The sequence below is a fragment of the Acrocarpospora sp. B8E8 genome, assembly GCF_039871605.1.
In the GTDB taxonomy this organism is placed as follows: Bacteria; Actinomycetota; Actinomycetes; order Streptosporangiales; family Streptosporangiaceae; genus Acrocarpospora; species Acrocarpospora macrocephala.
In genome coordinates, this window is sequence record NZ_JBDPLV010000021.1 from 56,905 (window position 1) to 112,300 (window position 55,396).

The following is a 55,396-nucleotide window of genomic DNA, read 5'->3' on the forward strand; positions in this document are numbered from 1 at the left end:
CGCGGCCGCACGCCGTCGGTCCGTCGGACTGTACGGAATGAGCACCTACCGCATGGACCAGCACCCACGGCCCCCGCAGCTCGTACTCGGATTCGGCAACCTGACCACAGCCGCCATCTCCGACGGCATCGAGATCATCGCCGACCTGCTTCAGCCACGCCGAGTGAGCCAGAGACCCGCCTGAGACCCTCGATGACCGGGCATGTGATCATTTGGTGGGGCAGGACTCCCGGTAGCTCAGATCTGTTCCCACGTGCTCGCGCCACTCTTCCTGAGTCAGCTGGCGTCCCGCCCGCTCGCCTACGGCCGGGACGGCCCGCGCGGGGTCGGCCGGCAGGTCCTGGAACGCGCCGTCGTGCCCCACCACGCGCAGGAGCGAGCCGTCGGCCGTGAAAGCGAGCGCGGGCATGGGGTCTTCCACCGCGTACGGATCGAACGTGCCGGTGGTCACGGTCCAGGCGGCGCCGAGCTGTTGGCCCGTGACCGTGTCGAACAGCGTGACCTTGGTGTCGTGGGCGATCGCCAGAGTTCGCCCGTCGGGGAGAACCTGGCCCCCACCACGTCTCCCGGCACCCTGAACACCTGCGCCGTCGTGCGCCAGGTGCGGGTGTTCCACAGGGCCACCGCCCTGCTCCCGTACGGCGAGGCGGCCAGCGGGCCCTTCGGCGCGAGCGTCATCCACCTCTCCGCGACGCGGCGTCCCAGAGCGTGGGGGGCGCGAGCTGATTCGGGCGATAGGTGATCACCGTACGCCCGTCGGGGCTGACCCGCATGATCAACCCTTTTCGGGCGACGTCAAGCCGTCCGGCCTCCGTGAAGCCGGGCACCGACCAGCTGCGCACGGTGTCGCCTGTCGGGGCGAACAGCACGTCTCCTGAGGCGGTGAACTGCCTGTGCAGCGCATCGGGAGGCAGGACACGCCGGGGACCGGTCTGCCGGGCGGCCGCGCTGACGGCTCGCGCCGCCGTACAGGACACCGCGGCGAACTGATCCCACCCCCAACACCGGAGGGCGACTCCCGTCGGGGGCGCCCTCCGCCATAGGACCCGGGGCCTTTGTCGAGGGTCAGGCAGTGGGCACCTGGTCCAGGAAGCCCAGGACCCGGCGGATCCTGCCGTCTCCGGCCAGCTCCACCACGTCGAACCCGGTGGCGACCGGTGCCCCGTCCGCCGGGCCCAGGTGCCAGGTGAAGCGGGCGATGTGGTGGTGGGCGTCGTACAACTCGCCGGGCGTGAACACCAGGCCGGGGAACATGCCCTGCGCGGCCTCGATCACCGCGGCGATTCCGGCGTGTCCGGCCACGTCGGCCAGGGGGTCGGTGTAGGTGCCGTCCTCGGTCCACAGCTCGGCCACCGCCTTGGCACGGGCGTCGGCGTCGGTCTCGTTCCAGGTGGCGACGTAGCGCTCAACGAGGGTCATGATCGGGCTCCTTCGGTGGTTCGTTGCGACAAGTGAAGGATGTCGGCCACGGGTAGGAGCCGCGATTACGCGCCAGGTAACGGCGGGCCGCGACCGGCGGGTCCACCTGGGGAGATGCCGGTGGTGTGAGGGCTGTCACGCCCGACCGACACCCGCTCGCCCCGCTTGGGGCCGCTAAGGTCCCGGATGCCGGGCTGCCTGGGGAGCCGGTCCTTAGCGGCCTCCGAAGCCGTGGAAGTGCTCCACTGCGATCCCGTCGGAGCGCTCAGCGACGATCCTCGTCACGTGCTCTGGCTTTCGGTCCCGGTCGTGGCTTTGGCCCGAAGAGTCAGGGTGTGCGGGTGACTTTCATGCTCCTCGGAGTCGGTCCTCGTTGCCTGCGGTCATGGATTAGCACCCGGGGTACTTGTCCCACGGGAGGCGGCCGCCGGTGAACTGGGTGGTGAAGTCCTCGGCGAGTTCGGTGATGGCATCTCTGCCTTCCAGATGGGACAGCCAGCGCTGCGGGAGGGCCGCGTCGCCGTACCGCGCGCCGAGGAGGTTGCCGCAAACGGAGCCGGTGGAGTCGCTGTCTCCGGAGTGATTGACCGCCAGCAGCAGCGCCCGCTCGATGTCGTCGCCGCCCACCAGCGCGCAGTAGATTCCGATCGCGAGTGCCTCCTCGGCGACCCACGCGCCGCCAAGCGTCTCCACCGTTTCCGGTGATGGTCTCGCGTTGCCGGCCAGGGCGACCGCGGCCTGGATCGCGGCGGTGGTCTCTTCATGTGCGGGCTGCTCGCCGAGCAGGTCAAGGGCGTAATGTACGGCCTCCGCCAGTGGCCTGCCCTGGATCAGGAAGGAGACGATTGCCGCGAACGCCCCGGCCGCGAGGTAGCCGGTGGGGTGCCCGTGGGTGATCTGGGCGCAGTCGGCTGCGAGCTTGAAGGCCAGGTGCGGGTCCTCGGTGGCCAGTCCGAACGGGGCGGACCGCATGACGGTGCCGCAGCCCTTGGAGCCGGGATTGATCGGCCCCGGCGTGCCGGGGGCAGCGATCGGGCCGGGGTCGGCGCGCAGGCCGGACAGGCAGGTGTTGCCGGGTGCGCGACGCGAGTAAAGCCACGTCTGCTCGCGGAGCCGGCCGGTGCGGACGAGATCGTTCGCGGGCGGCGGGGAGCGGTGTGCCTGGGTGTCGAGCCAGCGCAGGTAGGCGTGGCGGACGACATCCACTTCACCGCCGCCGATGCCTCTCTCCCGGACACGTACGTGGGCGCGGATCAGCCCCTCGACGGTGAACAGCATCATCTGGGTGTCATCGGTGACCAGACCGATCTCGCCGCGCTGGTCGGGCGCGAGGTCGGTCAGTCCCGCCTCGCCATGGTTGCGGCGGATGGCGGCAATCGAGTCGAACTCGACGGGCGCGCCGAGGGCGTCGCCGATCGCCCCGCCGAGCAGACAACCACGCACCCTCGTCCGGAATGGAATGTCGCCCGGGTCGGTATGGCTCACCACAATGATCCCCTCTCGCACGGCTGGACCGACCGTAGCGACAGAAGGCGAGGCGGGGCCTGGTTTTGTCGGAGGCGATCTCTAGCGTTTGCGGCATGACGACTGCGACGCAGGCGTGTTCCCACGTCTGTTCCTCTATGCCCACCTCCGGCGGCCGTGCGTGGCCTGCGGAGGGGGCCGGATGAGCGCCTGGGAGAGGGTGCGGAAGGCCATCGCGGATGGCGACGCCGCTCAGATGGTGGCCGTGGTGCTGGGCCTCGATGCGGTGGGGCGCCGGGAGGTGGCCAACGAGCTGCCCGGTTATGTTGGCTCCGCCAGGAAGGAAGCCCAGGAACGATTCGAGCGTCGGCGGGCCGACGCCGACCAGGCCGAGGAGCAGGAAAGGAAGGAGTTCGTCCGCGCCGAGATGGCCCGGGGGCTCGCCAGCGAGCTCGCGCACGAGAGGTGGTGGATGGGAGGCCACGACGACATGTACCGGGTCGACTGGAGCATGAGGGAGAACTGGATCGAGCCCATGCGGGTCGCCGGGGCGGGCACGCTTGGCGGTGCGGCGGCTGTCGCGACCTGGCTCTACCGGCGGGACTTCGCCCGTTGGGCGACGGTGAACGACCCCGGTCCGCTGCTCCAGGTCATCGCCGCACGTCCGCCGGAGTGGCAGGCCGATCTCGCCGTACGGCTGGCGCTGCGCCTGCGCGGCACCCGGGCCCAGGCCGGGGACGGCAGTGGGGACCTGGCGCTGGAACTGCTGCGCCGGACCGGGGCCGTCCCGCCGGAGCATGAACCCCTCGTGGTCGCCTGGGTGTCCACCCCGCCCGACCTGGAGCGCGACCCGCTGACCGAGTATCTGGTTCCCCGGATCTTCGAGGCCGAGGGCGTGGGGCGGGCTTTGCGTGAGGACCGGCTCGGTCCACCCGAATGGGCCCGGGACCGGCGTTCCTGGCTGCGGGCGCTCCGCGACCTGGCCGACGCGGGCCGGGTCAGCCGTGATCTGCTGGTGGACGGCTGCGTCCGGCGGTTCCTGCTCGGTGGCAGCGGCCCCGACCTGCGCTTCTTCGCCCGGCTGCATGACCTGCTCGACCCCGCTCCCAGCCAGGAGCGCGCCCGCGACTATCTGCGGCTGCTGTCCGCCGCGCCGGGGCCGGTGGCCGAGTTGGCGCTGCGGCAACTGCGCGGCGCCGGCGGCCTGAGCGCCGACGAGGTCAACGAGGCGCTGGCGGCGCTGCTGTTTCGCGCGGAGGGCAAGCTGGTGCGAGCGGGGCTGACCTGGCTCGATCAGGCGGCCCGCGACGCCGCTGGGGACCTCGACCAGCTGGCGCCCGCACTCGCCTCGGCGTTCCTGTGCGAGTCGTACGGGGTCCGAGAACGCGCGGTACGGCTGGCCGTCAAGCATGCCGGGCGCTTCTCGCCGCTCGGTGCGGTGGCCGTGCGTGAGGCGGCTGTCATGCTGCCCGCGGATCTGGGGGCGCGGCTGTCGGAGGCGTACGGGGAGGTGGAGGCCCCGCCGACGGAAGAGGACGCATTCGAGGCCGTACCGCTTCCGTCGTTCGAGGCGCGCGTCCGGCAGCCGTTCCCTGCCGCACTCGACAATCTGGCCAGCACGTATAACCGGCTTGATGACGGCGTCGCCTTCGAGCGGTGGCTTGACGGCTTCGTTCGCAACCCGGCGGCCAGGAAGTCGCCGCACACGCGGGACGGGCTGTACAGCCACCGCCAGTGGTCGCGGATCGAACAATGGGCCGAGGCCCTGCTGCGCGAAGCCGCTCAGCCCGGCCAGGAGCCGCCCATTCCCGAGCCCGAGCGGGAACCTGGGTATGCCAACCACGCCATCAGTGTGAGCACCGCCGAGGGCGTCTTCGAAGTCGACTTCGGCCGTCTTCCCGCCGATTGGCGCGAGAGCATCGCCACCGGTCTCACCGATCGCGGCGTCCCGCTGGGCAACCTCGAGCACGTCGAGGCGGGGCCGTCGTTCGAAGGGGAGATCCTCGAAATCTCGATGGCGTCGATGGGACACTGGCGCGAGCCGGAGGACGAGGCGGAGAAGCCGCGTGACCGGCTGCCCAATCCGCGCGCCGTCTCACCGCCGCACTGGGCCATGCTCCTGCGCTGCGCCGAGATCCACGCCGCCCTGAAAGAAGGGGCGCTCCCGCCGTACCTTCTGGCGACCCCGACCCTCACCTCGGGTCATCTGGATCCGGCGGAGCTGGTCACCCGTCTGGAGGGCTATGAACGGGAGGGCGTGCAGGCTCTGCCCGCCGACCTGCAGCAGGCGTTGCTCCGCCTGCCGCGGGAGGTGGATCCCGATGTGGCGGACCGTGCGGTGAGGCTGGCCTCCGAGGCAGGCGCCACGCTGGCGCGCTGGTTGAAGGAACGACCCGAGCCGGTGATGCGCGTGGACTGGTCCCACGCCGGCGGCGACTACACCCACGACCAGCAGCCGGGGGAGCATTCCCCCGGACTTCACCCCCGTATCCGGCTGGAGCCGACGGGGATGGCACTGGTGGACACGCTGCTGGCCGACCCGCCGTCCTCCCGCTGGGAAGAGCACGGCGGCTACATGCCGGACTGGCGGCTCATGCTGCCCTCCGACCGGGAGGCGGTGGCCATGCACCTCCTCCCGCACCTGCTCAACGCCTGGGACCGGCCCGGCTACTTCCACCGTTACGTGGCCGAGTTGTTCCATCAGGATGGACCGGTGGGCGAGGGGCTGGCGCTGCTGATCGCCGCCCTGCTGGCCGAGCGTGGCTGGTTCCAGTCGCTTGAGCGGGGCCAGGAACTGCTGCTGCGGGCGGCCGCCGACGGCTGCCTGCCCGCCGTGGAGTGCGGCAGGCAGTTCGGCCTCGTCATTCGCAGGGGCTCGGCCAAGCTGGGCGACGTGACGACATCGCTGGAGGACTGCGCGCGGAAGGGCGCACACCGGGAGGTCTGGGAGATCATGACCGGTCTGCTTCCCGTCTACCTGCCGGGGCCGGGGGAGCGGGCACACGCCGGCCACACCCAGGCACTCGTCTTCGCCGCCGAGGCCGCCCGCTGGGCGGACGCGAGCGGCACGCTTCCCGTGGTCGCCGAGATCGCCGCGCGCAAGGCGACGAGCGGGTTCGTTCGTGCGGCCCGGCGCCTACACCAGCAACTCGATCCGGGAACCGGTGACCCGCACCCTGAAAACCGATGACGTACGCCCTGAGCCGTGTTCCGCATGACGATCCCCTCATCTGAGGTCGGGGCGTTGTAGCGGCGGATCATGGTCGCAGTGTGCGAGTTGACCGTGTCGGGATGGATCGGCTCAGCTCAGCTCAGCCGGTGTGGTGTGTGAGGTGTTCACGCAGGCCATGGAGTCGGGTGCTCCTTCGTACGATCTGAGGTTGTCGTCCGCCGTTGGTGAAAACCGGGTGACATTTCGCATCGCTTGTCGGAATGCTGGGGACGGGCGAGGAGTTTTTTGTCGGTGGTGCCGGTCATTCTTTGCATGACCACAACTTCTTGTGAGACCCAAGGCTGGGACACCAGCGCTGACGACGTCATGTCCGACAACCCCGATTGAGGTGCCGTGCCCAGCCCACAGGTCGACCAGCTCGACTCACCTGCCAAGTCCGCGACCGCTGTTTCAGGTCGCACCCCGGCCGTGATCCGGCTACTGGTGCTCGCCACGTTCGTGGTCATCCTCAACGAAACGATCATGATCAACGCGATCCCGCGGCTGATGGGCGCGCTGCACATCACCGAGCAGACCGCGCAGTGGCTCTCGACCGCCTTCATGCTGACCATGGCCGCTGTCATCCCGATCACCGGATGGTTCCTGCAGCGGGTGTCCACCCGCAGCGCGTACACCACCGCGATGGGTTTGTTCCTGCTCGGTACGGCGTTAGCCGCTGTCGCGCCGTCGTTCGCGGTGCTGCTGGGCGCCCGCATCATCCAGGCGTCCGGGACGGCGGTGATGATGCCGCTGCTGATGACCACGCTGATGCGGGTGGTGCCCGAGGCGGAGCGAGGCCGGGTGATGGGCAACGTCACCCTGGCCATCTCGGTCGCGCCCGCCATGGGCCCGGCGGTCTCGGGGGTGATCCTCCAATTCGGGTCCTGGCGGCTGCTGTTCGCCGTGGTGTTTCCCATCGCCGCCGTGATCACATGGCGCGGCCTGAAGCAGCTCAAGAACGTCGGAGAGCCTGAGTTCAGCACCATCGACTGGTTGAGCGTGGTGACCGCGGCCGCCGGCTTCGGCGGCTTGGTGTACGGGCTCAGCCGGTTCGAGGGCGGTGACGTCCGCGTCGCCGCCGCGATCGTGGCGGCCGGCCTGGTCGCCATCGCCGTCTTCGTCGTCCGCCAGTTGTCGTTGCAGAAGCGCGGTGTGCCGCTGCTGGACCTGCGTACCCTGCGCTATCGCACCTACACGGTCGCGCTGATCCTGATGTCGGTGGCCTTCATGGCGATGCTCGGCTCGATGGTCTTGCTGCCGCTGTACCTGCAGAACGTCCGCGAGATCAACGCCCTGGAGACCGGGCTCCTCGTGATGCCGGGCGGCCTCGCGATGGGGCTGCTCGGTCCGACCGTCGGCCGCCTGTTCGACCGGTTCGGCGGCCGGGTTCTCGTCATCCCCGGCGCGATCGCGATCACGCTCGCGCTCACCGGCTTCACCCAGGTCACGATGACCATGCCGTTCTGGCAGATCCTCGGTCTGCACGCGCTGCTGATGGTGGGTCTGGCCGCGACCTTCACCCCGGTCTTCACCCTCGGGCTCGGAGCGGTTCCATCGCCGCTCTACTCTCACGCCAGCTCGATCCTGGGTACGCTGCAACAGGTCGCCGCGGCCATCGGCACCGCGCTCGTGATCACCGTGATGAGCGCGCGAGCCGATGCCCTCACATCCGCGGGAACCACGCAGGTGCTCGCCAACCTCGACGGCATGCGGCTGGCCTTCATCATCGGCGCGGTGCTGTCCGTGGCCGTGATCATCACCGCCCTGCTCCTACCGGCCCGAGCGGACAACGTCGGCGAGTTCGAGGGAGTCGGCCACTGAGGCCGGCGTGACGGCGGTGAAGTCGGACGCCGTAGTCTCCCTTGCCGGCCGTGCCACAGGGGCGTCTTCAAGGCCGCGTCGCTGATCTGGTCACAGGCGATTGGCCCGGCGTTCTGGAACGAGCCGCTTGAAGGCTAACGCCGTTAGCCATATGTTGTGGCTAACGGTGTTAGCCTTGCGAGGAGACCGACATGACTACACCTGCCACGGCACGCTGGGCCGCTGAGCCGGTTCGCAGGGTTGCCTGGGGGACATTCGCTGCATTTCTGGGCGCGTTCGCCGTCTTCGAGTCGGTGAAGTACGGCCTGCCCACCACGGCGGCAGCTGTCGCGTTCCTGGCGGTGCCGTTCGTGTTCCGGACCAACCGGGTGGCCCAGTCGGCGCTACTGCCGCTTGCCGTTCTGATCGGCTACGCGTTTTTCACGCCGGTCGCGATGCCGCCGATGTTCACCGCGGGCCTCGGCTGGCTGACCGGTGTCGCCGTGCTGCGCGCGGCCCGTCGTGGCTGATCGGCTCGCCCAGATCGTGGCCGCCGCCAGGGAACTGCTGGAAGCGCAGGGCCCGGAGGCGGTGTCCATGCGGCGCATCGCCGACCGGCTCGGCATCCGGGCGCCGTCCCTGTACAAGCATCTGCCGGACAAGGCGGCCGTCGAGGCGGCCCTGCAGGCGGAAGGGCTGGCCGGTCTGGCGGAGGCGCTGGAGGCGGCCGAGGCCGCCTGGCGCGGCGGGTCGGCGCTGTCCGCGCTGGCCGGCGCTTACCGGCGGTTCGCGCTGGAGCACCCGCACCTGTACCGGCTGACCAGTGATCGCCCGCTGGCCCGCGACGCGCTGCCCCCTGGCCTGGAAGCGCGTGCCGTCGCACCCCTGCTGCGCGCGGTGGGCGGTGACCTCGACGTGGCCCGCGCGGTTTGGGCCTTCGCACACGGCATGGTGCTGCTGGAACTAGACGGCCGATTCCCACCCGGCTCCGACCTGACCGGCGCCTGGCTGGCGGGTGCCACCGCCTTCGCAGTCCCCACCGCGAAGTCCGACACCTCAGGCCCGAACCCGCAATAGCGGCTACTGAATCATCGTCAAGATCGCGTTCGTACTGCATGCGCTTGCGGCGGTCGGCTCGATCGGTGTGGCAGCGGCGGGTGACCTCAGGCGAGGCGGGCCGGGAAGCCGCCGGTGGCGACCGGGCCCCAGCGGGTGGGGGTGACGCGCAGCAGCGACTTGCCCTGGCGTGCCATGGCCGTGCGGTATTCGTCCCAGTCGGGATGCTCGCCCGAGATCGAGCGGTAGTAGTCCACCAGGGGTTCGAGCGCCTCGGGCAGGTCGAGCACTTCCGCGGTGCCGTCCACCTGCACCCAGGGGCCGTCGAAGTCGTCCGACAACACGATGACGCTGACCTGCTCGTCGCGCCGGGCGTTGCGGGTCTTGGCCCGCTCGGGATAGGTCGAGATCACGATCCTGCCCTCGTCGTCGACGCCGCAGGTCACCGGAGAGGCCTGCGGCCGGCCGTCACGCCGGGCCGTGATGACGATCGCCCGGTGCCGTTCGCGCAGGAAATCGAGCAACTGCTCACGGGTGACGGTGTCCGACGTCGCGATCCTTGGGCTCATGCGGCCAACTCTAGGCCGCCCGCATGACTCGTGCCTGCGGGGTCCGGCGTCACCGGTCGGCTCTGTCGAGGAGGTCCGTGATCGCCCCGGCACGGCCTCCAGGCGGCCGGATCTTCCCAGGGGAGCGCCCGAGATGGCTTCGGTGGCCCGCCGCTGTGGCAGCGGCGGGTCACCACGACCCGCGAGGGACGCCCAGCACCGCTACCTGGCCGGCAGCGTGACGTCTGCGATCCGCAACGCGGCGGGCGCCCTCGCGGTACACCCGCTGGACTAGAGTTCGCCGCTCTCGATGCGCTGCTTCAGGCCCTGCTGGATCCCCTGGTGCGCCAGCACGCCCTGAGACAGCGTGAAGTCGATGAGGTCCACGGTCGTCTCGAAGGTCAGGTTCTCGGTCACGCGGGTGCGCGACGCGCCGAGGCTCTCAAACACGATCTTCTGGTGGGTCACGATGTTCCCCGTCGACCACGAGTCGACCTCGTAGCAGTACCTTTCGAGGTTGATGCGCTGCTGGGCGTGCGTGTTCAGCGTGATGGGGTCCGGCTCGACAGGGATCACCTCGATCGCGGTGAGGTTCTTGGTCCGTACGCCGTGCTTGGTCGTGTCGGAGTGGGTGACCACCCGCTCGAGGAACGGGTTTGCCCCGATGTGGTTCTCGAAGTTGGAATAGGCCTTGAAGACGCGGGTACGCGGCGCGTTGATGACGATGGAGATGCTCTGAGACTTGCGGGCCCGGCCGTCCGGCAGGGGGTCGACCACCTGGGAGAACTTGTACGTGTTCCAGGCGTACTGCCACTGGAGGGCGAGCTGGGCGTCAGTGTCGGCCCGCGCCGGCGTGCCCATGATCGAGAGCACGAGGGACAGGGCGAGCAGGGGAGCGCTTAACAGGCGAAGAAGCCTCGTTTTCATGGCATGAACATTTATCGCATCCTGCTCACTGGCACCTCTGTCACGATCACCTCTGGCAGTAGTTGCCAACCTTTTTCCGGACATCAACCAATAACCCACACCTATCTCGATGCGTCCGCCATGCTCGTCGATCTTGGCATTGGGCGCCTCCGGAAGGGTAGGGGTTCGAGTCCTCTCGCCTAGAAAAGCCCAGGTCACAAAGCTAGTGACCTGGGCTGTTGGTTGTAGTGGATCAGCGCGAGGTCCGGTAGGCAGGGACCTCTCCGGGTGGGTTAGTTGCTTTCGAGTGGGACCCAGTTGCTCCAGGCGCCGCCGGCTGTCTTCTGCCAGATGTGGTACGGCTGGCCGTCGCCGCGGAAGCCGACGACTTCGAGGCGGCCGTCGCTGTTGCGGCCCACGGCCAGGCCCTGGCGGGTGAATCCGGTGGTGCCGCCAAGAGTGTCCCAGCCACTGAAACCGCTGTTGAGTGCGGTCTGCCACATATGCTGGATCGTGCCGTTGTTGCGGAGGGTGAACGCTTCGATTCGGCCGTCCAGGTTGCTGGCCATCGCCACGGGGGCGGTTGAATCGATTTGGCTGTTGCCGAGGTTCTGCCAGCCACTCCAGCCGCCGCTGAAACCTTGCCACTTGTGGCAGAAGTCGCCCCGGTACTCCCCGTTGTTCGGCTCGATGGAGATGATTTCCAGTCTGCCGTCCTGGTTCGCGGCGGTGGCTATCGCCCGGACACCGCTGGTTCTACAGTGGCCCATCGGCTCCCAGCCGCTCCAATCGCCGCCGGCAATGCGCTGCCATTTGTGGTAAACGCCCGACAGGCCGCCACCGTAAGGGCTGCTGGCCGCGCCCACGGCGAACACCTCCATCCGGCCGTCTTTGTTGCGCGCGCCGGACACCGGGCCGAGTGAGGTGGTGACGTCCGGGGTGCCGAGGTCGAGCAGTCCCCAGCTGCCCCCGGGGGTGACCTGGTAGAACGACCACAGGCGGTGGTTGCCCGTGACGAACACCTCGATGCGGCCGTCCGTATTGGTGAGCGCCGAGAGGCCGCCCACGACGTCGAAATCGCCGAGTTGTGCCCAGCCGCTCCAGCCGCCGGACGCGAGTTGCCACATGTGGTGGAGGGTGCCGTTCGTGGTCAGGGCGAACACTTCCAGGCGGCCGTCCTTGTTCGACGCGACGGCCGGGCCGCCGGTCACGAGACCGGGTATGGTGCCCAGCGGTTGCCAGCCGCTCCAGCCGCCGCTGGAGCGCTGCCAGTTGTGGTAGAGATCGTCGCTCCTGGTGCCGCCGAAGGCGAACACCTCCAGTCGCCCGTCTAGGTTGGTGCCGAAAGCCGCACCCCACAGGGGTGTCGGTGCCGCTGACGCCGGGGTGGCCGTCGACATGCCCACCGCCGTCAGCATGACGGCAACGACGGACAGTCCCATGAATCGCTTCATGAGCTGTCCCAGGTTCTTGCGCCGCATTAAGCCTCCAGTTCGTTTTCACCACCGGGATATGGCTTGGGCTGAGCATCGAACCTGTCGGTATACGTGCGGTATAGGTCCTGCTAGAACGTGGACGGAGGCAGCAAGCGCCCGCCTTACCGCAGTCCGTTGCGGCGGGCGACCCGTGCGAGCAGGTCGACATCGTCGGAGATGATGCCGTCGGCACCGAGGTCGATGACCCGTTGCATGGTGGCCTCGTCGTCGATGGTGTACGGGATCACCTTGAGCCGGTGCCGGTCCCGCAGGACGCCGACCGCGGGGCCGTGGTAGTAGGACGGATTCTGGCGTAGGAACCAGTCGGGGGAGTCGACGGTGGCCTGGTCCGGGTCGTGCACCTGCCAGTTCGACGAGACCGTCGACGCGCCGGCGGCCCGGACCAGTTTGCCGAGGTCGCGGTAGCGCCACCAGTCGAGGCCGCCGGTCCACGGGCTGGTCACCGACGGGTCCCCGTACACCGGACGGAGCGAGCACGCGTCGGCCAGGGACGTGCACTCGGCCGGCCCGTACTGCCGCACGATAGCGACAGTTTCGATCCGCGGATCCAGCTTTCGCGCCAGTCGGATCGTGCGCCAGTCCAACGACTGGATCGTCGCGCGGGTGGTGAACTTGCTGGCCTGAATGGCCCGGACCAGCTTGCCAGTGAAGATCTGGTACGGCGCGGTGTCGGCGACCAGCGGGTTGGTCCGTGTCTCGATGTTCAGGCGGATGTCCTTGCGCCCGCTGGTCCGCACCAGGTCGAAGACCTCCTCCAGGGTGGGGATCCGTTCGCCTGGTACGGACTGCTGGCCGGGGAATTCCGGCAGCGTCTTCGAGCCGCAGTCGATGGTCCGCACCTGGGCGAGGGTCAGGTCGTGCAGCGCCTTGTCCACGTACGGGAACTTTGGATCATTCCGGCGCGCCGGCGCGGTGTCGACGCAGTGGGAGCCGTTGACGACCCGGTCGTGGCTGACGACCAGGTGGCCGTCCTTGGTGACGCCGGTGTCGAGTTCCAGGGTGGAGACGTCGGGATTCGCCAGCGCGTACCTGAAGGCGGCCAGGGTGTTCTCCGGGCGCGCCGACCTTGCGCCGCGATGGGCCTGAACGTCGAATGGGGACGGGTACGCGCGCGGCAGCCGGTAGCCGCGATCGTCGAGCAGCCCGCGTAACCGGTCCGGGTAGTCGGTGATGATGCCGTCCACGCCGTCGTCGATGAGCTTGGCCATCGTCGGCACGTCGTCGACCGTCCAGGGGATCACCTTGATGCCGTTGCGGTGCGCGTGGTCGACCAGGGCCTTGTCCACGAACGGCAGGTATCCGGGGTCGGTGACCGCGGCGTTCTCGGGGTAGCCGTGCAGCGGCGAGTAGGCGTACGCCCCGAAGGTCTTCACCGCCGCGATCGGGTCGCCGCCGAAGTCGTCCAGATCGAGCCCGCCGAGCCAGGGCGTGAGGTCGACGCCGGCCAGCGCCGCCGCGTTGTTGCCCAGGGCGACCCGCTTCACCGTGGGGGCGACTTCGCGCAGCCGCATCAGCACACCCCAGTCGAAGCTCTGCACGGTCACCCGCCGCTCGAAGCCGGCGTCGCGGATCTCCCGGGCGACCACCTGCACGAACTGCTCCCGCGGCGCGGTCTCCTGCGGCGAGGAGGCCTCCACCTTGGTCTCGACGTTGAGGCTCACGTCGTCTGCCTGGTACCGCTTGACCAGGTCGAACACCTCCCGCAGCAGGGGCATGCGGGAGCCGGGGACGGCCAGTTGGCCGGGTTTGTCGGGCAGGGTCGCCGAGCCGCAGTCGAGGGTACGGATCTGGGCCAGGCTCAGGTCCTTGATCAGCTTGTTTACGTACGGGAACTCGGGGTCACCGGGGGAGACCGGCGCGGTATCGGCGCACTTGCCCGCCTGCACCCTGCGGTCGTGGCTGACCACCGCTTCGCCGTCCTCGGTGATCAACACGTCGAGTTCGAGCGTGGACACGCCGAGGGTGAGGGCGTTGCCGAAGGCCGCCAGCGTGCCCTCCACTCGCAGGCCCAGCCCACCGCGGTGCGCCTGCAGGTCGAAATCCTTGCGCGGCCGACCATGATCGGAGCCCGCGTACGCCGGAGCGGCGAAAATGAGGCTGGTCACCGTGATGGCCGCGGCCACCGCCGGACGCCACGAAGAGATCGTCATGGCCGCAGATGATCCCAGCGCCTTGAGACGCGCGGGCATGCCTCTGGCGGCGTCCGGCTGAAGCCTGAGTGACAAGGTCGCAGCTAGGGCTGGCTTCTGTTGATCTCGCAGCCCAAGGTGGAGTTGAAGAAGGTGTAGCAGGAGTTCGTCACGAAGGTGTCGGTGCCTGGACCGCCGTCGCAGCTGTCCTCGGTCACCGGGGGTCCGGACCGGATTGATTTCCCTGGGCAGGTCGAGCAGATGCGGCGGATTCCGGCGCGTGAGCTCGCAGCTCAGCTGCTGCGCCCGGTATCGGGTGCCGGAGATCCGGCTGCGGCCCGCAAGTGGGGAAGATGTCCAGCTCGCGGTAGCGGTGGGCCTGGCTGTCGGGATGGCGCCAGAGCCCGATCGCCGTGTGGCCGACCGTCGACTGCCGCAGGCCGTGCAGCCTGATCCGCTTCGCCATGGTTCCTCAATCCGTGATGATCGTGAGGTCCGCGCGGGAGCGGACGTCGTCGAGCGCGTAGTAGCGCTCCTCCTGGCCCGCCCAGCGGGTCCAATGGGGGGTGTAGAGGTCGCCGTCCCGGGCCAGTGCCCGGGACCTGCGGGTCGCGTCGGCGGCCTCCATCCAGATCAGGCCGCTCAGGTACGGCGCGGCCGGGCGCGCGCCGGAGCCGACGCCCTCCACGACGAGCGTGTCCGTGGCCGGCACGTCGTGCCATTCGGCGTACTCGCCCTGGTGCCAGTCGTATCGCCGCCACCGGGCGGGCAGTCCCGCGCCGAGGGGGCGGAGCACCCATTCGACCAGCGCGTTGATCCCGGCCGTCAGGCCGTCCCAGCCGGGGTAGAGGTTGTCCATCCGTACCACGGGTGCGCCCAGCTCGTTGGCGAGGGTGGATTTGCCCGATCCGGAGCGTCCTTCCACGGCGAGCACGCGGGTGCGCCCGGCCCGCGCGGGGCGCTCCCGCAGCCACGCCGCTATCTCGTCGGCCTGGTTCATAGCTGGTAGCGGACCCGGTCGGGGGTGATCCGGATGACCACGCGGTCCCGTTCCTCGTCGGGGTCGCCCAGCACGTGGTCCCGGCCGGTGTAGCTCCTGGACAGCCTGTCGATGAGAGCGCGGGCGTCCTCGTCGGTGATCTTCGCGGTGCCCCTGATCTCGACGTACCGGGTGGGCCGGGACCGGGAGTAGACCAGGACGGTGGCGTTGGGGTCGCGCTGGAGGTTGCGCACCTTGCGGCGGCCGCGCTTGGTCGCCATCACGAGGTCGTCGCCGTCGCGGCCCACCCACATCACCGACAGTTGCGCCCGGCCGTCGGGCTCGGCGGTGGCCAGGACGGCGAACTCGGGGGCGTCGAGGAATGCCCGTACCTCGTCGGAGAGCCTGGTCACCGGGGTGCTCCGACGGCCAGGGGAAGCGCCGGATCGGCGGCCCACTCCTCCAGGGAACCGTCGTAGATCGCCACCTCGTCCCGGCCCAGCAGGGTCAGGACCAGCGCGAGACTGGCGGCGGAGATCCCGCCGCCGCAGTAGATCCAGACCGGGCCTTCGCCGAGGTTCGCGGTCGCCGCGCGCAGTTCCACAGCCGGAAGGTATCTGCCGTCCGGGCCGGTCAGGCCGCGCGCGGGCACGTTGGCGCTGCCGGGGATGTGGCCGCGCCGGGCGTACCTGGACGGCACTTCGCCGCGGAACGTCTCGGGGGACAGCGCGCACACCACCGTCGGCGCCACGGCGCCCTCCGACCAGGAGACCAGATCGTCCTTGCCGACCCAGTATCCGTTTCGCGGGCCGGAAGCACCACGGTGGCGTCCAGCACGACGAGGCCGGGGCGTTCGGCGAGCCAGGCCGGATCGACGAGAGGCCCGGTCATCGGGAGGCCGCCGAATCCGGCAGGAGATCGGTCCGGACGGCGTCCGCCCAGCCGTCGGCCGTGGCGAGCACGCCGTTGGCGGCCAGCCAGTCGGCGTACGGCCGCATGAGCTCGGTACGGATCTCACCCCATCGGCCGCCGTGCGTCCAGGTGGGCGCGATGAGTTCGAGCGAGCGGGACAGCAGCTTCCGGGGGAAGTACGGGATCACCCGGTCCAGGATCGATCGCCAGGGCTAGGCCGGGGTCCTCGATGGCCGTGCGGTATCCCCGTTCGGTGACCGCCAGGAAATCCCGGATCAGCTCCGGCTCGTCCCGCAGCGCGAGTCCGACGCCCAGCAGGTAGCTGTGGTACGGCGGCACGCCGATCTCGTCGACCGGCCACAGCACCCTCCGGTCCCGCGGCAGGTCGCCCATGAGGGCGTCCCACGCCCTGTTTGAGCAGGTGGGTCAGTCGGCGCTTCAGCCGGATGAACTCGGGGTCGTCGAGCACCTCGTCGGAGCGGGGACGGGCGAAGGGCACCTCGACCCGTTCCAGCACGGTGGCCGGTCGCCCGGTGAACACGTACACGGTCGAGGACAGCAGCAGCGCCTCCTCGACGTTGTGCGTGATGAACAGGATGGAGCGGCGGTTCTCCTCCCAGATGTCGAGGAGCCAGCGGTGCATGTCGACGCGGAGGATGGCGTCCAGCGCGCTGAACGGCTCGTCCAGCAGGAGCAGTTCGTGGTCGCTGAGCAGCGCGCGCAGGAACGCGACCCGCTGCTGCATGCCGCCGGAGAGGGTGTGCGGGTAGGCCGACGCGAAGCCGTCCAGGCCGGCCTTGGCCAGCCATTCGCGGGCGAGGGCACTGGACCCGCGGCGTGGCTCCCCGGCGATCTCCCCGGCCAGCACCACGTTGTCCTCGATGGTGCGCCAGGGGAGGAGCGCGGGCTGCTGGGGCATGTAGCCGATCAGCCCGCGGCGACCGGCGGCGTCCTGCCCGCCGACGCGTACGGTTCCCTGGTCGGCCGCCAGCAAGCCGCCGACAATGTGGAACAGGGTCTGCTGGCCCCAGCGCGGCGCGTCGTCCTGGTACCGCGGGCTGAGCCATTCCTGGCTCTTCTTCACCAGTTCGGCGTCCAGATCCGGTGCGGCGGCCAGCAGGATCTCGGCGGATTCGGCGGCGTTGGCGGCGGCGTAGGTGTAGCCCTCGGAGGTCGCGGCGAGGAACTGCTTGACGAGCTCGGGGTCCTTGCTGATCCGCGTCTCGTTGGTGATGAGGATCGGCGTGTAGAAGTCGAGTGCCTTGTCGTAGTCCTTGACGTACTGGATGTTGACCGGCTCGCCGCGCAGCTCGGCTTCGATGCCCGTCCAGGCATAGAAGATCCACGTGAAGTCGATGCCCTTCTTGGTGGCGGCGAAGAAGTCGGCGTTGCCCACGCTGACCGTCTTGATCGTGGCCGGGTCGCCGCCGTCGGCCTTGACGATCGTCTTGAGCAGGGGTTCCTCGACGGGGCCGCCGAAGGAGCCGTAGGTCTTGCCGGCGTACTGGGCGGGGCTGGTGAGCGCGCGGTCCTTGGGCGAGGCGAAGCCGGAGGTGTTGTGCTGGATGATCGCGGCTTTGGTGGGTACGCGCGCCGCAGGCGAGACAAAATGGAGGCGTGTTGACTCCCCCCGAACGTGGTTTAGCCGAACTGTTCGCTGAGGATCCGATGACGCACCCGCTCACCTATCCGGGACGCTTACCCCCGACATCAGGCGTCTTCTCCGGGGATCGGTATGTCCCGCTTCGCGCGGTTGACGGGGATGCCTGGACTCTCGGCGGAGAAGAGGATGGGGTACGGCTCGACGAGCACCTTGCCCGTCTCGGCGCCGAACCCCTCGACCGGCGACACCGCGTGATCGCGGTGGGATCCAACGCCGCCCCCGGCCAGCTCTACCGGAAGTTCGTCAACCAGCGGGTTCGGCCAGTGATCCCCTTGACGCTGACCGACGTACACGGCATCACGCCCGGAGTGTCCGCTCACATCAACAAATACGGCTACCTGCCCGCCGCCCCCGTGACCGTGCCCGGCGTGGTCTCCCGCTTGTTCGTGCTGTGGCTGGACGACGCACAGCTCGAGGTCCTGGACGCCTCAGAACCCAACTACGACCGGCGTCTCGTGCCCGACGACATCCACCCGGTGACGCTCGTTTCGGGCGTACGGCTTCGGGGTTGCCACATCTACGTCGGCAAGCACGGCTGTCTCACCGGGGCCGATGGCGTGCCCTACCCGCTCGAAAGCCAGCGAGAGCTGATCGCCCGTCTCCTCGACTCCTCCGCCGCTCTCAAGAAATTGTGCGGCGATTCCCCGGATGAGTTCATCGACAAGGTGAAAGACATCGCCGTCCGGGAGGCGGCGTACGCGTTATTCCGCAGTGAAGGGCACGCGTTACCGCAGCCGGAGCTCTCGCTACTCGCAAAGATCTCAAAGTCTGGCGCGCTGAACTAGAGATCCCCGCGGAGGTCAGTCCGGGCAGGCGCCGAAGCGCCCGGCGGCCCCTGAGGGCCGGGGCGCGTGGTCGTGCTCGTCAACCGCAAGAGCAGGCCCGCCCGCTACCTGATCGGCTGGAACAAGTCCCGGATCCGGCTGCCCGACGGCCACACTTGGTATGCCTACCAGCCTGCGACGGGAACCAACAAGTGATCAACAGACGCCTGGGGGCGGCGGTGCCGCTGCTCATCCTCGGCCTGCTTCTCGGCTTCGCCGCCAAGACGTCCGCGTGGACGTCCGCCGATCTGGCCGTCAACCATATGATCCAGTCGGTCCGGACGCCGTGGCTCACCGTGATCGCCCAAGGGTTCAACTTCGGCTTCGACACGATCGTCGGCGTGATCGTGCTCGTCGGCGCGACCGCTTACCTCTTCGCGATCGGCCGCCGCACCGACGCCGCCCGCACCGCCATTGTGATCACCACCGGCTGGGGCCTCGGTGGTGCGATCTATAAGATCATCGTCGCCCGGCCGCGTCCGCCCGCCGCGGACTCGCTCGTGCGGAGGCTGGCCAGCGACAGCTTCCCGAGCGGGCACGTCTGCCTGACGCTCTCGATCGTCGTCGCGGCTGCCCTGCTGGTCCGCGGCACTGCGGCGAGCCGGCTCGTCGTGGCCGTCGGAGCGATCCTGGTCGTCGGGCAGATGCTGGCCCGGGTATATCTCGGCGCCCACTACCTGACCGACACCATCGGCTCGCTGCTCGTGACCACGGGGGCCCTGGTGCTCGCCGTCCCCGCCACGCGTCGACGGACAACAGATGTTCTGGCAGAAGATGTGCCCGACAGGTTAGCTGACAGTCGCTCTCGCTAGCTGGCGGCGAAGACCTCGTAGTGGTCGACGGTCAGCTCGCGGTCGACCAGGAAGCGGTCGTCCTGGGGATAGAAGACGGCGCGTTCGGGATCGGGGCCGGCGAAGGCCCTGATCGCCTCCCAGGAGTCCCAGATGGAGATCAGCAGGAACTCCGCCCGGCCGCCGTCGTCGCGGCGGGTGAAGGTGACGCCCTGGTTGCCCGGCGTTGAGGTGTAGCCCGGGTGGCCCGTCTCCATCAGGTAGGCGGAGTAGGCGTCGGCGTCCTCGGCTCGTGTCCAGCCGCGCCAGGTTCTCATGATCATTTTAGCCTCCTGTGTGTGGCGACACCGGTAAAAACTTTATGGCGGTGTTGCCGTAGGACGCAACCGCCTTATGGCCGGGACCGCACAGGTGCTATTCGATGCCGGCCAGCCGAAGGGCATGTTCGAGCTGCTGGAGTTTCGCAGCCGCCAGAACCCCAGCCCGCTCGGTCAGGTAATCCCTGGTCAGGGTGATCAGCCAGGTGCAGAACAGGTGGCCGTCACGAGGAAGCGCGACACGCACGACGCCTTCGTACGGAAGCCCCTCACGAATACCGATCCCGACCTCCACCCCTACGGCCCGGATGTCGGTGCCCACGGACGCGGCATTCCGCATCACGTCGGGATCCAGCGCCTCTTCCCCCGTCAAGACCAGAAACCCGCGCTTCTCATCGGTGGTCGCGGGAGCAACGATCTGCATCGCCCGAAACTCGGACGCCTCCCCACCCGACAAGAGCACCACCGGACGCCTCTCGTCGAGGAGCGCCCACCAGACCTCACCGCGCATCAATGAAAACCGCCCTGGTCCACGAGCGCGGCCAGCCGCTTGGGCGCGATCAGCCGGTAACTGTCCCTGATCAGCTCGTCGATCTCATCCCAGTCCTGCTCACTGTCGAGCCGAGCGCCAACCCAGCCCTTCGAGCCCACATACGCAGGCACGAAGAAACGTCCCGGATCGGACCCCACCAGGGCCTCCTGCACGCCGGGCCCCGCCTTGAACATCATGGTCAGCCCGTCTTCACTGGTCATCAGAAACAGCTTCTCCCGGACCCGGAACGAGGGCGCGGTGTGGCCGCCGAACGGCTTCTCCACCACCTCCGGCAGAGACAGGCATATCTCACGCAGCCGCGCCACCACATCATCGTCGATCATGTACGCCTCCCGCGGGTCCATCGTTTCGATGCCGCGCTCACAGTATTCCAATGGTTGGTGCGCGCGGAGCAGAGCAATCCTGGTACGTCCTCGACCGCGTGGTGAATACGCCCACCGCACCGCCACTAGGGCTACGGCTGGACCCTGCGCGGGCCTTTGTCATGTGCGTGAAACCGCTGAAGTCATCTACCTGCGAGAACATGGTGGGCACCAGAAAGGTCTTTGCAAGTTTTCACGGACTTGCGCAAAGTTCTCTAGAGAACTTTGCGTATCCCACTGAAAGGTTTGCGAGAGAGAAGCGGGGTCAATGCAACCACCCTTGGGGCGGGCATCCCAGACCACCAGACACGCACATTAACACAGAGTCAAATCTGTGGTCAACCCCGCCTTTGGGGCGCGGGGATCTCGATGACCAGAAAGAGTAGCCCATCCAATTTCTCGCCACCACCAGAACACAAGCACGATCCCGCGATAAATCCACATGATGGGCAGAATGTCCATTTGTGACATCATTCCGCTGGCACAGCGGAGCTCGTACGAGCCAGGATGATCTCATGACCCGCAGATGGCTCTGGGCAGTCGCGCTCGTGGCAGTGGCCGCCATCGTGGTGGCCGTGATCTGGTGGCCCCAGTCGGATCCGGCCTCATCCGATCCGGCCCCATCCGATCCGGCCCAGCCGTCCACCGATGCGGCCATGCAGGTCGCCAGCCCGGACCCACGGACTCGGGTCCTCACCGTGCAGTCGGCCGCGCTCGGCAGGCAGGCCAAAGTCACCGTACTGCTCCCGCCGGGCTGGGCCCCGGGCTCAGGGCCATGGCCGGTGTTATACCTGCTCCACGGATGCTGCCAGTCGTCAACGTCCGGGGGCTGGCTGGAAGACGACACAACCGCCCGGGTCACCGCCACAGCGCGGGCACTGATCGTGATTCCCGAAGGCGGTCCCACCAGCTGGTATTCCGACTGGCTCGATGGGCCGAAGTGGGAGACCTTCCACCTCAAGGAACTGCTCGCCATCCTCGAACGCGACTTCGGCGCGGGCGACAGAAGGGCGATCGCGGGCCTGTCCATGGGCGGGCTCGGTGCGATGGGCTACGCCGCGCGCAATCCCGGCATGTTCCTGGCCGCCGCGTCCTACTCCGGGGTCCTCGACAGCCAGGCCCAGTCGGACGCGATCCTGGACATCACCAGAAACTATGGCGAGGATCCCGCCAAGCTCTGGGGCCTCGACCCCTCCACCTCCGTCTGGGACGACCACAACCCGGCCAACCTCACCGACCGCCTAAAAGGGATACGCCTCTACGTCTCCTGCGGGGACGGCACGCCGGGCCCTCTGGATCCGGACGGCGCGGGCGACGACAGCGGCGAGAGTTTCCTGCTCAGCGAGGCGAAGACGTTCGTGAAACGCGCGGAGCAGAGCGGCCTGGACGTCACCACCGACTTCTACGGCCCGGGTACGCACACCTGGCCCTACTGGAGCCGAGCGCTGGAAAGGTCACTCCCCATGCTGATGGAGGCGCTGACCGCCTGATGGTCACCTGTCGTGTGAGCACGTCCTGAGCAATGGAGCTCCCAGGCATACTCGGTGGCACGGCAGGCGAACCGACCGTGCGCACCGAAAGCTGAAATCTCAGGCAACCTTGGCGGAGCTGGCCGCCCAGGTGTTGCAAGCTTCAGGTGAGGCCGCCTTGAAGCCCCGATCCAACCACGCCGCGATATTGCGTCCCTTCCCATGGCTGCGGATCTTGCTGCCCTCATCGCCGCTCTGCCGGTCAAGGGCGAGCATTTCCTTCCAGTCGGCCGTGTTCCGCGACAGCGAGTCCCAGACGCTTCCGATGAAGACCCCGGCCAGGCATTCGGCTTGGAGTTCGTGCCGCCGCGACTGCTCGTACAACTCGCTCTTGTTCTTGAAGGCGTGCTCCTCGTAGGCGCTCGTTATTTCCATGAGGTTCTGGATGTGGTGACCGTACTCATGGGCGGTCGTGTCGAAGAGGAACAAGTCGAAAGGGTCGTCGAGTGCGGTCTTGTTCAGCAAGACGGTGAAACGGTTCTCCTTGCCGCAGTACATCGCGGCCGCGTCTCCCCAGGAATTGCCGCAGTATCGCCGGGGTTTGGTGATGAACGCCACTCTGGCCTTCTCGAACGGCAGGCCCCGGTCCTCGAAATGAGCCCCCCACGACCGGTTGAGGCAATCAAGGATTGCGGTCACGTAGCGCTTCGCGGAGGCGACGTTGTTGCGTTTGATGGGCTTCTCGCGGCAGTTGGACGACTCGAGTTCGCTGGTGTAGTACAGGTCGTTGTCGGTAAGGGTGGAGTCCTTGATCGGGTAGCGGGCGTGTGCCGTACCGTTTGAACTGGCGTGTGCCGCCGTGCCGGATAACAGGAGCCAGGAAAGCGTGACGAGGACGATCGAGTGGATTTTCTTCATAGCCTTTAAGGCGTTCCACTCTGTTCCATGTCGTTCCGTGGTGGGGCCGCCCTTGGCGGGCGACCCCCTATGATTTACGGCAGGGCTTCGATGACGGCGTCGCGCCAGTCGTAGTTCATCCAGTCGTAGTTCGCGGGAAGCCCGCCGTTGACGGCGGCCAGTTCGCTGTCGTCGAGCTGGTGGGCGGTCATCTCGAAGCTGTTCATTTTCGTTGAACCCTTTCCTGTTGGAATGTGCATACTTAAGGTCGCAGACACCACTTGGGAAACTCTTGGCGATCACTAGGTGGGGTTTCCTGTCCGGCTACAAGTCCCGCGTAGTGCCCGCCAAGAGCCAGCAGATCCGCATGGCGTCCGTGCTCGGCGATCCGCCCGTCCTCGATCACGATGATCTGGTCGGCGTCCCGTACCGTGCTGAGCCGGTGCGCGATGATGATGCGGGTCTGCGACAGCAACGACAGATGCTGTTCGATCTGGGCCTCGGTGACGGTGTCCAGGTGGCTGGTCGCCTCGTCGAGCAGCAGGACCCGGGGACGCCCGAGCAGCGCGCGAGCCAGCGCCAGCCGCTGCCGCTGTCCGCCGGACAGGCCCATCCCCTCCGACAGGTGCGTGTCGTAACCGAGCGGCATGGCCTGAATGTCGTCATGGACGCACGCCAGCCGAGCCGCCTCCACGACCTCCGCCAGGGACGCCCCAGGCCGGGTCAGCGCGATGTTCTCGCGGATGGTGCCGCTGAACAGGTGCGGCTCCTGCGTGACGACGCCGAAATGCCGGCGCAGCGCGCCCCGGTGCAGGGTGTCGAGCGGGACTCCGTCGTAGCTGATCGTGCCCAGGGTGGGCTCGTGGAGGCCGAGCATGAGCCGGGCCAGCGTGCTCTTGCCCGACCCGGTCCGGCCCACCAGAGCGATCTTCTCGCCGGGCCGGATGTGCACCGTGATCTGCTGGAGCGTCCACGGCGCGCGCGGGTCGTGCCGGTAGGAAACATCCGCAAGCTGGATCTGTCCGCGCAGGTCGCTCGGCTCGATCCGACCCTGCGGCTCAGGTTCGGATTCCAGGATGTCGGCCAGCCGTTCGACGTGGGCGGCCGCCTCCTGCAGCGTCCTGGCGCACGCCAGCAGCGAGGTGATCGGCCCGAGCGCGGCCGCGGCGAGCGCGCACAGGGTGAGAGTCGCGCCCAGCCCCGCCCTGCCCCCGAGCACCTGCCAGCCGCCCACCCACAGAAGGATCGCCGGAGCCAGCAGCCGCATGCTCTCCAGCACGGAGGTGACCGCGTTCTCCGTGATCCCCAGCCGCCCATCGGCCCTGAGCTGCTCGGCGAACAGCCGTGACCAGCGGCCGAGCGCCGCGCCCTCGGCGCCACCGGCCTTCAGCGTCTCCACCCCCTTGATCGCCTCGATCAGCTGGCCCTGCGTCTGCACCTGGGCGCTGAGCGAAGCCTGGTTCAGATCCGACCGTCGTCGCCTGGTCAGCAGGAGCAGCGCGCCCTGGACGGCGGCCAGACCGAGCAGGCAGAAACCCAGCGGCGGCGCCTTGACCAGGACGATCGTCAGGTAACCCACGGCCAGCGGCCCGTCCAGCAGCGCGGTGGTGACCGGCCCCGACAGCAGCTGCCGCAACCGGCTCACGCTCGCGCTGCGCTGCGCGAGATCCCCGGCGCCGCGATGCAGGAAATAGCGGTACGGCAGGCTGAACAGATGCCCGACCACCTGCGCGGTCAACACCCGGTCCACCCGCAGCCGCAAGCTCAGCAGCGTGGCCGAGCGCAGGTAGCTGAGCAGCACGTGGAGCACCCCGGCCAGCGCCAACCCGACGCCGAGCATGCCGAGCAGTTCCTCGCCCTGGGTGGGCAGCACGGCGTCGATCAGCACCTGGGCGAAGCTCTGGACCAGCAGCCCGACGCCCTGCAGTAGCAGCGAAGCCAGCAGGATCTGGGCCAGCAGCCCCCGCTGCCGGAGCAGGGCGGTCGCGGCGAGAGCCCGCAGCCAACCCCTGCGTGGCCTGCGCCGGCGCTGGAACTTGTCGTCGGGCGCGAAGGTTAACAGGACCCCGCTGAAGCCTGTCCCGAACTCGTCGTGAGTGAGCTTTCGCCTGCCTACGGCGGGGTCGATGAGGTGGACGCCGCGGGAGCCGTACCGCTCGATCACGACGAAATGGTTGGACTGCCAGTGGGCGATCGCCGGGAGTGGAGCACCGGCAAGCTGGGTGGGTTTTACGGAGAATGCGGTGGCGCGCAGGCCGTACTCGCGGGCGGCTCGGACGATCGACAGCGCGGACAGGCCGTCCCTGCCGACCCCGCAGCGCTCGCTGACCTCGCGTACGCTGCTGTGCCGTTTGTGGTAGCTCAACACGGTGGCCAGGCAGGCGGCACCGCATTCGGCCAGCCCACTCTGCAGCCGAACGGGTGCTCGTGTGCTCATCGCGGGATCGTCGCAGCCGGGTCTTGGCGGCCACTTGGGGGTCAGTTGATTGTGGCCACGCCTGGTCTGGTGAGGCGTTCGGGGTTGACGACCTGGTCGTACAGGGCCGCGGTGACGCCGGATTTCAGTGCGGCGTCCCGGAGGGTGAGGTTCTCGTCGAGCGCGCGATGTGCGATCAGGGCGGCTTTGTCGTAGCCGATGACGGGGCTGAGCGCGGTCACCATCATGACCGAGCGGTCCACGTTGTCCTTCAGCTTGGACGTGTCGAGCTGGGCGCCTTCGACAAGATATCTGCGGAAATGGTCCATCATGTCGGACAGCAGGCGGGCCGAGTGCAGGACGTTCTTGATGATGATCGGCCGGAACGCGTTGAGTTCGAAGTTGCCCTCCGCGCCGGCCATGGAGACCGCGGTGTCGTTTCCGATCACTTGGATGGCGACCATCAGCATGGCTTCCGCCTGGGTCGGATTCACCTTTCCCGGCATGATCGAGGAACCCGGCTCGTTGGACGGCAGGATCAGCTCGTGCAGTCCCGTCCGGGGACCCGACCCGAGCCAGCGCATGTCGTTGGCGAACTTGAACAGCGACACCGCCAGGGCGCGCAGCGCGGTCGAGACGCGGACCAGCGCGTCACAGGAGGCTTGGGCGGCGAACTTGTTGGGCGCGCCCACGAACGGGAATCCGGTGAGATCGGCGAGGAGCGCGGTGACCTCGCGACTGAAATCCGGTGGCGCGTTCAGCCCGGTTCCGACCGCGGTGCCGCCGATGGCCAGGCGGTAAAGCCAGGTGAGAGTGTGTTTGAGGTGGTCGGAGGCATCATCGAGCTGGGCCGCGTAGCCTGACCACTCCTGCCCGACCGTGAGCGGAGTCGCGTCTTCCAGGTGGGTACGGCCGATCTTGACGGTGTTCTCCCATTCCGCGCTCCTGGCCGCGGTGGCGTCCCGCAGCCGGGCCAGCGCCGGGAGCACGTCACGTTCGAGCGCCATCGTCGCCGCGATGTGCATGGCGGTGACGAACGTGTCGTTGGACGACTGCCCCATGTTCACGTGATCGTTCGGATGTACGGGATGCTTGCTGCCCAGCCGCCCGCCGAGCAGCTGGATCGCCCGGTTGGAGATCACCTCGTTGACGTTCATGTTCGACTGCGTGCCGGAACCGGTCTGCCAGACGTACAGCGGGAACTCGCTGTCCAGCGCGCCGCTGATGACCTCGTCGGCGACCTGGCTGATCAGGTCGGCCTTCCACTGGGGCAGCCGCCCGGCGCGCCCGTTCACGATCGCCGCGGTCTTCTTGATGAAGCCGTACGCGTGGTAGACGGCCTTGGGCATACGGTCATCGCCGATGTTGAAGTGGATCAGCGACCGCTGGGTCTGCGCGCCCCAGTAGTGGTCGGCCGGCACCTGGATCTCCCCGAGCGAGTCACTTTCGGTCCTGGTGCCGGAGGCGCGCAGCCCGATCGGCAGGTACTGGATCCGGTTCATCCTGATTCTCCCCGGATCGGCCGGTACTCCGGCTGCCACATCGCGTCCTGAACTTGCTGGACGGGGTCGTCGAGGGAGACGCGGGCCAGGTTCTCCGCGGCCGCCTGCCGGGCCACCGCGACCGCCACCGTGGCCGAGACCTCGCGGAGGTTCTCCACCTGGGGCAGCAGCGACGCGCCGGGAGCCGTCACGTCCACCAGCCCGCCGACGGCGACTGCGGCGGCGTGCAGCATGTCCTTGCTGACCCGCCGCGCCCGCGACACGACCGCGCCCAGCCCCAACCCCGGGTACAGCAGGGCGTTGTTGGCCTGGCCGATGACATAGGTGACACCGTGGTACGTGATCGGGCTTACCGGGATTCCGGTCGCGATCAGGGCGCGGCCGTCGGTCCAGTGAAGGAGGTCGTCCGGCACGGCCTCCATCCGGTCGGTCGGGTTGGAGATCGGGAAGATGATCGGCCGGTCCACGCGCGCGGCCATGGTCCGGACGATCTCCTCGGTGAAGGCGCCGTGGACGGTGGAGGTGCCCAGGAGCATGGTCGGCTTGACCCGGTTGACGACCTCCCCGAGCCCGATGCGGCCCTGCTCCCGCTTCCAGTCGGTGACCTCGGACAACGGCCGGGCGTAGGGGGCCTGGAAGTCGCGCAGGGCCGACATGTCATCGGTGAGCAGGCCCTGCTGGTCGATCGCCCAGATCCGGCGCATGGCCGTGAGGTGGTCCAGACCGTCACGGACCATCGCGTCGCACAGCTGGTCGGCGATGCCGATGCCCGCCGTGCCGGAACCGAAGATGACGATGCGCTGCTCCCGCATCGGCACGCCGGAGACGCGGATCGCGCCCAGCATGGCCGCCAGGACGATCGCGCCGGTGCCCTGCATGTCGTCGTTGAACGTGGGGATCCGGGGCGTGTACTCCTCCAGGATGCGGCGGCCGTTGGACGGGCCGAAATCCTCCCAGTGGAGCATCGCGTTCGGGAAAAGGCGGGTGGCGGTCGAGACGTACGCGTCGATGAAGTCGTCGTAACGCTGCCCTCGGATCCGCGAATGCCGTTCGCCGACGTAGAAGGGGTCGTTGAGCAAAGCCTCGTTGTTGGTGCCGACGTCCAGGGCGACGGGAATGACGCGGCCGGGGTCGATTCCGGCGGCGGCGGTGTAGACGGCCAGTTTGCCGACGGCGATGCCGGCCCCGCCGCCCACGCCCCAGTCTCCGATGCCCAGGATTTCCTCGGCGTCGGAGGCGACGATCAGGTCCACGTCATCGGCTTCCAGGCCGAAATTGCGGAAGGCCTGCTCGATGCCGTGCACGTCGTCGATGGACAGGTAGACGCCTCGGGGGCGGCGGTATTCGTGGCTGTAGTTCTTGATGGCTTGGGCGACCGTGGGGTCGTACACGATGGGGAGCATTTCCCGCAGGTGGTCGGTGAGCAGGCGGTAGAAGAGCACCTCGTTGCGGTCCTGCAAGGCGGTCAGGTAGACGTTTTTCAGCAGGTCGGTGGGCTGCGCCAGATACTGCGCGTACGCCCGGGCCGTCTGTTCTTCGAGTGTCTCGACCACCGGGGGGATCAGCCCGTCCAGACCGAGTTCCGCCCGCTCTTCGTGGCTGAAGGCCGTGTCCTTGTTGAGCAGGGGATTGTCCAGGACCGCGAGACCGCCTTCGAAGGACCGCTTGTGCATCGCTGTCTCCTGACTTCTCTTGGGGGAGAATTCACTCAGGTTTCGCGCCCTCTTCCACCCTGCCCCCGGCCCCGATTCGCAGGCAACAAAGCCCCAACAAAGCTCCGTTTGCGGTCGCCCCATGGTCTTGGCGCCATGTCCGCGTGGCCCGGGCTTTGGGAGCTACGGCTACCCCTCGAATTAGCGCGAGAGGTGTGGGGGTGCGGCAATGCCGGCGGGAAGTGCGGGGTCGGCGATGGGGGCTCCCCAGGACGTGGTCAATGGCAGCACGCCGGCCCAGAGGCCGAGTTCGGCGTCGGGGCTGTCTCCGTCGTCCGGGGGTCCTGTGCGGATCTTGACGGAGGCTTCGTCGAGGGAGAGCGCCAGGATGCTTGTGCCGGCCAGTTCCTTGCGGGTGGGGCGGCGAGCGTAGTCCCATTGGCCCGGTGCGCACTGGTCAGTCACTATGCGCAGGCCGTGGAGTTTCTCGGTCTCGTCGGTGATCAGGCGGGGGATGCCGTAGATCATGGCGGAGCGGTAGTTGACGCTGTGTTCGAAGACCGAACGTGCGAGGACCAGGCCGTCGACGTGGGTGACGGTGACGCACATCGTCTGGTCGGGGGCCGCAACCAGGCTTCGGGCGGCGACCGAGCCGTGGAAATACAGCGTGTCCGCGGTGGCGCCGTAAATGGTGGGGATCACCATGACCGTGCCATCCACGCTCAGCCCCAGGTGGCAGACGAAACCGGCGGCCAGTACGGCGTTCAGGTCCGCGCGGTCGGTGCGGCCTTTCTCTTTCATGCGGCGGATCCGCGTGCGGTCGGTGGCACCCAAGCCGGGCGCGTGCTGACTGCTCACCAGGAGGCCCTCGATCTTCTTGGGGGGTGGTTTCCGGGCCCAGGATACGGTCCGCTGATCCGGCGTGATTACTGTGGTGAGATGGCGTACAACAAGCGGTTCACCTGGGAGACGAGCCGGCGCTGGGTACGCGGCTACAAAGGGGAGACCGTCGTCGTGGACAGCCGGGAGCCGCTGCTGGTGTGGGAGTCGGCGTATCCCGTTCCGCGCTACGCGTTTCCGGTCGGCGATGTGCGCGGTGATCTGCTGCGGCCGGCGGCGAATCCGCCGAGCGGACCGCATGAAGGGGCCACCGAGTTCTACGACCTGGTCATGGACGGGGACGTCACGCCGAACGCGGCCTACGTCTATCCGAAGCTGCCCGGGCATATCGCGTTCGAATGGGTTTCGCTTGACCGGTGGCTTGAGGAGGATGAGGAGATTTTCGCGCATCCTCGTGACCCGCACAAACGTGTCGACGCGATCCGGAGTTCCCGGCATGTACGGGTCGAGATCGGTGGCCAGATCGTCGCCGACACCTGGGAGCCGGTGCTGGTCTTCGAAACTGGGCTGCCTACCCGCTACTACATTCCGCCCAAGGACGTGAACTTCGACCTGCTGGTGGCGACCGAGAGCCATACGCGCTGCCCGTACAAGGGGGAGGCCTCTTATTGGTCGATGCGCGAGCCTGTCGAGGGTGTGCCCAACGATGTGGTGTGGGCCTATCCCGATCCTGTTCCCGCTGTCACGCAGATCAAGGACTATCTCTCGTTCTACAACGAGGTCGTCGACATCATCGTCGACGGCGAGCGGGAGAAACACGCCGGGGATTGATGGGGAAGGTACGGCTGAGCGTCGGCCGGGAATCTGATCAAGATGGATGTCGGCGGTCGTGATCTGCTGCCGCCTGCGATCTTGACCCTCACCGTGGTGAGCGGACTGGTCGACGCGGTCAGCTTTCTGGGGCTCGGGCAGGTGTTCACGTCGGCCATGACCGGGAACATCGTCATCGGGTGTTTCACCCTACCGAAGTGACTATTCGAATTCGAAGGTGGCCACGACCGGAGCGTGGTCGCTTTCTGGATACTTGCGGTCGGTGCCGAACGCGGCCGACTCGTCGTGCAGGACCTCGTTGTGGATTTCCGAACCGCGGTAGTGGGCGAGGAGATTCCTGGTCACCAGCATGTGGTCGAGCATCTGGCCGTGGCCCTGATGATAGAGGGTGTATCGGGAGGGCGCCGGAAGCGAATGTTCGATGGGGACGAGAATTCGGTTGGACAGGTCGCCGTTACCGGTGTCCTCGACCGCGCCGCGAATGGCCAGGACGGGAATCTCGTCCGGTGTCGCGTTGAAATCGCCGCCCACGACGATCCAGGCGTCCGCGTCGGCGGTCAGAATCTGGTCCACCAGACGCCGCACTTCAAGGGCCTGGCTCATCCGTTTCATCGACGAAATGAATGAGCCTTCCGCCCAGGCGTCGGCGGCCCGCCAGGTGTAGGTGTCCAGCATCTGACCTGGGATATCCGTGGGAATCTTTGATTTCAGATGGACATTGATCACGTGCAGCGGCCGGCCGTCAAGGCTGATCTGCACGTGCAGGATCGGCCGCTCCACTCCGATCTCGATGGGATTCGGGTCCGGCGGGATCGCGGTAAGTCGCCGGTACGTGGGTTTGTCGACCAGATCGTTGCGAAGCTGCTGGTGGGCGATAATCGGCAGCTGAGTGGCGACCACCAGATTGCGTACGTCGTAAACCGCGTTATCGGAAGACTTCGTGCTGACGAGGGTCGAGCCCGCGAGATTGGTGTCCGTAATCAAATCCTGCAGGGCCAGCAAGGCGCGTGGTTGCCCTGGCCGCTCCTGACCGTGAACTTCCTGAAAAAGGGCAATATCAGCCTTGAGTCGCTTGATCTGCGGCTTCATCAACACGATGCGCTCGGCAAGCGAAGGGTGGGCACCGGGCGGCGTTTCATCGAGATTTTCGACGTTGAAGGTCGATATCCGGATCGTCGTCATGAAAGATTACCTTCTGCGGCCGAGCGTGACCTGTGGCGGCTTCCAGAGGCACTAATTCGGACTATATGGCCGCATGAAAGCGGTTAAGCGGAGGTGGTCGGCTAAAGTTCCGTAATGGAGTGATCAAGACGTCGCCACGGGTGCCCGGAGATCTGGGGGTAGACAGGCAAGGCGTCGATCTGTGACCATTCAGCCATGACTGTTGGAAAGGACGACATCACCTCCGTCCGGTGACCTGTCTCGTGCAGCGGGAAGCTGCTGAAATCCGTGAAGAATGGCTGGGCTGGGCGTTGTCGACGCTGCCCGCCGATCGTCGAACCGCAGAAGAGGCAATCTCCGGGCTGTATCAGCTGGCCGGATTCCCGCCACCCCGGTTCCATTGGGTCACCTCGCCGGTCGCCGCCATGGCGACCGTTCCGCCGGGGATACACCCGCGCTCGTGGAAGGGCCTCGACCACCTGTCGAAATGGCCCCTGCCCGCTCGATTGAACGAGCTGGTCCAGCGATTGTGGCTGCAACTCGACGCCCAGGTCCGATGGGGTCATGGGCCGATGAACGAGCTGATCAAAGATAGGGTCCGCGCGTCACTTTCGCGATCCGCCGAGCGGTCGGTGTTCATTCCGATTGTTCTGGCACACGATGCGGGAACCAACTGGTCCCGGTGGTATAGCACGCAGGGCGTTTCCTGGATCGCTCACTACGACGCCCTCCGCAGGGCGGCGGGCGTCGTTTTCGCCGCCGAGCAGTCCAGGCAACTCGAATTGTGGGCGACCGCGGCCCGCTCCTGCGGCTGGTGGTGGCCACAACGCGACATCTGCGTCGTCTCCGAACGACCGGTCACCATCCGTACGGAAGTGTGGGGCGACAACGGCGAAGTACGGCTCCACGCACCGGACGGCCCCGCGATCCGCTACGCCGACGGATTCGAGGTGCACGCCTGGCACGGAGTAGAGGTGCCCTCCTGGGTGATCACGGACCCGGATGTTCAGCGAATCGACCGGGAAAGCAATATCGAGATCCGGCGCTGCGCGATCGAGCGCATCGGCTGGCCGTCCTACATCGAACAGGCCCGGCTCTGGCTCCTCGCCGCAGCGCCGGACCCGGGAAATCCGGGTGCCGAACTCCGCCTCTACGACATGCGAAAGGACACCAGAGTCCTGCTCGCGATCAACGGTTCCGTCGAACGCGACGGAACCCGCCGCCAGTACGGCTTGACCGTGCCGGGATACCTCCCCGACCCGATCACGGCCGCCGGATGGACCTACGGCCTGTCCGCCGAGCAATACTCCCAGCTCGCCCGCCGAACCTGAGGTGATTCCCATGACCGATACCCTTGCTTCGCTGTCCCGCCGGACGGGAATGACCGTGCTCGACCACCTCGAACAGTCCGTATCGATCCCCGTCATCGACGGACTCCAAGCCCAGGGCGACCTCATCGTCATCCCGCTTTCCTTCGTCGAGTCGACGGTGACCATCCCGGAAGACGCGACCTGGCGGGACGTGCGCCCGCAGGGCTTGGTACTGCTTCGCGGCGGGGCCGGCGGTAACCCGCACACGCTTTTCGCCGATCCGGGTACATGCCGGTGGACGGCGAAAATGTGGGACCGCCAGTCGCTCGCCATCGCCGTTTTCGAGACCTCGGCCGTCGCTTATCTTCTGCACCCGGAGCATGGCGCCTCCGGGTGCGCGCCGGGCACCTACGTGGTGCGGCGGCAACGCGAGCACGGAGCCCGCAGAATCCGCCTGGTCAAGGACTGATCAGACGGGCCGAAACGAGGATCGTCGAAGCCTGGGCACGGGTGGCCTATCTGCCCCGCCGCGACTGGCCGCCTCGCCCGGGCGAAATCCCATTGGCATCCGGGAAGTGGTCTGAGTTTACTGGGCCACCTGGAAAGCCTGGCCGGATTCTGTTGCGGAGCCGTCTTCGCGGAACAGGCCGCTGTTGGGTTTTCCGGTTTCGGCGGGGAGGCCGAACCAGGCGTAGCGGTGGACGTAGGGGAGGGTGGCCAGCATTTTGGTGGAGGCGGTGAGGAAGGCGGCCTGCTGGCTGTCGGAGGCGTACGTGGTGCCGTTGCTGAAGTCGATCAAGGCGTATTCGGTTAGCCAGATCGGCTTGCCGTAGCGTTTGTACACGGCGGCCAGGTAGGACTTCAGGTGGGATACCGCGGGCTGGGTGCGGAAGTCGGAGCCGTACCAGTGCAGGGTGATGAAATCGACGCGGTAGTTTCGGGCGCGGGCGCCGGTCATGAAGCGGTCGAGCCAGCTGCCGGGGGTGTCGCCGCCGAACGCGACGCCGGGGCTGCCGAGGATGCGGCCCGCTTTCATAAGTTTGGGCCAGTGCGACAGGGCTTCCTCCACCGTCATGTTCGCCTGGGCGGCCAGGTCCGGCTCATTGAAACTCAACAGGTAAGGGCCCGCGTTCTTGGCTTGGGCCAGGGCTTCGGAGTTGACGTTCTCCGCGGCCCTGATCATCGGAATGAACTGGGTGTCCTTCGGGGTGGTGATGCCGTTGGTGTGGCTGGCCCAGGTGTAATACCAGCGGGCTTGCGATTTGGCGAGGGACTGGCTGACGTTGGGCGCGTTCCAGACGGCCACGCCTTTCTTCGACGAGGCCGCCGTCACTGGTTTCGCCGGTATGGACGCGGCGACTCGGTCCAGCGACGGCGACGGCCGAGGGGATTTCGACACCACCGGCGCGGCCGACGTGGTGAGGGGGGCCGCTTGTGCGGGCGGCCGTTCCGGCGGCGCGGGCATCAGCTGGGTGATCACCAGAGTGGCTATCGCGATGGTGGTGACCCCAGCGCCCGCCGCGACCGCGGCCCGGCCTCCCGGGCTCAAGGCATGCGCGACCGTGGTGACCTCGATCGGCGGTGGTTGCACAAGCAGCGCGAAACCCACCGGAATCGGGATGAGCGGCAGACCGGAGAGCAGGCGGTCCAGCGGGATCAAGCCCCGGGTATGGGGCGTGCAGTTGGGGCATTCACGGATATGTCGTGAGAAACGTTTGCGCCAGAGCGGCGTCGGGATGCCGTCCCAATCCCAGGTCATCGAGCGAAGTTCGGGGCACGTCGCCGCGTTCTGCAAAGCCCGTACGACCATGTGCGCGGTCTGGACTTGTTCCTTCATGCGCTGCACCCGCACAGCGGCATGACGCGGGGACAGGTTCAACGCTCCCGCCAGGTCGGCTCGTCCGAGTTCGCCGGTTTCCTCCAGCCACCAGAGGGCGAGCAGGGCGCGGTCGTCATTGTCGAGCCACCGGGTGGCCTCGGCGACCTCGCGGCGCTGGTCGGTCAGGCCCAAGCGGAGGATCGTGACCATCGCGAAATCGGACGCCGGGTCCGGCATTTCCGTCGCGGTGTCGAGGTCGGCCGTGCGGTGGTTCTCCGACCGCCGATCCTGCTCGTGATCGCGAACCTGGCGTACGGCGATCGCCACCAGCCAGGACCGGTAGGCGGAAAGGTCACGAAGCCCAGGAAGGCCGCGTACGACCCGGATCAGAGTCTCCTGGACGACATCGTCCACATCAGTGTGCCCGTTCAGGGCGCGGCCGACGATGTTGTAGACGAGCGGGAGCGAGTCGGCGACCAGGGTGTCGAGCGCGCGCTGATCCCCGTTCCTGGCGGCGGCCACCAACGCCGTGTCCGGCCCGCTCCTGACTTGACTCGCCATCAGCCCCCGCTCTCATCGTCCCTGCTCCTCCTACTGGAGACGCCGCCCAACCGGCCCAGATAACAAATTTTCGGAATTTGTGTTGTCGGGAGGTCTCGGCAGGGTCTCCCAGTACAAGGGGCGCAGGGCTCATCCCTCAAGCCCTCATCCCGCCAGCCCTCGCCCCCTTCCTCCTCATCCCGTAAGTCCCGCTTGCAAAGGACCTCATCCGTAATGAGTGAGACCAGTACCAGAGTTTCCCGCCTCGCGCTGGGGGCTGTCCTAGGCGCCTGCCTGGTGAACGGGGTCAGCAGCCCGGCCGGCGCGGCCGAAGTGCCGCTCTCGCAGCAGCGCCTGGTCGCGGCCTCCTCGGCCGAGCGCGGCGATCTCTCGCCCTCGGCCGCCGTGGACGGCAAGACCAACACCCGCTGGTCCAGCAAGTTCAGCGACCCGCAGTGGCTTCAGGTGGACCTCGGGTCGGTAAGGCCGATCAAGAAGATCGTGATCAACTGGGAGCGCGCCTACGCGAGCGCGTACACGATCCAGGTGTCCAACGGCAGCGGCGAGTGGCAGACCGTCAAGTCGGCCGCCGGGATCAACGGCGTGCAGACGCTGGACGTCTCCACCAGCGGCAGGTATGTCCGGCTGCACGCCACGAAGCGGGCGACCCAGTGGGGTGTCTCCCTGTGGGAGTTCCAGGTATTCGGCACGGGCACTGCCACGAGCCCCAGCCCGACCTCCAGCCCCAGCACTAAGCCGACCCCAACACCCACCCCCACAAAGCCGACAAACACCCCGACCCCGACCCCGACCCCGACCCCGACCCCGACCCCGACCCCGACCCCGACCCCGACAAAGCCGACGACGAGCGCTACTCCCACCACCCCGGCTGGCGAACTGCCCAAGGGCCCCGTTCCGCCGGGTGCGGTGCGCGTCGCCGAGTTCGTCGCCGAATGCCCGTTCACCCACCGCCTGCCCGACGACCCGATCGTGATGCCGGGCCTGCCGGGCGGTTCCCACATGCACAGTTTCATGGGCAACGAGACCACCAACGCGAGCACCAACCTGGGCAGCCTGCTCAAGGGCTCCAGCACCTGTGACCCCAAGGTGGACCTCTCCTCGTACTGGGTGCCGACCCTCTACAACGGCGACACCCCCGTCGAACCCAGCAGCGCCACCTTCTACTACCTGGGCGAAGGCGTACGCGAGGAACTGGCCGCCCAGACCCGCTCGTTCCCGCAGGGGCTGCGCGTCGTGGCGGGCAACGCGAAGGCCACCGCCGCTGACGGCACGAGCAGCGCCCGCTGGTCCTGCCTGCACGCCGGGCATGTCGGCGCGTCCAAGAATTTCGTGAACTGTCCGGCCGGCACCAAGCTGGAGACCTACCTGGACTTCCCGCACTGCTGGAACGGCAAGGACCTCGACTCGGCCGACCACAAGAGCCACATGTCCTATCCCGCCGGTAACGCCTGCCCAGCGACGCACCCCGTCGTGGTGCCGAAACTGCGCATGGTGCTCCGATACACGATCAACGGAGATCCGTCCGCGTTCCGGCTGTCGTCCGGACCTGGCTACACGATGCACGGTGACTTCTTCAACGCCTGGCCCGAGGCCGAGCTGGAGCGGCGTATTCGCGACTGCATCCGGCCGAAGGTCAAGTGTGGCCCGGACGGAACTGCCTGATCCGTCCGCGTGTGCGGCGAGACCCGGGCGCCGCCGGGTCTCGCCGCCGGTCATCCAGCTGATCAGACGACAGGGGCGGAGATGAGACGGGCAGCCATCGTAGTGATCCTCGCAGTGCTGGTGGCGGGCTGCGCCAAGCCCGAACCACCGGCGGCGGCCGAACCGATCGTTTCGAGCACGTTCAACGCGACCGATGTCGCCTGGTTGCAGTTGCTCATCCCGATGACGGAGCAGGCGCTCGCACTGCTCGGCTCAGCGCCGGAGCGTACCTCGAACGCGCAGGTCATCCGGCTCGCGGTGACGATGAACGGCGAACATAGGGCGCAGTTGACGCAGCTGCGCGGGTTACTGAGCAAGGCCGGGGTGCCCGAGACCGATATCCACGACGGTCATGACATTCCGGGCATCGTCACTCCGGCTGATCTCCTCATCGTCAACAAGACCACGGGCTCGACCTTCGACCGCCTGTTCGCCGAGCACGTCAGCGACTACCTCCGGCAATCGGTCCTGGTCGCGAAGGGCGAACAGACCTCCGGTGCCGATCGGGAGACCAAAGCCCTCGCCGTGGCCATGGCGAAGGCCCGCGCCGGCGAACTCGCCGAACTCACCAAGAACGGCTGGCTGTGACCCGGCACGCGTCGGTCTGGGAAGCAGGTTCCGGCAAGAAGCACGCAACGCCGTCGGGGAAGCGGACTCGCCGCACGGCCCCGCCACGCGCGAGGCAGGCGAATCCAGACGTCGTTCTGGTGCTGATCTACGTCGGAGCGGTCGCCGCGACCGCCCGGTGCTGGGCGAGCCTTTCGTCCGTCGTGGGGGCGGTCGACTGGCTCGCCTGGGCTGGGCGGCTCTCGGGCCTGCTGGCCGGGTACGCGTGCGCGATCCTGCTCGCCCTGATGGCCCGGATTCCGATCCTCGATCGAGGCGTCGGCACCGACCGGCTCGCCCGATGGCACGCGACAGGCGGACGCTGGACGATCACGTTGTCGCTGGCCCACATGACCTTCGTCATTGCCGCCCACAGCGTCGAGTCCGGTCTCTACGCGGGCACGATCCACCTGCTGGCAAACGGAGAGGGCGTCTGGGAAGCCACGATCGGGTTGGTCCTGCTGATCGGTGTCGCCGTGGTATCGGCTCGCGGTATCAGGCGGCTGATGCGCTACGAGATCTGGCACTATCTGCATTTCTTCACGTACATAGCGGTATTCGCGGCGTTCGCTCACCAGCTCACCGGCCCCGACTTCGCTGACGGCGGCCTTGGCAGGCTGCTCTGGCTGATCCTCTACGTTGGCGTCGCCGCAGCTCTGCTCTGGTGCCGCTTTCTCAGTCCGGTACGCCGTGCGCTTCGCCACCGGCTGCGAATCACCGAGATCCGGTGGGAGTCACCCACGGTGATATCGGTCTATCTGTCCGGGGCGTACCTCAACGAGCTGGGCGCGGAGCCTGGCCAGTTCTTCCGCTGGCGGTTTCTCGCGCCCGGAATGTGGTGGACCGCGAACCCGTACTCGCTGTCGGCGCCCGTCAACCCGCGCTACCTCCGGATCACCGTGAAAGCCGTCGGTGACCACAGCCGCGCGCTGACCCGGCTCCGCCCGGGGACCCGGGTCGTCGCCGAAGGCCCGTACGGCGCCCTGACGGCCGCACGCCGGCGCAGTGAGCGGGTGCTCCTGATCGGAGGCGGGGTGGGAATCAGCCCATTGAGAACGCTCTTCGAGACCTTGCCCGGCAAGGTCACGCTCGTCTACATGGCCCGCCGCGACGAGGACCTGGTCTTACGCGACGAACTCGACGCGATCGCCGCCCGGCGCGGCGCCACCGTGCTCTACACCCTGGACGAATCACGCGTAGTCCCCCTGACCGGCCGCGCGCTCCGCGTCCTCGTCCCTGGCCTGGCCGAGCACGACGTCTACATCTGCGGCCCCACCGGCATGACGATGGCCGCCAGAAGCGCCCTCCGACGTGCGGGAGTCCCCAGCCGCCGCATCCACCTCGAATGCTTCGACTTCTGAACAAGACCTTGACTCATGTGCGGTTCCCTTAAGCCCCACTTGAGCCGCATTTAATGTCACAAACACGTCAAGCCAGCTAACGTACGGAAATCGCAGGCCATCGCCCCTGGCAGCCACGATCTGCCAGTCCCGTCACCTGGTCGATGGTAAATGCACCGAAATTTCCGAATTGACTTGCGCCTTGACCTGCGCAAGGCGATCCCGCGCGGCTACCACCGCCGGAAAGGCGTGATTACGTGACGAGACAACGGATCATGGCGTGGTTCGCCGCCCTGCTGATGGCGGGTGCACTGGCGACGATCCTGCCATCCTCCCCAGCCGCGGCCGCGGCCTGCGCGACGCCGTGGAACGCGAGCTCGGTGTACACCGGCGGCATGACGGCCTCCCGCAACGGCCACAACTGGCAGGCCAAGTGGTGGACCCAGGGCGAGGCGCCCCCCGGCACCACCGGCGTCTGGGCCGACCAGGGTACCTGCGGCGGCGGCACCAACCCACCCCCAGGCGGATGTAACCACCCCAACTGGCAAGCGGGCACCTGGTACACCGCGGGCAGCATCGTCCGCTACACCAACGGCCTGTACTACATCGCCGAGCACGACAACCCGGGCTACGACCCGATCATCAGCACCTGGTACTGGGACCCGTACACCTGCGGCGGTTCCACCCCGCCGCCGTCCCCGCCCCCGCCGGGTGGCTTCGTCGTGTCGGAGGCCCAGTTCAACCAGATGTTCCCGGGCCGGAACTCGTTCTACACCTACAGCGGTCTGGTGGCCGCGCTCAGCGCGTACCCCGGGTTCGCGAAGACCGGCAGCGACACGGTCCGCAAGCAGGAAGCGGCCGCGTTCCTGGCCAACGTGAGCCACGAGACCGGCGGTCTGGTGCACATCGTCGAGCAGAACACCGCGAACTACCCGCACTACTGCGACACGAGCCAGCCCTACGGCTGCCCGGCCGGCCAGGCCGCCTACTACGGGCGCGGCCCGATCCAGCTGAGCTGGAACTTCAACTACAAGGCGGCCGGTGACGCGCTCGGCCTCAACCTGCTCGGCAACCCGTGGCTGGTGCAGAACGACGCCGCCGTGGCCTGGAAGACCGCGCTCTGGTACTGGAACACCCAGAGCGGACCCGGCACGATGACCCCGCACAACGCGATGGTCAACGGCGCCGGATTCGGGCAGACCATCCGGAGCATCAACGGCAGCCTGGAGTGCGACGGCCGCAACCCCGCCCAGGTGCAGAGCCGGGTCAGCAAGTACCAGAGCTTCGTCCAGATCCTCGGGACGACGCCAGGAAGCAACCTGAGCTGCTGAACTCTCCCCTTGCGCACCCCCGAGTGCTCATGGATAGTTAATTCTTAGGAAGGTTTCCTTTCAATAAAGCTGAAGCTGGCGGCGTCACCCCGCTCGGCAAAGGCGAACCTTCGTCATCGGGCATGGCCCCCCAATGCCCGCGTACCCGGAAGACCTCCCAAGGAGGAAAGTCAGGTGTACTTACGAAACAGGGTGGCGTCCGCCGCCGCCGGTCTGCTGATCGGCACGATCCTGGTGGTGTTGCCGACCAGCCCGGCAAACGCCCACGGCACGATGTCCAACCCCCCGAGCCGCGTCTACACGTGTAAGAACGAAGGCCCGGAAAGCCCCGACTCGAACGCCTGCAAGGCCGCCGTGGCCGCTGCGGGAACCCAGGCGTTCTACGACTGGAACGAGGTCTCGCTGCTGGAGGCCGGTGGCAATCACCAGGGGCTCATCCCCAACGGCAAGCTGTGCAGCGCCGGACGCGACAAGTACCGCGGCCTCGACCTGGCTCGCAACGACTGGCCCGCGACCTCGTTCTCGGCCGGCCCGCGGACCATCACCTACCACGCGACCGCACCCCACTCCAACAGCAACTTCTCCTTCTACATCACCCGCGCCGGGTGGAACCCGACGATGCCGTTGAACTGGTCGGACCTGGTCCACATCCAGACATTCAACAACCAGAACCCGACCACCTTCACCAACTGGACGATCAACATCCCGCAGCGGACCGGTCGCCACATCCTCTACTCCATCTGGCAGCGCGTCGTCGGCAGCAACGAGGCCTTCTACACCTGCTCCGACGTGAACTTCGGCGGCGGCACCAACCCGCCCTCGCCGTCCCCCACCCCGACCCCCACTCCGCCGCAGCCTTCGCCGAGCCCGACGCCCAGCCAGCCCCCCGCGGGCGGAACCTGGGCAACCGGCGTGTTCTACGCCGTCGGCGCGCAGGTCACCTACGCCGGCGTCCGCTACCAGTGCCTCCAGCAGCACACCTCGCTGGCCGGCTGGGAGCCGCCGAACGTGCCCGCCCTCTGGCGCAGGCTCTGACATAAGCGACCCGCGCCCGGGCTCCCCCCGGGCGCGGCCCTCGCTCCAGGAGAAATCATGAGGCGGTACGTCCTACTCGCGGCCCTACTCCTCACGGGCTGCGGCACCCTCGAACCCGCATCGCCCGTCAACGCGTCCGACGTGATGTTCCTGCAGATGATGGTGGCCCACAACCAGCAGGGCGTCGGTCTCACCAAACTCGCCGAAGGCCGTCAGGTACGCCCCGAGGTCCGAACCCTGGCAGCCGCGATCGGCTCCACCCAGAGCACAGAAGTCCAGACGATGTCCCGCTGGCTCCTCGAATGGGACCAGCCCCTGACCGCGGAACCCGACGAGCACTCCCACCACGGCGGCATGCCGCAAACCACCAAGGCGGAACTCACCCGCCTCCGCAAGACCCCCGACTCGGACTTCGAACGCCGCCTCCTCAACACCATGATCGCCCACCAGGACGACGCCATCCAGCTGGCCCGCTACGAAACCGGCGGCGGCACCAACCCGGCCGCACTGGGCCTGGCCCACCAGATCGATGTCTCCCGGACAGCCCAGATCAAGTACATGCTCGACCTCCTGGACACGCCGTCCAGCACCTAGACGGAGACGCCTACGCCGCCGCGGGTTTCCGCGCCGAAGCGTTCCTTTTCGCGGGCGATGTTCAGGGGTTTGATGGCGGCTTTGGCGTTGATGATGTCCTCGCTGAGCAGGCTGAGGGGGACCAGCCAGGAGACCTCGAATTCGAGGCCGTCGGGGTCCCTGGCGTAGAGGGCCTTGGTGGTGGAGTGGTCGGAGGCGCCGACCAGGGAGTTCAGTTCGGTGAGTTTGGTGGAGATGCGTTCCAGTTCGGCGAGGGTGTCGACTTCCCAGGCCAGGTGGTAGAGGCCGACGGAGGAGCGGCCGGCGCCGGAGGCCGCGGCTTGGGGTCCGATCTGGAAGAGGCCGAGATCGTGGTCGTTGCTGGAGCCTTCGGCTTGGAGGAAGGCGGCGCCGGGGAACTCCATGACCACGCGGAAGCCGAGGGCCTCCTGGTAGAAGGCGACGCTGCGGGCGACGTCGCGGACGTAGAGCACGGCGTGGTTGAGGCGCTGGACTGGCATGTTCCCTCCCAGGAATCTTCTCGCTCTCTTCAGCGATATCCCCGGGCGAGGTTGTTCCCGCCCCGGCGGGGACGGCAATCCCCGAAACTGTCGGTGGCTCGTCGTACGGTGTCCAGCGGACCAGAGGGGGACTTGATGATCATCGACCGGGTGTCACGAGAGCGCGAGGCCAACCGGCTGCTCTTCCGGATCGTCCATCACGTGGCCATCCACCACGCGGGGCGGCCCTTCGACGAGATCGTCGGCGTGCTGCGCCGGGAACTTCCTGGCTCGCCGCCGTTGGCGGAGGAGGAGATCCGCCGCATCGCCGAACAGATCAGCGTGGGACGCGATCCGTCCGGCCTTCCTAGTCCGGAATAGGAGGTTGGAGTAGGGCGGCGGGGTCGGCGATGACGCGTTCGATCACCTGGCCCGCGGCGCCCAGGGCGGCGGCTTCGAAGCCGAGGTGGGAGACCATGATCGGGGGGACGGAGACGCGCATCTGGCCGAGGCGGGATTGCAGGGTCTGGGTGACGATGTCGCCGATCCAGGGGAACAGGGGGACGAAGACGCCGCCGAGGACGATCGTGTCGGGGTCGACCAGGTTCACCGTCGAGGAGAGGGCGACGCCCAGCGCCCAGCCCGCTTGATGGCAGGCCGCCGTCGCGGCGGGGTCCTGGGCCTTCAACCGGCCCACCATGGTCATCACGCCCCCGGCGGGGGCTCCGCTCTGGGCGCCGAGCAGGGCGTCCTGTCCCGCGTACTGTTCGAGGCAGCCTCGGCCGCCGCAGCGGCAGGGCGGGCCGTCGGGGGAGACGACGACATGGCCGAGCTCGCCCGCGAAGCCCCGCGCGCCGCGGAACAGCGAACCCGCGACCACCAATCCCGCACCAACGCCGATTTCTCCCGACACATAGAGAAAGTCGGTCGGACCAGAACCGAACCAGAGCTCGCCCAGCGCCGCCAGGTTCGCCTCGTTCTCGACGTGCAGCGGGATGCCCAGATCCAGCAGCGACAGCACCGGCACATCCCGCCAGCCCAGGTTCGGCGCGTTGTGGACAACGCCGCTGCCGAGATCCACAGGCCCGGGCACGGCCAGCGCGCCGCCCACGATCCGCAGCCCGTTACCCACAGCTTCATCCACAGCCGAAAGGGCCAAATCCCTGAGCCTGGCGATGACATCCACAGGCTGTGCGGAACGGTTATCCACAGCCTGTGTACGACGGAGTCGTACCGACCGGGAAAGATCGACCACCCGGACCGCCAGATAGTCGACGTTGATCTCCAGCCCGAGCGCGGCCACCCGATCCCCCCGGATGCGCACCTCGACCCCGGGCCGCCCCCGCTCGCCCCCGCGCACGGCCCCGGTCTCCACCACCAGGCCGGTCTCGATCAGGTCCGCCACCAGCTTGGACACCGTGGTCTTGGTCAGCCCGGTCACCTCGGCCAGCGCCGCCCTGGTGAGCGAGCCGCGCGCGCTGACGGAACCGAGCACCAGCGCCAGGTTGCGGGCTCGCATCGCATCGTGCCGTACGGCCTGGGTCATCCACGCCTCCGCGCACCTGAGAGAAAAGAGATCAGTGAAATCCTAGTAATGACTACTTGACCCACGCCGACCCACCACCGATATTTAGTCCACAACGTAGACTAATTGGAGGTCCCACCATGTACACCCCCACCCCCGAGGACCGTTTCACATTCGGGCTGTGGACGGTCGGATGGCAGGCACGGGATCCGTTCGGCGACGCGACCCGCGCCCCGCTCGACCCGGTGGAGAGCGTGCACCGGCTCGCTGAGCTGGGCGCTTACGGCGTGACCTTCCACGACGACGACCTGCTCGCGGTGGAGTCCGACCGGGCCACCGCAATCGAGAGCTTCAAGAAGGCGCTCGCCGAGACCGGCCTGAAAGTGCCGATGGCCACCACCAACCTGTTCACTCACCCAGTGTTCAAGGACGGTGGCTTCACCAGCAACGACCGCGAGGTCCGCCGCTACGCGATTCGCAAGGTCATCCGCAACATCGACCTGGCGGCCGAGCTCGGCGCGAAGACCTACGTGTGCTGGGGCGGCAGGGAGGGCGCGGAGTCCGAGGTCGCCAAGGACATCAAGGCCGCGCTGTCCCGCTACAAGGAGGCCATGGACATCCTCGGCCAGTACGTGATCGACAAGGGCTACGACATCAGGTTCGCCGTGGAGCCCAAGCCGAACGAGCCGCGCGGCGACATTCTGCTGCCCACCGTCGGCCACGCGCTGGCGTTCATCAACGAGCTGGAGCACCCCGAGCTGGTCGGCCTCAACCCGGAGGTCGGGCACGAGCAGATGGCCGGGATGAACTTCGCGCACGGCATCGCCCAGGCGCTCTGGCACGGCAAGCTCTTCCACATCGATCTCAACGGCCAGAATGGCATCAAGTACGACCAGGACCTGATCTTCGGCCACGGCGATATCAAGAACGCGTTCTTCCTGGTTGACCTGCTGGAGAACGGCGGCTACGACGGCCCCCGTCACTTCGACTACAAGCCGCTGCGCACCGAGGACGCCGACGACGTCTGGGTGTCGGCCGCCGCCAACATGCGGACATACCTGATCCTCAAGGACAAGGTGGCCAAGTTCAACGCCGACCCTGAGGTCCAGGAGGCGAAGGCCGCCAGCCTGGTGCCCGACCTGTCGCTGCCCACGCTGGGCGAGGGCGAGACCCTTGCGCAGCTGCTCGCCGACGAGCGTGACCCGGAAGAGCTGGCCCAGCGCGGCTTCCACTTCTCCCGGCTCAACCAGCTCGCGCTCGAACATTTGCTGGGCGTGCGATGACGCTGGTCGCGGGGGTCGACTCCTCGACCCAGAGCTGCAAGGTAGTGATCAGGGAGGCGGCCACCGGCGCACTCGTGCGCGAGGGTCGCGCGTCCCATCCGGACGGCACCGAGGTGCACCCCGATCACTGGTGGCACGCTCTCCAGCAGGCGATCGACCGGGCGGGCGGCCTGGCCGACGTGGCCGCCGTGTCGGTCGCCGGCCAGCAGCACGGCATGGTCTGCCTGGATTCTTCCGGCGAAGTCGTCCGGCCCGCCCTGTTATGGAACGACACCCGTTCCGCGCAGGCGGCCCGGGATCTGATCGACGAGCTGGGCGGCCCGGAGAAGTGGTCGGAGGCGGTGGGCAGCGTGCCGGTAGCCTCGTTCACGGTCACCAAGCTCCGCTGGCTGGCCGAGCACGAGCCGGCGCACGCGAAACGCGTGGCCAAGGTCTGCCTCCCGCATGACTGGCTGACCTGGAAGCTGGCCGGCCGCCCGGAGACGATCACCACCGATCGTGGGGACGCTTCGGGCACCGGATACTGGTCGCCGTCCACCGGGACGTACCGGACTGATCTGCTCGCGCTCGCGCTGGGCGCGAGCCCGGGACTGCCGCGGGTGCTGGGCCCGGCGGAGCGGGCCGGGCAGATCCCCGGCGGCGCGCTGCTCGCGCCCGGCACCGGCGACAACATGGCCGCCGCGCTCGGCGTGGGCGCGCGGCCCGGCGACGTGGTGGTCTCGATCGGCACGTCCGGTACGGCTTTCGCCGTCGCGGATCGCGCCGCGAACGACCCGTCCGGAGCGGTCGCCGGATTCGCGGACGCGACCGGGCGGTTCCTGCCGCTGGTGGCCACGCTCAACGCGGCCCGGGTCCTGGACGCCGCGGGCCGGATCCTCGGCGTCGGTCCGGAGGAGCTGAGCGCGCTGGCCCTGTCGGCTCCGCCGGGTGCGGACGGTCTGGTGCTGGTGCCGTACCTCGAAGGGGAGCGCACGCCGAACCGGCCGGACGCGACCGGTTCTGTGCACGGGCTGCGGCTGGCCAACGCGACGCCCGCGCATCTGGCGCGGGCGGCCGTGGAGGGCATGCTGTGCGGGCTCGCCGACGCGCTGGACGCGCTCGGCCTGGCCCCGGATCGGGTGCTGCTGATCGGCGGCGGCGCCCGGTCCGAGGCGGTGCGGCGCATCGCGCCGAGCGTGTTCGGGTGCTCGGTGCAGGTGCCGCCGCCCGGGGAGTACGTGGCCGACGGCGCGGCCCGGCAGGCGGCCTGGCTGGTGGCGGGCACGCCGGAACCGCCGGAGTGGGCGACCGGGGAAACGGTCGCGTACGAGGCGGAACCGACCCCGGGATTGCGGGATCGCTATCACGAGGTAACCGGCTGACCTGGGACGACCGCGGTGGGGTGGGGTTTGCCCCACCGCGGACCCTGACGGAACCCTGATGCCGCCTCGGGGGTGGGCATCAGGGGTATATCGGTACTTAGCCGGATGGTGGGGCAAAGCCGAGAACATCAAACTTTAAACATGGTCAAGAGGCTTGCTCCCCTGGTCGCCTGCGCGGGCGTGGTCGTCGCGCTGGCCGCGCTCGTCCCGGATCAGATCGATCCGGTGAACATGACGATCAGCACCGCGCTTGATCACAGTGGCAGCACCCGGCTGGCGCTGGCCGCGCTCGGGGTGGCCGCGCTGGCGTTATGGGCGGGAATGCGGGCACAGCGGGCCCCGGTGGGCGGCTGGCCGGAGCGGTTGATCGTGGTCTGGGGCGTGGGGATGATCGCGTCTCCGGTGCTGCCGGAGATGGTCTGGCAGGTGCTGGCCTGCACCACGCTGCCCGTCGCGACCGCGCAGCTGGTCGGCAGGTTCACCAACGACAAGCGGTGGCGGGTGGTGGCCCGCCCGGTCGAGTGGCTGGCGCTGGCGGCGGGGCTCGGGGTGGCCGCGCTCACCTATGTCGCGTTGCCGGGCGACGGCGTCATGATCGGCTTGGTGGAACGCGTTCTGCTGGGCGTCGAGGTGGCTACGCTGGCCTTGCTCGCGGCTCGCCTGGTCCACCTCACCTGGGCCCACTCACTCCCAAATCTGACGGGTCCGGCATTTCGTAACATGTCCTTAACTAGATCCAAATAGCACGCAGCAAACTGCTACTCTCATCGGCTACGTACGGCCTTTGAGGGTGCCATGACAGCGAGCAGATCCGTCCGTTTCAAGATTTCTACGTTGCTGGTCATCCCGCTGGTATCGCTTGTGGCGCTCTGGGGATTCGCCACGACGATCACAACGAGCGAGTCCCTGAACTTGTTGACCATCTCCACCCTGTACGAGTCGATCGGGGTTCCCGGCGACAAGCTGGCCCGATCGCTCCAGCGCGAGCACCTGCTCTCCGCCGAGTATCTGGCCACCGGTTCCACCGAGACCAGAAGCCTGCTGGACGACCAGCGCCGGCTCACCGACGACGATCGGCAGGAGTTCCGGCGCAGCTCCAGCACCAGCCAGGCGCAGAACGCCATGAGCCCGGCGATGAAGGCCAGATACAACGACGCGGTGGCCGCCGCGGATGAACTGGACGATCTCCGGCAGGACGTGAACGGGCGCCGGATCGACCTGGTCACGCTGGGGCAGCGGTATGCCTGGCTGCCCACCGCCATGATCGCGCTGATCAACAGCATGACGCTCAGCAACAACGTCGCGCTCTACCAGCAGTCTCGCAGCCTCACCTCGATCGGCCTGGCCGAGGACCACATGACCAGGGAGTTCGCGCTCGCCGCCGGGCTGCTGCTGGTGCACAGCCGGTGGGAGGAGCCGGAACGGCGGGCGTTCACGCAGCTCGCCGCCAAGCGGGAGTTCCTGTTCGAGCAGGGCATGGCGGAGCTGGAGCCGGACCTGCGCGCGCCGTTCGAGAAGTTGATCGTCTCGGACGCGTACCGGCAGTTCCAGCGGATGGAGGCCCGCATCGTCAGCGGCACCATCGGCCCCGACCTCACCCACGCCGCCTGGCGGCAGGTGTCCCTGGATGTGGACAAGGTCTTCCGGGCGGCCATCGACAGCGGCGGGGTGGCCCTCGCATCCCGGGGCGAACCCGTCGCGATCGCCACGTTCGTGCGTGCCGGAGTGGCCGGGATCCTGGGCCTCGCCGCAGTGGTGTTGTCGCTGTTCGTCTCGTTGCGCGCCGCCGGAGCGCTCTCCCGCGAGCTCGGCGGCCTGCGTTCGGCCGCCCAGCAGCTGGCCGAGGTACGGCTGCCGCGCGTCGTCGAGCGGCTCCGCCGCGGCGAGAAGGTCGATGTGGCCCTCGATGCCCCCGAGCTGGAACCCCCGGGCACCACCGCCGAGGTGCGCGACGTGGCACACGCGTTCAGCGCGGTCCAGCACACGGCCGTGGACGCCGCCGTCGACCAGGCTAGGCTGCGGGAGAGCGTCGGCCAGGCGCTGCGCAACCTGGCCCGGCGTAGCCAGGGCCTGCTGCAGCGGCAGCTCAAACTGCTGGACGCGATGCAGCGGCAGACCGAGGATTCCACCGCGCTGGAGGATCTGTTCCGGTTGGACCATCTCACCACCCGAATGCGGCGCCACGCCGAAGGCTTGATCGTGTTGTCGGGCGGCTCGCCGGGCCGTACGCACCGGAATCCGGTTGCGGTGGCCGACACGGTGCAGGGCGCGGTCGCCGAGGTCGAGGATTACCCCCGGGTGCGGGTGTATCCGATGCCGGAGGTCTCGGTGAAGGGCTCCACCGTCACCGACCTGATCCACCTGTTCGCCGAGTTGATCGAGAACGCGACCGCGTACTCGCCGCCGCACACCGAGGTCTCGGTTCGCGGTGAGGCCGTGGCGAAGGGCTTCGCCGTCGAGATCGAGGACCGCGGCCTGGGCATGTCCGCCGAGGACATCGACGCGATCAACCGGCGGCTCGCCAGCCCGCCCGAGTTCAGCCTGGCCGACACCGAGCGGCTCGGCCTGGTCGTGGTCGGCCGCCTGGCCACCCGCCACGGCGTCCGCGTGCAACTGCGCCCCTCGCCCTTCGGAGGAACCACCGCCATCGTGCTCATCCCCGCAGCCGTGCTGGCGCCGGAGGCCGTCCTGGAAGGGGCGGGTGCATGAGCGGCCCCTACGAGGAGTGGGTCGACGACGGCCCCGTGGTCCGCTCCTACGCGCTGACCCGCGGCCGCGCCAGGACCAAGGCCCCGCTGGACCTGATGTCCGTGGTGGCCGCGACCGGCGCCCTAGTCCCGAACAACGCCGACCTGGGCCGCGAGCACCGCCGCCTGCTCGAACTGATCCCGCGCTCCCGCCAGGTCGCCGACGTCGCATCCGAAGCCGACCTCCCGCTCGGCGTGGTCCGCGTCCTGCTCGGCGACCTGCTCGACCACGGCCTCATCCTGGTACGGCCTCCGGCCGGCGGCGGCTACGTCCCCGGCGCCACCCAGTCCGCGCCCCCACCCCCGTCGGAGAGCATCCTCAAGGAAGTGATCACCGGCCTGCGCGCGCTTTAGTGGCCTTCGCGGGGCACCCCGAAGTGGTCGTAGTAGAAGGCGAAACGTTCGCGCAGGGCGGGGACGCTGAGGCCGAAGTCCGCGGCGTCGTAGGAGTGCACGCCGTGGCGGCCGCGGCGGTGGCGCGGGTACCAGACGGTCATCAGGCGTTCGGTCTCCTCGGTGAGCTCGGTGCCGGTGGCGGCGTAGATCCGGCGGACCGTGGCCATGGGGTCGGCGTTGAGCTGAGCGAAGTGCACGTCGACGAAACGGCGGTCGGCGCGGGCCCGGTCCCGTACGGAGGCGCGGAGCAGCCGTTCGGTCAGGTCGGTGACGTGCCTGCCGATCAGGTGCGGGTCGGGGTGGTGGTAGTTCTGGCGGGAGGCGTACGACATCGTCGCCGACAGGGACAGGACGCTGCGGATGGGGTCGCGGTGGGTCTGCACGAACGTGCCGTCGGGGAAGGCCGCGGTGAGCGGGCCGAACTGTTCCAGGTGCTGGGGGGACTTGAGCAGCCAGCGTTCGCCCCCCGGGCGGATCCACTGCATCGCCTGCAGGGCGCGGCGGAGGTAGGCGTATCCGGCGGTGTGGTCGGTCGTGACATACCAGGGCAGGTAGCCGGGAAGGGGGGAGATCGTCTCGAAGAACATGGAGGAGAAACCCATCGCGAGGGGCATCACCTCCTCCTCGGGGGCTTCGTTCTGCCTGTCCTGCGCCTCGGGCGCGTTCCAGCGGATGAACTTGAGCACCCGCGCGCCCGCCTTGATCCGCGGATCCGGAGCCTGGATCGGCTCCGCGAACGGCATCGGGTTCAGCGCCTCCCAGAACGGAATCGACCGTAGCCCCGGATCCCGCGCGAGCAGGCGGTGCAGGAAGGTCGTCCCGCTCCGCGGCAAGCCGGCGATCACGATCGGCCCGGTCACCGGCCGCTCGAAGATCTGCGGCCGCCGCCGGGCCAGATCCTCCAGCCGCAGCCGGTTGCTCAACGCCACCAGCAGCGCGTAATGCGTGCTCAGCCGCCCGAGCGCGTGCAGTTCCGCGTCCTCGTCGAGGGTCCGGCACAACAACTCCAGCGGCACGTCCAGCGGCGCCAGCTCGCCGAAATCCGTCAGCCGGGTCCGCCGGCACGCCTTCGCCTTCAGCGCGGACGCGTCCAGCGGCCACCACATCCGGGCGAACGGCAACCACGCCGCCACCCGCAACGGAATCGGCAGGCGTGGATTCTGAAATGCCAGCGCACGCTCGGTCAGGTCAGCGCGCCGGGGCCGAGGGATGCCCTTCAGCATGCGAACTCCGAATCCGGAAACCACCGCCCCCCGGGGTCTCCAGCGAACCTCGGGAACCGTGAATCTCACTTATGCCGAGTGTCGCAGCCACACTTCCCACCTGACCAGGGCCGCCGCTTGGCCTCCTCAAGCCCCCTCGAAATTGGCTTGGAGGAATCCGCGGACGTCATCAGCCGATGGGCTCCGTAGGCCGTCGAAGATTGAGAGTGCCTTCACCAGGGCCGCCCGTGCGGCGGAGGGCCTGCCGACGATGGTGAGCAACCGCCCCGATTCGAACAGCGACTGGGCCAGACCAAGCAGATCTCCGACTTCGCCACGTATCCGAGCCGCCTGCTCATACCAGTCGATCGCGCCCTCGACATCGTCAACGCTCCGGCAGACATCGCCGAGACCGTGCAGGGCTATGCCCTCCGTATGCAGATCTGATGTCTCACGTGCTCCGGCGAGCGACAGCAGATAGTCTTCGCGGGCTTTGGCGGGCTGCTTGAATATCAGCGCGAGCGCGCCGAATTCGGACAGTGTGATCGATTCGGCACGGCGGTCGCCACGCTCTCGCTCGATGACGATCGCCTGGCGTAGGCGGTCGAGTGCTTCCGGATAAAGGCCTAGATGGCGAAGGGAGAAGGCGATGTTGTAGATGCTCATGGCCTCCCACTCGCGATAGTCGAGTTCGCGGCTGATCCGCAGCGCCGCCGTGAAATGTTCGATCGCCTCCTCGTGATTTCCCAGGTCCTGCTCGGCGCCGCCCAGGCATATCAGGCTCCAGGTCTCTCCCCACCTGTCCCGCGTCCTGCGCGCGGCTTGTACGGCGATCTCGAACAGCTTCAGCCGGTAGTCGTAATGTTTTCTGAAGCCCAGGAAGTAGGTCAGCGCCACCGGCAGTTTCCAGGCCACCTCCTCGAAGCCGAGATCGACCGCCTGGTCCACAGCCGAGACCAGGTTGAGAATTTCGGCGTCACACCACGCCAGCGCCGCACTCGGGCTGGTAAACAGGAACCGCTCGTCATCCGAGTTCGTCTGATCAATCGGCACGTGTGGTCGTTTGGGGGCCAGAACACGGTCAGCGGCATCGACCATCCGTAGGTAGAAGGACAACTCCCGGCGTAATGCGTCATCTCGGTCGGTCGGTGTCTCCTCTTCCTCTGCCCGTTCGCGGCCGTAATCTCGGAGTAGATCATGGTATGCGTAGCGCCGATCCCGAACCTCTTCGAGCATGTTGACCGCTTCGAGAGCCCGTACCATACGGCGCGCTTCCCGCACGGAAACGCCAATGATGGCGGCGGCGGCACTGATGGAGAAATTGGGGCCGGCGTGCAAGGCGAGCAGCCGGAAAGCACGCGCGATCGGGGGTCGGAGCTCCTGATATGACCAGGAGAACACCGTGCGGATCTCCGTGCCCTCGTCCAGCGTGGCGAACGCCGCGAGCCGATCATGGTCTGCCCTGAACTCCTCGACCAGCTCTTCAAGATCCGGCATGGCGCTAGCCTGCTGCGCCGCGATGCGGACTGTGAGCGGGAGGCGACCACAATGAGTCACCAGCTCGGTGGTGGCCTCGTTATCGTCGTGGCCGGAAATGTGCTTGAACAGCTGGACCGCCTCCTTGGTACGCAGCGGTTTGATGGGAATCGACGTGGCACCGTCGACCGCAGTGAGGCTACCCAGCTGATTCCTGCTGGTGACAATGGTGAAACAGGTGGGGGAAGAGGGGAGTAACGGTCTTACCTGTTCGGCGCTGACGGCGTTATCGGCGACGATCAGCATGGCTTTGTTGTAGATGAGCGAGCGGAAGATAGCCGACATGGCGTCCAGATCGGCAAACACCTGATCGGTCGGCACGTTCAGAGAGCGCAGGAAACCGTGGAGAACCTCTTTGGGCTGTAATGGCGCTAGACGATCATATCCGCGGAGGTCGATGTACAACTGGCCGTCGGGGAATCTGTTCTCGACCGTGTGCGCCCAGAATACGGCCAGGGCGCTCTTGCCCACTCCCGCCGTTCCGGAGATCACTGCGACACCATTCTCGGTGGCCGATATTTCGGATAGCTTACTCATGGCTTCGGTTCGGGCCGTAAAGTGTGTAGCGACACGGGGAAGCTGTCTCGGCGGGGGGAGTTTCGCATGCGTGCTGTGGATTCCACCAAAGATCGTCCCCGCCTGCACGACGTTGGTTACCGTACCGCTGAAGACGTTGTCCTGACCACTTTCGGTCATAAGGATTACTCTCCGGTCGATCGCAACGCATGTGTCTGAGCATTCGTGTTTCCTGGCGCGGGTGCCCAAACCCCCGCACTTTGATCCCGGACGGGTGTTACTGATGCAAGTATGCTGCCTCTCTCCAATCGAGCGGAATACCCCACGGGCTCGGTTGGGACTCCCGACCAGGTGGTCGCCTGCTTGATCGTTCATGGTCGGGCGTCTGTCAATGATCTGTAAATACCGCCGATATTTGCAGACACACCGGCACTGCCTAACATAGACTCTCGAGGTGAGCGTCAACCAAACGTTGGTATCCCCGGTAGTGGTGCGTATGCTCGCTGCGGAAGACGAGGTGCGGTTTCTCGAACTGGCCAACCTCAGCACCGGGCTCCACCATCCATGGGTGAGATTGCCGCTTTCGCCGAGCGAGTTCGCTGATTATCTGGCCAAGTCCGATGGGGTCACCACGGTCTGTATGGTGGCATGTCGATCTGAGGACGGGGACTTGATCGGGATGGTGAACATCAATGAGATCGTTCGTGGTCCCTATCAGCGGGGCGTGCTGGGATACTCCGTGTTCTTGCCCTACGCAAGGCAGGGCTATATGTCGGCAAGCGTGGCGCTCGTGGTTCGCTTCGCTTTCGATGATCTGGATCTCAACCGGATCGAAGCTGATATTCAGCCGGGGAACGACGCGTCGCTGAACTTGGTCAAGCGGCTCGGGTTCCGTATGGAAGGGTTCTCGCCCGGGTATATCAAGATCGGTGATACCTGGCGCGATCACGAGCGCTGGGCCATCACCAAACAGATGGACTTGTCCGCCATTCGTGGATAGAGCGTCTTGAGCGCGAGAACGATCGCGCTCAAGACGATCACCTTTGGCTGGCGGTCAGTGTCTTTAGGGCATGCTCGACCAAGGTGACCAGAACTACCTTGGCAGAGGCGCGGCGGCGGACGTCGCAGAGCAGGACCGGGACCTCGGGGTCCAGGTCCAGGGCTATGCGGACGTCGTCCGGCTCGTAGCGTTCCGCGCCGTCGAAGCAGTTGACGGCCACGATGAACGGGGTGCCCCGCTGTTCGAAGTAGTCGATCGACGGGAAGCAGTCGGTTAGTCGGCGGGTGTCGGCGATGACGACCGCGCCCAGCGCGCCGTACGAGAGCTCGTCCCACATGAACCAGAAACGTTCCTGTCCGGGGGTGCCGAACAGGTAGACGACCAGGCCTTCGCGGATCGTGATGCGGCCGAAGTCCATCGCGACGGTGGTCGTCGTCTTGGTTTCGACGCCGCCGACGTCGTCGACGCCGACCCCCCGGTCGGAGAGGACTTCTTCGGTGCGCAGCGGACGGATCTCACTGATCGCTCCGACTAGCGTGGTCTTGCCGACGCCGAAGCCGCCGGCGACGAGGATCTTGAGGGCGACCGGCTCGTCAGAGGGCGCGAAGGCCATTGATCACTTCCTTGAGAATGCGCTCGCTGGGGAGCGGCGCGACCTGGGCCGGTGGCCGTACCCGGATCAGACCTTGGTCCTGCAGATCTCCGAGGAGGACGCGGACGACTCCGAGGGCGAGATCCAGTTCGGAGGCAATGTCTACCACGGAGGTGGCTCTGGCGGTGATGTCCAGGATTCGCCATTGTTCAGGACCGATGTCCGCGGGGTCGCGCGGGGTCTTTCCGACGGCCGTCACCATGGCGATCAGGTCCATGTCGTCGGCCGAGGAATGGGCGCGCCCACGGGTGAGGGCGTAGGGCCGGACGATCGGCCCCGCCTCCTCGTCGAGCCACTCCGGCGGCGGCGTCATGGGGAGTTCCGCCGGGGATTGGTGGATATGTGCTGCCCGACGCGTTTGACGAGCATCGCCATCTCGTACGCGATGTGGCCCACGTCAGCGTCAGAAGCGGCCAAGACGGCCAGGCAGGTACCTTGCCCGGCGGCGGTGACAAATAGGAACGCAGCTTCCATTTCCACAATGGTCTGGCGCACCTCGCCGCCGGCGAAATGTCGTCCCGCGCCTCGGGCGAGGCTCTGAAATCCGGCTGCCACGGCGGACAGGTGCTCGGCGTCCTCGCGGGTGAGTCCCTGGGAGGCCCCGACGACCAGGCCGTCGGTGGACAGGATCACCGCTTGGCGGACGGCTCCGACCCTGCTGATCAGGTCGTCCAGCAACCAGTTCAGCTCGCCAGACGCAGTCACTTTCCCGGTCATTCCTCACCCTTCTCGCCGTTAGTGGTATCTGCGTAGTCTGCATCCTCACGGCCCCGCCGCGCCCCCTGCTGGAAGGCGGAGAACATGGCCCGAGCCTCCTCCGGCGTACGTTCGGTGGGCGTGGGCGCGGACAGTGGCAGTGCCCGCTCCGGCTCGGATTCCTTGAGCTGGGGGGCGATGTGCGACTGGCGAACGCGGCGGGGCAGGCCCGCGTGGGTTCCGCTGGCCACCGAGGAGCTGGGCTTCGGCGGAGGGGGCGAGGCCGGCGCAGCCGGTTCCTCCGTCCGGCCGCCACGCCGCCGGGACGGCAGCGCGGGCAGCCCGCCGTTCGACGGGGCAGCCTGGGGCACCACCGCGAGACCATTGTCGTTGCGGGGCGCCGACGGGACGGGCTCGGTCCGCAGCGCGGCGGGGGTGAAGAACGGCGAGGTTTCCGGGCCGGCCCGTTCGGGGTCGTCGACGTCGATCGGGGGCTCGGCGGCCGTGA

59 protein-coding genes (2 of these 59 running past the window's edge) are annotated in these 55,396 nt (G+C 67.7%); 27 read left to right on the forward strand and 32 right to left on the reverse strand.

Annotation, left to right across the window (positions count from 1 at the left end):
• Positions 1-184, forward strand: the 3' end of a protein-coding gene (locus ABGB08_RS21675; protein WP_347593007.1) for a PLP-dependent aminotransferase family protein. Its footprint begins 1,241 nt before the window's first position; the window shows 184 of its 1,425 coding nt (coding positions 1,242-1,425); the start codon falls outside the window, past its left edge; the stop codon is at positions 182-184.
• Between the two features lie 24 nt (positions 185-208).
• Here ABGB08_RS21675 and ABGB08_RS21680 read toward each other — a convergent pair whose 3' ends face one another.
• The 4 genes from ABGB08_RS21680 to ABGB08_RS21695 all read right to left on the reverse strand — a co-directional run bounded on the left by ABGB08_RS21680 (position 209) and on the right by ABGB08_RS21695 (position 2,904).
• Positions 209-682 (reverse strand): hypothetical protein, encoded by a 474-nt coding sequence (locus ABGB08_RS21680; protein ID WP_347593009.1) that lies wholly within the window; start codon positions 680-682, stop codon positions 209-211.
• The gene (locus ABGB08_RS21685; protein WP_347593011.1) at positions 675-977 is read right to left on the reverse strand and encodes a hypothetical protein; all 303 of its coding nucleotides are present in this window, start codon (positions 975-977) and stop codon (positions 675-677) included. Before ABGB08_RS21685 ends, ABGB08_RS21680 begins: the two co-directional genes overlap by 8 nt.
• A gap of 88 nt (positions 978-1,065) precedes the next feature.
• Complete coding sequence (locus tag ABGB08_RS21690; protein WP_347593013.1) at positions 1,066-1,419, reverse strand: nuclear transport factor 2 family protein; 354 nt, start codon at positions 1,417-1,419, stop codon at positions 1,066-1,068.
• Between the two features lie 390 nt (positions 1,420-1,809).
• Complete coding sequence (locus tag ABGB08_RS21695) at positions 1,810-2,904, reverse strand: ADP-ribosylglycohydrolase family protein (RefSeq protein WP_347593015.1); 1,095 nt, start codon at positions 2,902-2,904, stop codon at positions 1,810-1,812.
• Between the two features lie 181 nt (positions 2,905-3,085).
• Between ABGB08_RS21695 and ABGB08_RS21700 the strand changes: the two genes are divergently transcribed.
• From ABGB08_RS21700 to ABGB08_RS21715, 4 genes are all read left to right on the forward strand, one after another.
• Positions 3,086-6,073, forward strand: a complete 2,988-nt coding sequence (locus ABGB08_RS21700; protein WP_347593017.1) for a hypothetical protein — start codon at positions 3,086-3,088, stop codon at positions 6,071-6,073.
• A 375-nt stretch (positions 6,074-6,448) separates the two neighbouring features.
• Positions 6,449-7,915 carry an MDR family MFS transporter gene (locus tag ABGB08_RS21705; protein WP_347593019.1) on the forward strand — a complete coding sequence of 489 codons (1,467 nt, stop codon included), beginning with the start codon at positions 6,449-6,451 and terminating at the stop codon, positions 7,913-7,915.
• 191 nt (positions 7,916-8,106) lie between these two features.
• On the forward strand, positions 8,107-8,424 hold the full coding sequence (locus ABGB08_RS21710) for a hypothetical protein (protein ID WP_347593021.1): 318 nt from the start codon (positions 8,107-8,109) through the stop codon (positions 8,422-8,424).
• On the forward strand, positions 8,417-8,971 hold the full coding sequence (locus ABGB08_RS21715; protein WP_347593023.1) for a TetR/AcrR family transcriptional regulator: 555 nt from the start codon (positions 8,417-8,419) through the stop codon (positions 8,969-8,971). Before ABGB08_RS21710 ends, ABGB08_RS21715 begins: the two co-directional genes overlap by 8 nt.
• Before the next feature lie 86 nt (positions 8,972-9,057).
• Here the strand turns inward: ABGB08_RS21715 and ABGB08_RS21720 are convergent, their stop codons facing one another.
• Positions 9,058-9,519, reverse strand: coding sequence for a PPOX class F420-dependent oxidoreductase (locus ABGB08_RS21720; RefSeq protein ID WP_347593025.1), 462 nt, complete (start codon positions 9,517-9,519; stop codon positions 9,058-9,060).
• Positions 9,520-9,652: 133 nt separating this feature from the next.
• Here ABGB08_RS21720 and ABGB08_RS21725 point away from each other — a divergent pair, with 133 nt between their 5' ends.
• Positions 9,653-9,793 (forward strand): hypothetical protein, encoded by a 141-nt coding sequence (locus ABGB08_RS21725; protein WP_347593027.1) that lies wholly within the window; start codon positions 9,653-9,655, stop codon positions 9,791-9,793.
• Here ABGB08_RS21725 and ABGB08_RS21730 read toward each other — a convergent pair.
• The 8 genes from ABGB08_RS21730 to ABGB08_RS21765 form a co-directional block, all read right to left on the reverse strand.
• Positions 9,790-10,425: a hypothetical protein gene (locus ABGB08_RS21730; protein ID WP_347593029.1), complete on the reverse strand. Its 636-nt coding sequence runs from the start codon at positions 10,423-10,425 to the stop codon at positions 9,790-9,792. The two genes, ABGB08_RS21725 and ABGB08_RS21730, sit on opposite strands and share 4 nt — an antisense overlap.
• A gap of 272 nt (positions 10,426-10,697) precedes the next feature.
• Positions 10,698-11,885: a hypothetical protein gene (locus tag ABGB08_RS21735; RefSeq protein ID WP_347593031.1), complete on the reverse strand. Its 1,188-nt coding sequence runs from the start codon at positions 11,883-11,885 to the stop codon at positions 10,698-10,700.
• A 116-nt stretch (positions 11,886-12,001) separates the two neighbouring features.
• Complete coding sequence (locus tag ABGB08_RS21740) at positions 12,002-14,050, reverse strand: glycerophosphodiester phosphodiesterase family protein (protein WP_347593033.1); 2,049 nt, start codon at positions 14,048-14,050, stop codon at positions 12,002-12,004.
• A gap of 451 nt (positions 14,051-14,501) precedes the next feature.
• Entirely contained in the window at positions 14,502-15,029 is a 528-nt protein-coding gene (locus tag ABGB08_RS21745; RefSeq protein WP_347593035.1) for a phosphoribulokinase, read from the reverse strand.
• Positions 15,026-15,421 carry a PPOX class F420-dependent oxidoreductase gene (locus ABGB08_RS21750; protein WP_347593037.1) on the reverse strand — a complete coding sequence of 132 codons (396 nt, stop codon included), beginning with the start codon at positions 15,419-15,421 and terminating at the stop codon, positions 15,026-15,028. The genes ABGB08_RS21745 and ABGB08_RS21750 overlap by 4 nt, the downstream gene beginning before the upstream one ends.
• Positions 15,418-15,759, reverse strand: coding sequence for a rhodanese-like domain-containing protein (locus ABGB08_RS21755; protein ID WP_347593039.1), 342 nt, complete (start codon positions 15,757-15,759; stop codon positions 15,418-15,420). The genes ABGB08_RS21750 and ABGB08_RS21755 overlap by 4 nt, the downstream gene beginning before the upstream one ends.
• A gap of 136 nt (positions 15,760-15,895) precedes the next feature.
• Positions 15,896-16,108: a hypothetical protein gene (locus ABGB08_RS21760; RefSeq protein WP_347593041.1), complete on the reverse strand. Its 213-nt coding sequence runs from the start codon at positions 16,106-16,108 to the stop codon at positions 15,896-15,898.
• Entirely contained in the window at positions 16,105-17,490 is a 1,386-nt protein-coding gene (locus tag ABGB08_RS21765) for an ABC transporter substrate-binding protein (protein WP_347593184.1), read from the reverse strand. Before ABGB08_RS21765 ends, ABGB08_RS21760 begins: the two co-directional genes overlap by 4 nt.
• Before the next feature lie 47 nt (positions 17,491-17,537).
• Here ABGB08_RS21765 and ABGB08_RS21770 point away from each other — a divergent pair, with 47 nt between their 5' ends.
• The 3 genes from ABGB08_RS21770 (at position 17,538) to ABGB08_RS21780 (ending at position 19,219) form a co-directional block, all read left to right on the forward strand.
• On the forward strand, positions 17,538-18,368 hold the full coding sequence (locus tag ABGB08_RS21770; protein WP_347593043.1) for a hypothetical protein: 831 nt from the start codon (positions 17,538-17,540) through the stop codon (positions 18,366-18,368).
• A 66-nt stretch (positions 18,369-18,434) separates the two neighbouring features.
• A complete protein-coding gene (locus ABGB08_RS21775) occupies positions 18,435-18,563 on the forward strand; it encodes a hypothetical protein (RefSeq protein WP_347593045.1) in 129 nt (42 codons plus the stop codon).
• Between the two features lie 23 nt (positions 18,564-18,586).
• The gene (locus ABGB08_RS21780; protein ID WP_347593047.1) at positions 18,587-19,219 is read left to right on the forward strand and encodes a phosphatase PAP2 family protein; all 633 of its coding nucleotides are present in this window, start codon (positions 18,587-18,589) and stop codon (positions 19,217-19,219) included.
• Here the strand turns inward: ABGB08_RS21780 and ABGB08_RS21785 are convergent.
• The 3 genes from ABGB08_RS21785 to ABGB08_RS21795 form a co-directional block, all read right to left on the reverse strand.
• Positions 19,216-19,521 (reverse strand): antibiotic biosynthesis monooxygenase, encoded by a 306-nt coding sequence (locus ABGB08_RS21785; protein ID WP_155353022.1) that lies wholly within the window; start codon positions 19,519-19,521, stop codon positions 19,216-19,218. The two genes, ABGB08_RS21780 and ABGB08_RS21785, sit on opposite strands and share 4 nt — an antisense overlap.
• Positions 19,522-19,612: 91 nt before the next feature.
• Positions 19,613-20,026, reverse strand: coding sequence for a type II toxin-antitoxin system PemK/MazF family toxin (locus ABGB08_RS21790; RefSeq protein ID WP_347593050.1), 414 nt, complete (start codon positions 20,024-20,026; stop codon positions 19,613-19,615).
• Complete coding sequence (locus ABGB08_RS21795) at positions 20,026-20,391, reverse strand: MmcQ/YjbR family DNA-binding protein (RefSeq protein ID WP_347593052.1); 366 nt, start codon at positions 20,389-20,391, stop codon at positions 20,026-20,028. Before ABGB08_RS21795 ends, ABGB08_RS21790 begins: the two co-directional genes overlap by 1 nt.
• 554 nt (positions 20,392-20,945) lie before the next feature.
• On the opposite strand from ABGB08_RS21795, the gene ABGB08_RS21800 reads away from it, so the two are divergent.
• Complete coding sequence (locus ABGB08_RS21800) at positions 20,946-21,920, forward strand: alpha/beta hydrolase family protein (protein WP_347593054.1); 975 nt, start codon at positions 20,946-20,948, stop codon at positions 21,918-21,920.
• A gap of 99 nt (positions 21,921-22,019) precedes the next feature.
• On the opposite strand, the gene ABGB08_RS21805 is transcribed toward ABGB08_RS21800, so the two are convergent.
• From ABGB08_RS21805 to ABGB08_RS21830, 6 genes are all read right to left on the reverse strand, one after another.
• On the reverse strand, positions 22,020-22,817 hold the full coding sequence (locus tag ABGB08_RS21805; protein WP_347593056.1) for a neutral zinc metallopeptidase: 798 nt from the start codon (positions 22,815-22,817) through the stop codon (positions 22,020-22,022).
• A gap of 74 nt (positions 22,818-22,891) precedes the next feature.
• A complete protein-coding gene (locus tag ABGB08_RS21810; RefSeq protein ID WP_281356245.1) occupies positions 22,892-23,023 on the reverse strand; it encodes a hypothetical protein in 132 nt (43 codons plus the stop codon).
• Between the two features lie 35 nt (positions 23,024-23,058).
• Positions 23,059-25,233, reverse strand: a complete 2,175-nt coding sequence (locus tag ABGB08_RS21815; protein WP_347593058.1) for a peptidase domain-containing ABC transporter — start codon at positions 25,231-25,233, stop codon at positions 23,059-23,061.
• Between the two features lie 41 nt (positions 25,234-25,274).
• Positions 25,275-26,714 (reverse strand): class II fumarate hydratase, encoded by a 1,440-nt coding sequence (gene fumC / locus ABGB08_RS21820; protein ID WP_347593060.1) that lies wholly within the window; start codon positions 26,712-26,714, stop codon positions 25,275-25,277.
• Positions 26,711-28,387, reverse strand: coding sequence for an NAD-dependent malic enzyme (locus ABGB08_RS21825; protein WP_347593063.1), 1,677 nt, complete (start codon positions 28,385-28,387; stop codon positions 26,711-26,713). The genes fumC and ABGB08_RS21825 overlap by 4 nt, the downstream gene beginning before the upstream one ends.
• Before the next feature lie 180 nt (positions 28,388-28,567).
• A complete protein-coding gene (locus tag ABGB08_RS21830; protein ID WP_347593186.1) occupies positions 28,568-29,167 on the reverse strand; it encodes a pyridoxamine 5'-phosphate oxidase family protein in 600 nt (199 codons plus the stop codon).
• 138 nt (positions 29,168-29,305) lie between these two features.
• Between ABGB08_RS21830 and ABGB08_RS21835 the strand changes: the two genes are divergently transcribed.
• The gene (locus tag ABGB08_RS21835; RefSeq protein ID WP_347593065.1) at positions 29,306-30,037 is read left to right on the forward strand and encodes a DUF427 domain-containing protein; all 732 of its coding nucleotides are present in this window, start codon (positions 29,306-29,308) and stop codon (positions 30,035-30,037) included.
• Positions 30,038-30,079: 42 nt separating this feature from the next.
• Positions 30,080-30,238: a DUF1275 family protein gene (locus ABGB08_RS21840; protein WP_347593067.1), complete on the forward strand. Its 159-nt coding sequence runs from the start codon at positions 30,080-30,082 to the stop codon at positions 30,236-30,238.
• On the opposite strand, the gene ABGB08_RS21845 is transcribed toward ABGB08_RS21840, so the two are convergent.
• Positions 30,239-31,219: an endonuclease/exonuclease/phosphatase family protein gene (locus ABGB08_RS21845; protein WP_347593069.1), complete on the reverse strand. Its 981-nt coding sequence runs from the start codon at positions 31,217-31,219 to the stop codon at positions 30,239-30,241.
• A gap of 230 nt (positions 31,220-31,449) precedes the next feature.
• Between ABGB08_RS21845 and ABGB08_RS21850 the strand changes: the two genes are divergently transcribed.
• Positions 31,450-32,529, forward strand: coding sequence for a DUF6745 domain-containing protein (locus ABGB08_RS21850; protein ID WP_347593071.1), 1,080 nt, complete (start codon positions 31,450-31,452; stop codon positions 32,527-32,529).
• A 10-nt stretch (positions 32,530-32,539) separates the two neighbouring features.
• On the forward strand, positions 32,540-32,977 hold the full coding sequence (locus ABGB08_RS21855; RefSeq protein WP_347593073.1) for a hypothetical protein: 438 nt from the start codon (positions 32,540-32,542) through the stop codon (positions 32,975-32,977).
• A gap of 117 nt (positions 32,978-33,094) precedes the next feature.
• Here the strand turns inward: ABGB08_RS21855 and ABGB08_RS21860 are convergent, their stop codons facing one another.
• Complete coding sequence (locus ABGB08_RS21860; protein ID WP_347593075.1) at positions 33,095-34,888, reverse strand: sigma-70 family RNA polymerase sigma factor; 1,794 nt, start codon at positions 34,886-34,888, stop codon at positions 33,095-33,097.
• A gap of 213 nt (positions 34,889-35,101) precedes the next feature.
• Between ABGB08_RS21860 and ABGB08_RS21865 the strand changes: the two genes are divergently transcribed.
• From ABGB08_RS21865 to ABGB08_RS21890, 6 genes are all read left to right on the forward strand, one after another.
• The gene (locus ABGB08_RS21865) at positions 35,102-36,550 is read left to right on the forward strand and encodes a DUF1996 domain-containing protein (protein WP_347593077.1); all 1,449 of its coding nucleotides are present in this window, start codon (positions 35,102-35,104) and stop codon (positions 36,548-36,550) included.
• A 114-nt stretch (positions 36,551-36,664) separates the two neighbouring features.
• On the forward strand, positions 36,665-37,177 hold the full coding sequence (locus ABGB08_RS21870; protein WP_347593079.1) for a DUF305 domain-containing protein: 513 nt from the start codon (positions 36,665-36,667) through the stop codon (positions 37,175-37,177).
• Positions 37,178-37,296: 119 nt separating this feature from the next.
• On the forward strand, positions 37,297-38,556 hold the full coding sequence (locus ABGB08_RS21875) for a ferric reductase-like transmembrane domain-containing protein (protein WP_347593081.1): 1,260 nt from the start codon (positions 37,297-37,299) through the stop codon (positions 38,554-38,556).
• Between the two features lie 236 nt (positions 38,557-38,792).
• Complete coding sequence (locus tag ABGB08_RS21880; protein WP_347593083.1) at positions 38,793-39,866, forward strand: glycoside hydrolase family 19 protein; 1,074 nt, start codon at positions 38,793-38,795, stop codon at positions 39,864-39,866.
• Between the two features lie 174 nt (positions 39,867-40,040).
• Positions 40,041-40,901, forward strand: a complete 861-nt coding sequence (locus ABGB08_RS21885) for a lytic polysaccharide monooxygenase (protein WP_347593085.1) — start codon at positions 40,041-40,043, stop codon at positions 40,899-40,901.
• A gap of 57 nt (positions 40,902-40,958) precedes the next feature.
• A complete protein-coding gene (locus ABGB08_RS21890; protein WP_347593087.1) occupies positions 40,959-41,495 on the forward strand; it encodes a DUF305 domain-containing protein in 537 nt (178 codons plus the stop codon).
• Here ABGB08_RS21890 and ABGB08_RS21895 read toward each other — a convergent pair.
• Complete coding sequence (locus ABGB08_RS21895; protein WP_347593089.1) at positions 41,492-41,995, reverse strand: VOC family protein; 504 nt, start codon at positions 41,993-41,995, stop codon at positions 41,492-41,494. The genes ABGB08_RS21890 and ABGB08_RS21895 overlap by 4 nt on opposite strands.
• A gap of 135 nt (positions 41,996-42,130) precedes the next feature.
• Between ABGB08_RS21895 and ABGB08_RS21900 the strand changes: the two genes are divergently transcribed.
• Positions 42,131-42,355: a hypothetical protein gene (locus ABGB08_RS21900; protein ID WP_155360883.1), complete on the forward strand. Its 225-nt coding sequence runs from the start codon at positions 42,131-42,133 to the stop codon at positions 42,353-42,355.
• On the opposite strand, the gene ABGB08_RS21905 is transcribed toward ABGB08_RS21900, so the two are convergent.
• Entirely contained in the window at positions 42,342-43,520 is a 1,179-nt protein-coding gene (locus ABGB08_RS21905; protein WP_347593093.1) for an ROK family transcriptional regulator, read from the reverse strand. The genes ABGB08_RS21900 and ABGB08_RS21905 overlap by 14 nt on opposite strands.
• Before the next feature lie 119 nt (positions 43,521-43,639).
• Here ABGB08_RS21905 and xylA point away from each other — a divergent pair, with 119 nt between their 5' ends.
• The 5 genes from xylA (at position 43,640) to ABGB08_RS21930 (ending at position 49,244) form a co-directional block, all read left to right on the forward strand.
• The gene (gene xylA, locus ABGB08_RS21910) at positions 43,640-44,782 is read left to right on the forward strand and encodes a xylose isomerase (RefSeq protein WP_347593095.1); all 1,143 of its coding nucleotides are present in this window, start codon (positions 43,640-43,642) and stop codon (positions 44,780-44,782) included.
• A complete protein-coding gene (gene xylB, locus ABGB08_RS21915) occupies positions 44,779-46,143 on the forward strand; it encodes a xylulokinase (protein WP_347593097.1) in 1,365 nt (454 codons plus the stop codon). Before xylA ends, xylB begins: the two co-directional genes overlap by 4 nt.
• Positions 46,144-46,284: 141 nt before the next feature.
• Entirely contained in the window at positions 46,285-46,887 is a 603-nt protein-coding gene (locus ABGB08_RS21920) for a DUF998 domain-containing protein (RefSeq protein WP_347593099.1), read from the forward strand.
• 90 nt (positions 46,888-46,977) lie between these two features.
• Complete coding sequence (locus ABGB08_RS21925) at positions 46,978-48,852, forward strand: sensor histidine kinase (protein WP_347593101.1); 1,875 nt, start codon at positions 46,978-46,980, stop codon at positions 48,850-48,852.
• Entirely contained in the window at positions 48,849-49,244 is a 396-nt protein-coding gene (locus ABGB08_RS21930) for a DUF742 domain-containing protein (protein ID WP_347593103.1), read from the forward strand. Before ABGB08_RS21925 ends, ABGB08_RS21930 begins: the two co-directional genes overlap by 4 nt.
• Here ABGB08_RS21930 and ABGB08_RS21935 read toward each other — a convergent pair.
• Both ABGB08_RS21935 and ABGB08_RS21940 read right to left on the reverse strand, forming a co-directional pair.
• A complete protein-coding gene (locus tag ABGB08_RS21935) occupies positions 49,241-50,509 on the reverse strand; it encodes a sulfotransferase (protein WP_347593105.1) in 1,269 nt (422 codons plus the stop codon). The two genes, ABGB08_RS21930 and ABGB08_RS21935, sit on opposite strands and share 4 nt — an antisense overlap.
• 126 nt (positions 50,510-50,635) lie before the next feature.
• On the reverse strand, positions 50,636-52,720 hold the full coding sequence (locus tag ABGB08_RS21940; protein WP_347593107.1) for a tetratricopeptide repeat protein: 2,085 nt from the start codon (positions 52,718-52,720) through the stop codon (positions 50,636-50,638).
• A gap of 274 nt (positions 52,721-52,994) precedes the next feature.
• Between ABGB08_RS21940 and ABGB08_RS21945 the strand changes: the two genes are divergently transcribed.
• A complete protein-coding gene (locus ABGB08_RS21945; protein WP_347593109.1) occupies positions 52,995-53,540 on the forward strand; it encodes a GNAT family protein in 546 nt (181 codons plus the stop codon).
• Positions 53,541-53,577: 37 nt separating this feature from the next.
• Here the strand turns inward: ABGB08_RS21945 and ABGB08_RS21950 are convergent, their stop codons facing one another.
• The 4 genes in view from ABGB08_RS21950 to ABGB08_RS21965 are tightly spaced (each overlapping or abutting the next) and all read right to left on the reverse strand, a layout consistent with a single transcriptional unit that may run on beyond the window.
• On the reverse strand, positions 53,578-54,153 hold the full coding sequence (locus tag ABGB08_RS21950) for an ATP/GTP-binding protein (RefSeq protein ID WP_155341286.1): 576 nt from the start codon (positions 54,151-54,153) through the stop codon (positions 53,578-53,580).
• On the reverse strand, positions 54,134-54,505 hold the full coding sequence (locus ABGB08_RS21955) for a DUF742 domain-containing protein (RefSeq protein WP_155348088.1): 372 nt from the start codon (positions 54,503-54,505) through the stop codon (positions 54,134-54,136). Before ABGB08_RS21955 ends, ABGB08_RS21950 begins: the two co-directional genes overlap by 20 nt.
• The gene (locus tag ABGB08_RS21960) at positions 54,502-54,909 is read right to left on the reverse strand and encodes a roadblock/LC7 domain-containing protein (RefSeq protein ID WP_155348089.1); all 408 of its coding nucleotides are present in this window, start codon (positions 54,907-54,909) and stop codon (positions 54,502-54,504) included. The genes ABGB08_RS21955 and ABGB08_RS21960 overlap by 4 nt, the downstream gene beginning before the upstream one ends.
• Positions 54,906-55,396: the 3' portion of a nitrate- and nitrite sensing domain-containing protein gene (locus tag ABGB08_RS21965; RefSeq protein ID WP_347593112.1), read on the reverse strand. The gene runs 1,912 nt beyond the window's last position; only the last 491 of its 2,403 coding nucleotides appear in the window; the start codon falls outside the window, past its right edge — the gene reads right to left on this strand; its stop codon occupies positions 54,906-54,908. The genes ABGB08_RS21960 and ABGB08_RS21965 overlap by 4 nt, the downstream gene beginning before the upstream one ends.

What these genes read in the sequence shown, in the direction of transcription:
- fumC (WP_347593060.1), bottom strand. Translation starts at nt 26,714, where the DNA reads ATGAACCGGATCCAGTACCTGCCGATCGGGCTGCGCGCCTCCGGCACC.
- ABGB08_RS21790 (WP_347593050.1), bottom strand. Translation starts at nt 20,026, where the DNA reads ATGCGCGGTGAGGTCTGGTGGGCGCTCCTCGACGAGAGGCGTCCGGTG.
- ABGB08_RS21795 (WP_347593052.1), bottom strand. Translation starts at nt 20,391, where the DNA reads ATGATCGACGATGATGTGGTGGCGCGGCTGCGTGAGATATGCCTGTCT.
- ABGB08_RS21700 (WP_347593017.1), top strand. Translation starts at nt 3,086, where the DNA reads ATGAGCGCCTGGGAGAGGGTGCGGAAGGCCATCGCGGATGGCGACGCC.
- ABGB08_RS21940 (WP_347593107.1), bottom strand. Translation starts at nt 52,720, where the DNA reads ATGACCGAAAGTGGTCAGGACAACGTCTTCAGCGGTACGGTAACCAAC.
- ABGB08_RS21845 (WP_347593069.1), bottom strand. Translation starts at nt 31,219, where the DNA reads ATGACGACGATCCGGATATCGACCTTCAACGTCGAAAATCTCGATGAA.
- ABGB08_RS21720 (WP_347593025.1), bottom strand. Translation starts at nt 9,519, where the DNA reads ATGAGCCCAAGGATCGCGACGTCGGACACCGTCACCCGTGAGCAGTTG.
- ABGB08_RS21920 (WP_347593099.1), top strand. Translation starts at nt 46,285, where the DNA reads ATGGTCAAGAGGCTTGCTCCCCTGGTCGCCTGCGCGGGCGTGGTCGTC.
- xylB (WP_347593097.1), top strand. Translation starts at nt 44,779, where the DNA reads ATGACGCTGGTCGCGGGGGTCGACTCCTCGACCCAGAGCTGCAAGGTA.
- ABGB08_RS21735 (WP_347593031.1), bottom strand. Translation starts at nt 11,885, where the DNA reads ATGCGGCGCAAGAACCTGGGACAGCTCATGAAGCGATTCATGGGACTG.
- ABGB08_RS21810 (WP_281356245.1), bottom strand. Translation starts at nt 23,023, where the DNA reads ATGAACAGCTTCGAGATGACCGCCCACCAGCTCGACGACAGCGAACTG.
- ABGB08_RS21740 (WP_347593033.1), bottom strand. Translation starts at nt 14,050, where the DNA reads ATGACGATCTCTTCGTGGCGTCCGGCGGTGGCCGCGGCCATCACGGTG.
- ABGB08_RS21830 (WP_347593186.1), bottom strand. Translation starts at nt 29,167, where the DNA reads ATGAAAGAGAAAGGCCGCACCGACCGCGCGGACCTGAACGCCGTACTG.
- ABGB08_RS21950 (WP_155341286.1), bottom strand. Translation starts at nt 54,153, where the DNA reads ATGGCCTTCGCGCCCTCTGACGAGCCGGTCGCCCTCAAGATCCTCGTC.
- ABGB08_RS21730 (WP_347593029.1), bottom strand. Translation starts at nt 10,425, where the DNA reads ATGAAAACGAGGCTTCTTCGCCTGTTAAGCGCTCCCCTGCTCGCCCTG.
- ABGB08_RS21690 (WP_347593013.1), bottom strand. Translation starts at nt 1,419, where the DNA reads ATGACCCTCGTTGAGCGCTACGTCGCCACCTGGAACGAGACCGACGCC.
- xylA (WP_347593095.1), top strand. Translation starts at nt 43,640, where the DNA reads ATGTACACCCCCACCCCCGAGGACCGTTTCACATTCGGGCTGTGGACG.
- ABGB08_RS21855 (WP_347593073.1), top strand. Translation starts at nt 32,540, where the DNA reads ATGACCGATACCCTTGCTTCGCTGTCCCGCCGGACGGGAATGACCGTG.
- ABGB08_RS21935 (WP_347593105.1), bottom strand. Translation starts at nt 50,509, where the DNA reads ATGCTGAAGGGCATCCCTCGGCCCCGGCGCGCTGACCTGACCGAGCGT.
- ABGB08_RS21815 (WP_347593058.1), bottom strand. Translation starts at nt 25,233, where the DNA reads ATGAGCACACGAGCACCCGTTCGGCTGCAGAGTGGGCTGGCCGAATGC.
- ABGB08_RS21725 (WP_347593027.1), top strand. Translation starts at nt 9,653, where the DNA reads ATGGCTTCGGTGGCCCGCCGCTGTGGCAGCGGCGGGTCACCACGACCC.
- ABGB08_RS21930 (WP_347593103.1), top strand. Translation starts at nt 48,849, where the DNA reads ATGAGCGGCCCCTACGAGGAGTGGGTCGACGACGGCCCCGTGGTCCGC.
- ABGB08_RS21960 (WP_155348089.1), bottom strand. Translation starts at nt 54,909, where the DNA reads ATGACCGGGAAAGTGACTGCGTCTGGCGAGCTGAACTGGTTGCTGGAC.
- ABGB08_RS21835 (WP_347593065.1), top strand. Translation starts at nt 29,306, where the DNA reads ATGGCGTACAACAAGCGGTTCACCTGGGAGACGAGCCGGCGCTGGGTA.
- ABGB08_RS21710 (WP_347593021.1), top strand. Translation starts at nt 8,107, where the DNA reads ATGACTACACCTGCCACGGCACGCTGGGCCGCTGAGCCGGTTCGCAGG.
- ABGB08_RS21895 (WP_347593089.1), bottom strand. Translation starts at nt 41,995, where the DNA reads ATGCCAGTCCAGCGCCTCAACCACGCCGTGCTCTACGTCCGCGACGTC.
- ABGB08_RS21840 (WP_347593067.1), top strand. Translation starts at nt 30,080, where the DNA reads ATGGATGTCGGCGGTCGTGATCTGCTGCCGCCTGCGATCTTGACCCTC.
- ABGB08_RS21800 (WP_347593054.1), top strand. Translation starts at nt 20,946, where the DNA reads ATGACCCGCAGATGGCTCTGGGCAGTCGCGCTCGTGGCAGTGGCCGCC.
- ABGB08_RS21890 (WP_347593087.1), top strand. Translation starts at nt 40,959, where the DNA reads ATGAGGCGGTACGTCCTACTCGCGGCCCTACTCCTCACGGGCTGCGGC.
- ABGB08_RS21865 (WP_347593077.1), top strand. Translation starts at nt 35,102, where the DNA reads ATGAGTGAGACCAGTACCAGAGTTTCCCGCCTCGCGCTGGGGGCTGTC.
- ABGB08_RS21955 (WP_155348088.1), bottom strand. Translation starts at nt 54,505, where the DNA reads ATGACGCCGCCGCCGGAGTGGCTCGACGAGGAGGCGGGGCCGATCGTC.
- ABGB08_RS21825 (WP_347593063.1), bottom strand. Translation starts at nt 28,387, where the DNA reads ATGCACAAGCGGTCCTTCGAAGGCGGTCTCGCGGTCCTGGACAATCCC.
- ABGB08_RS21805 (WP_347593056.1), bottom strand. Translation starts at nt 22,817, where the DNA reads ATGAAGAAAATCCACTCGATCGTCCTCGTCACGCTTTCCTGGCTCCTG.
- ABGB08_RS21745 (WP_347593035.1), bottom strand. Translation starts at nt 15,029, where the DNA reads ATGAACCAGGCCGACGAGATAGCGGCGTGGCTGCGGGAGCGCCCCGCG.
- ABGB08_RS21905 (WP_347593093.1), bottom strand. Translation starts at nt 43,520, where the DNA reads ATGACCCAGGCCGTACGGCACGATGCGATGCGAGCCCGCAACCTGGCG.
- ABGB08_RS21900 (WP_155360883.1), top strand. Translation starts at nt 42,131, where the DNA reads ATGATCATCGACCGGGTGTCACGAGAGCGCGAGGCCAACCGGCTGCTC.
- ABGB08_RS21860 (WP_347593075.1), bottom strand. Translation starts at nt 34,888, where the DNA reads ATGGCGAGTCAAGTCAGGAGCGGGCCGGACACGGCGTTGGTGGCCGCC.
- ABGB08_RS21785 (WP_155353022.1), bottom strand. Translation starts at nt 19,521, where the DNA reads ATGATCATGAGAACCTGGCGCGGCTGGACACGAGCCGAGGACGCCGAC.